At 73.3% G+C, this 56806-nt stretch carries 46 protein-coding genes, 2 tRNA genes, 1 other RNA gene and 2 pseudogenes (1 of these 51 only partly in view); 25 read left to right on the top strand and 26 right to left on the bottom strand.

Annotation, left to right across the window (positions count from 1 at the left end; genetic code table 11):
• A protein-coding gene (nudC, locus tag ACLQ20_RS08420) for an NAD(+) diphosphatase (protein WP_425854802.1) crosses the window boundary here: on the top strand, positions 1-648 show its 3' portion. Its footprint begins 273 nt before the window's first position; 648 of the gene's 921 nt are visible here — the last part of the coding sequence; the start codon falls outside the window, past its left edge; its stop codon occupies positions 646-648.
• A 42-nt stretch (positions 649-690) separates the two neighbouring features.
• Here nudC and ACLQ20_RS08415 read toward each other — a convergent pair whose 3' ends face one another.
• Together ACLQ20_RS08415 and ACLQ20_RS08410 are read right to left on the bottom strand one after the other, a co-directional pair.
• On the bottom strand, positions 691-3159 hold the full coding sequence (locus tag ACLQ20_RS08415) for a DUF5005 domain-containing protein (RefSeq protein WP_425854801.1): 2469 nt from the start codon (positions 3157-3159) through the stop codon (positions 691-693).
• An 83-nt stretch (positions 3160-3242) separates the two neighbouring features.
• Positions 3243-4502: a polysaccharide biosynthesis protein gene (locus ACLQ20_RS08410; RefSeq protein WP_425854800.1), complete on the bottom strand. Its 1260-nt coding sequence runs from the start codon at positions 4500-4502 to the stop codon at positions 3243-3245.
• An 86-nt stretch (positions 4503-4588) separates the two neighbouring features.
• Between ACLQ20_RS08410 and ACLQ20_RS08405 the strand changes: the two are divergent.
• Both ACLQ20_RS08405 and ACLQ20_RS08400 read left to right on the top strand, forming a co-directional pair.
• A pseudogene (locus tag ACLQ20_RS08405) lies at positions 4589-6154 on the top strand (hypothetical protein); the annotation flags it as partial.
• A gap of 139 nt (positions 6155-6293) precedes the next feature.
• Positions 6294-6488, top strand: a complete 195-nt coding sequence (locus ACLQ20_RS08400; protein ID WP_132238409.1) for a hypothetical protein — start codon at positions 6294-6296, stop codon at positions 6486-6488.
• Here ACLQ20_RS08400 and ACLQ20_RS08395 read toward each other — a convergent pair.
• Positions 6473-7684, bottom strand: coding sequence for a glycosyltransferase family 4 protein (locus ACLQ20_RS08395; RefSeq protein WP_151454839.1), 1212 nt, complete (start codon positions 7682-7684; stop codon positions 6473-6475). The genes ACLQ20_RS08400 and ACLQ20_RS08395 overlap by 16 nt on opposite strands.
• Before the next feature lie 85 nt (positions 7685-7769).
• Here ACLQ20_RS08395 and ACLQ20_RS08390 point away from each other — a divergent pair, with 85 nt between their 5' ends.
• A complete protein-coding gene (locus ACLQ20_RS08390) occupies positions 7770-12086 on the top strand; it encodes an alpha-(1->3)-arabinofuranosyltransferase domain-containing protein (RefSeq protein ID WP_425854798.1) in 4317 nt (1438 codons plus the stop codon).
• Here ACLQ20_RS08390 and ACLQ20_RS08385 read toward each other — a convergent pair.
• The gene (locus tag ACLQ20_RS08385; protein ID WP_151454837.1) at positions 11978-13177 is read right to left on the bottom strand and encodes an acyltransferase family protein; all 1200 of its coding nucleotides are present in this window, start codon (positions 13175-13177) and stop codon (positions 11978-11980) included. The two genes, ACLQ20_RS08390 and ACLQ20_RS08385, sit on opposite strands and share 109 nt — an antisense overlap.
• 110 nt (positions 13178-13287) lie before the next feature.
• Here ACLQ20_RS08385 and ACLQ20_RS08380 point away from each other — a divergent pair, with 110 nt between their 5' ends.
• From ACLQ20_RS08380 to ACLQ20_RS08370, 3 genes are all read left to right on the top strand, one after another.
• Positions 13288-14409, top strand: a complete 1122-nt coding sequence (locus ACLQ20_RS08380; RefSeq protein WP_192581409.1) for a DUF3068 domain-containing protein — start codon at positions 13288-13290, stop codon at positions 14407-14409.
• Positions 14410-14825: 416 nt separating this feature from the next.
• Positions 14826-14948 (top strand): hypothetical protein, encoded by a 123-nt coding sequence (locus ACLQ20_RS08375; RefSeq protein ID WP_255474753.1) that lies wholly within the window; start codon positions 14826-14828, stop codon positions 14946-14948.
• A gap of 79 nt (positions 14949-15027) precedes the next feature.
• Entirely contained in the window at positions 15028-16350 is a 1323-nt protein-coding gene (locus ACLQ20_RS08370) for a DUF6114 domain-containing protein (RefSeq protein WP_425854796.1), read from the top strand.
• A gap of 60 nt (positions 16351-16410) precedes the next feature.
• Here the strand turns inward: ACLQ20_RS08370 and ACLQ20_RS08365 are convergent, their stop codons facing one another.
• Complete coding sequence (locus tag ACLQ20_RS08365) at positions 16411-18081, bottom strand: DUF885 domain-containing protein (protein ID WP_151454834.1); 1671 nt, start codon at positions 18079-18081, stop codon at positions 16411-16413.
• Between the two features lie 52 nt (positions 18082-18133).
• Positions 18134-18727, bottom strand: a complete 594-nt coding sequence (locus ACLQ20_RS08360; RefSeq protein ID WP_425854852.1) for a Uma2 family endonuclease — start codon at positions 18725-18727, stop codon at positions 18134-18136.
• Positions 18728-18850: 123 nt separating this feature from the next.
• On the opposite strand from ACLQ20_RS08360, the gene ACLQ20_RS08355 reads away from it, so the two are divergent.
• On the top strand, positions 18851-19915 hold the full coding sequence (locus ACLQ20_RS08355) for a DMT family transporter (RefSeq protein WP_425854795.1): 1065 nt from the start codon (positions 18851-18853) through the stop codon (positions 19913-19915).
• A gap of 623 nt (positions 19916-20538) precedes the next feature.
• Here ACLQ20_RS08355 and ACLQ20_RS08350 read toward each other — a convergent pair.
• The 3 genes from ACLQ20_RS08350 to ACLQ20_RS08340 all read right to left on the bottom strand — a co-directional run bounded on the left by ACLQ20_RS08350 (position 20539) and on the right by ACLQ20_RS08340 (position 25555).
• On the bottom strand, positions 20539-21609 hold the full coding sequence (locus ACLQ20_RS08350) for a PHP domain-containing protein (RefSeq protein ID WP_151454832.1): 1071 nt from the start codon (positions 21607-21609) through the stop codon (positions 20539-20541).
• An 84-nt stretch (positions 21610-21693) separates the two neighbouring features.
• A complete protein-coding gene (locus ACLQ20_RS08345) occupies positions 21694-24618 on the bottom strand; it encodes a glycosyl hydrolase (RefSeq protein ID WP_425854792.1) in 2925 nt (974 codons plus the stop codon).
• 172 nt (positions 24619-24790) lie between these two features.
• The gene (locus ACLQ20_RS08340; RefSeq protein WP_151457441.1) at positions 24791-25555 is read right to left on the bottom strand and encodes a M23 family metallopeptidase; all 765 of its coding nucleotides are present in this window, start codon (positions 25553-25555) and stop codon (positions 24791-24793) included.
• 60 nt (positions 25556-25615) lie between these two features.
• Here ACLQ20_RS08340 and ACLQ20_RS08335 point away from each other — a divergent pair, with 60 nt between their 5' ends.
• The 4 genes from ACLQ20_RS08335 (at position 25616) to ACLQ20_RS08320 (ending at position 27597) form a co-directional block, all read left to right on the top strand.
• Positions 25616-26008, top strand: coding sequence for a hypothetical protein (locus tag ACLQ20_RS08335; RefSeq protein WP_425854790.1), 393 nt, complete (start codon positions 25616-25618; stop codon positions 26006-26008).
• A 134-nt stretch (positions 26009-26142) separates the two neighbouring features.
• Entirely contained in the window at positions 26143-26310 is a 168-nt protein-coding gene (locus ACLQ20_RS08330) for a hypothetical protein (RefSeq protein WP_165947875.1), read from the top strand.
• A gap of 122 nt (positions 26311-26432) precedes the next feature.
• Entirely contained in the window at positions 26433-26960 is a 528-nt protein-coding gene (locus ACLQ20_RS08325; protein ID WP_358122180.1) for a tRNA adenosine deaminase-associated protein, read from the top strand.
• A 184-nt stretch (positions 26961-27144) separates the two neighbouring features.
• A complete protein-coding gene (locus tag ACLQ20_RS08320) occupies positions 27145-27597 on the top strand; it encodes a nucleoside deaminase (RefSeq protein WP_425854850.1) in 453 nt (150 codons plus the stop codon).
• An 86-nt stretch (positions 27598-27683) separates the two neighbouring features.
• On the opposite strand, the gene ACLQ20_RS08315 is transcribed toward ACLQ20_RS08320, so the two are convergent.
• The 3 genes from ACLQ20_RS08315 to deoD form a co-directional block, all read right to left on the bottom strand.
• On the bottom strand, positions 27684-28151 hold the full coding sequence (locus tag ACLQ20_RS08315; protein ID WP_358122182.1) for an acyl-CoA thioesterase: 468 nt from the start codon (positions 28149-28151) through the stop codon (positions 27684-27686).
• On the bottom strand, positions 28148-28786 hold the full coding sequence (locus tag ACLQ20_RS08310; protein WP_151457421.1) for a TetR/AcrR family transcriptional regulator: 639 nt from the start codon (positions 28784-28786) through the stop codon (positions 28148-28150). Before ACLQ20_RS08310 ends, ACLQ20_RS08315 begins: the two co-directional genes overlap by 4 nt.
• A gap of 123 nt (positions 28787-28909) precedes the next feature.
• On the bottom strand, positions 28910-29617 hold the full coding sequence (gene deoD / locus ACLQ20_RS08305; RefSeq protein ID WP_151457422.1) for a purine-nucleoside phosphorylase: 708 nt from the start codon (positions 29615-29617) through the stop codon (positions 28910-28912).
• Positions 29618-29692: 75 nt separating this feature from the next.
• Between deoD and ACLQ20_RS08300 the strand changes: the two genes are divergently transcribed.
• A tRNA-Ser gene (locus ACLQ20_RS08300) sits at positions 29693-29779 on the top strand.
• A 192-nt stretch (positions 29780-29971) separates the two neighbouring features.
• On the opposite strand, the gene ACLQ20_RS08295 is transcribed toward ACLQ20_RS08300, so the two are convergent.
• The 8 genes and pseudogenes from ACLQ20_RS08295 to ACLQ20_RS08260 form a co-directional block, all read right to left on the bottom strand.
• Positions 29972-30523: a DUF5872 domain-containing protein gene (locus ACLQ20_RS08295; protein ID WP_425854788.1), complete on the bottom strand. Its 552-nt coding sequence runs from the start codon at positions 30521-30523 to the stop codon at positions 29972-29974.
• Between the two features lie 51 nt (positions 30524-30574).
• Positions 30575-31105, bottom strand: coding sequence for a hypothetical protein (locus ACLQ20_RS08290; protein ID WP_151457424.1), 531 nt, complete (start codon positions 31103-31105; stop codon positions 30575-30577).
• Complete coding sequence (locus tag ACLQ20_RS08285) at positions 31102-31716, bottom strand: hypothetical protein (RefSeq protein ID WP_425854786.1); 615 nt, start codon at positions 31714-31716, stop codon at positions 31102-31104. The genes ACLQ20_RS08290 and ACLQ20_RS08285 overlap by 4 nt, the downstream gene beginning before the upstream one ends.
• A gap of 308 nt (positions 31717-32024) precedes the next feature.
• Entirely contained in the window at positions 32025-32216 is a 192-nt protein-coding gene (locus tag ACLQ20_RS08280; RefSeq protein ID WP_151457426.1) for a DUF397 domain-containing protein, read from the bottom strand.
• A pseudogene (locus tag ACLQ20_RS08275) lies at positions 32207-32296 on the bottom strand (XRE family transcriptional regulator); the annotation flags it as partial. The gene ACLQ20_RS08280 and the pseudogene ACLQ20_RS08275, both read right to left, overlap by 10 nt.
• Before the next feature lie 60 nt (positions 32297-32356).
• The gene (locus ACLQ20_RS08270) at positions 32357-33157 is read right to left on the bottom strand and encodes a sulfite exporter TauE/SafE family protein (RefSeq protein WP_425854785.1); all 801 of its coding nucleotides are present in this window, start codon (positions 33155-33157) and stop codon (positions 32357-32359) included.
• A 408-nt stretch (positions 33158-33565) separates the two neighbouring features.
• Positions 33566-34045, bottom strand: a complete 480-nt coding sequence (locus ACLQ20_RS08265; protein ID WP_425854783.1) for a hypothetical protein — start codon at positions 34043-34045, stop codon at positions 33566-33568.
• A 277-nt stretch (positions 34046-34322) separates the two neighbouring features.
• Positions 34323-34407: transfer RNA gene (locus tag ACLQ20_RS08260), tRNA-Ser, on the bottom strand.
• Between the two features lie 82 nt (positions 34408-34489).
• Between ACLQ20_RS08260 and ffs the strand changes: the two genes are divergently transcribed.
• Both ffs and ACLQ20_RS08250 read left to right on the top strand, forming a co-directional pair.
• Positions 34490-34579, top strand: an RNA gene (gene ffs / locus ACLQ20_RS08255) — signal recognition particle sRNA small type.
• 107 nt (positions 34580-34686) lie between these two features.
• Entirely contained in the window at positions 34687-37539 is a 2853-nt protein-coding gene (locus ACLQ20_RS08250; protein ID WP_425854780.1) for a DNA polymerase III subunit gamma and tau, read from the top strand.
• A 295-nt stretch (positions 37540-37834) separates the two neighbouring features.
• Here ACLQ20_RS08250 and ACLQ20_RS08245 read toward each other — a convergent pair whose 3' ends face one another.
• The gene (locus tag ACLQ20_RS08245) at positions 37835-38908 is read right to left on the bottom strand and encodes a DUF2332 domain-containing protein (protein ID WP_425854777.1); all 1074 of its coding nucleotides are present in this window, start codon (positions 38906-38908) and stop codon (positions 37835-37837) included.
• Positions 38909-39067: 159 nt separating this feature from the next.
• Here ACLQ20_RS08245 and ACLQ20_RS08240 point away from each other — a divergent pair, with 159 nt between their 5' ends.
• The 7 genes from ACLQ20_RS08240 (at position 39068) to ACLQ20_RS08210 (ending at position 46364) form a co-directional block, all read left to right on the top strand.
• Positions 39068-39376: a YbaB/EbfC family nucleoid-associated protein gene (locus ACLQ20_RS08240; RefSeq protein WP_225852050.1), complete on the top strand. Its 309-nt coding sequence runs from the start codon at positions 39068-39070 to the stop codon at positions 39374-39376.
• 7 nt (positions 39377-39383) lie between these two features.
• Positions 39384-39977 (top strand): recombination mediator RecR, encoded by a 594-nt coding sequence (recR, locus tag ACLQ20_RS08235; protein ID WP_089003014.1) that lies wholly within the window; start codon positions 39384-39386, stop codon positions 39975-39977.
• A gap of 320 nt (positions 39978-40297) precedes the next feature.
• Complete coding sequence (locus ACLQ20_RS08230; RefSeq protein WP_151453560.1) at positions 40298-41962, top strand: ABC transporter substrate-binding protein; 1665 nt, start codon at positions 40298-40300, stop codon at positions 41960-41962.
• 90 nt (positions 41963-42052) lie between these two features.
• Positions 42053-43057, top strand: a complete 1005-nt coding sequence (locus ACLQ20_RS08225) for an ABC transporter permease (protein WP_132238455.1) — start codon at positions 42053-42055, stop codon at positions 43055-43057.
• Positions 43054-44010 carry an ABC transporter permease gene (locus ACLQ20_RS08220; protein ID WP_327029905.1) on the top strand — a complete coding sequence of 319 codons (957 nt, stop codon included), beginning with the start codon at positions 43054-43056 and terminating at the stop codon, positions 44008-44010. The genes ACLQ20_RS08225 and ACLQ20_RS08220 overlap by 4 nt, the downstream gene beginning before the upstream one ends.
• Before the next feature lie 120 nt (positions 44011-44130).
• Positions 44131-45264, top strand: coding sequence for an ABC transporter ATP-binding protein (locus ACLQ20_RS08215; protein ID WP_151453562.1), 1134 nt, complete (start codon positions 44131-44133; stop codon positions 45262-45264).
• Entirely contained in the window at positions 45261-46364 is a 1104-nt protein-coding gene (locus tag ACLQ20_RS08210) for an ABC transporter ATP-binding protein (protein WP_151453563.1), read from the top strand. The genes ACLQ20_RS08215 and ACLQ20_RS08210 overlap by 4 nt, the downstream gene beginning before the upstream one ends.
• Before the next feature lie 55 nt (positions 46365-46419).
• On the opposite strand, the gene ACLQ20_RS08205 is transcribed toward ACLQ20_RS08210, so the two are convergent.
• Both ACLQ20_RS08205 and ACLQ20_RS08200 read right to left on the bottom strand, forming a co-directional pair.
• Positions 46420-46875, bottom strand: a complete 456-nt coding sequence (locus ACLQ20_RS08205; protein ID WP_151453564.1) for a hypothetical protein — start codon at positions 46873-46875, stop codon at positions 46420-46422.
• Positions 46857-47522: an HNH endonuclease family protein gene (locus tag ACLQ20_RS08200; protein ID WP_151453565.1), complete on the bottom strand. Its 666-nt coding sequence runs from the start codon at positions 47520-47522 to the stop codon at positions 46857-46859. Before ACLQ20_RS08200 ends, ACLQ20_RS08205 begins: the two co-directional genes overlap by 19 nt.
• 108 nt (positions 47523-47630) lie before the next feature.
• Between ACLQ20_RS08200 and ACLQ20_RS08195 the strand changes: the two genes are divergently transcribed.
• On the top strand, positions 47631-49067 hold the full coding sequence (locus ACLQ20_RS08195) for an MFS transporter (protein WP_425854772.1): 1437 nt from the start codon (positions 47631-47633) through the stop codon (positions 49065-49067).
• A gap of 41 nt (positions 49068-49108) precedes the next feature.
• On the opposite strand, the gene leuA is transcribed toward ACLQ20_RS08195, so the two are convergent.
• The 3 genes from leuA to ACLQ20_RS08180 all read right to left on the bottom strand — a co-directional run bounded on the left by leuA (position 49109) and on the right by ACLQ20_RS08180 (position 52572).
• Complete coding sequence (gene leuA / locus ACLQ20_RS08190; RefSeq protein WP_425854770.1) at positions 49109-50860, bottom strand: 2-isopropylmalate synthase; 1752 nt, start codon at positions 50858-50860, stop codon at positions 49109-49111.
• 238 nt (positions 50861-51098) lie between these two features.
• On the bottom strand, positions 51099-51650 hold the full coding sequence (locus ACLQ20_RS08185) for a nitroreductase family protein (RefSeq protein WP_151453568.1): 552 nt from the start codon (positions 51648-51650) through the stop codon (positions 51099-51101).
• An 85-nt stretch (positions 51651-51735) separates the two neighbouring features.
• Complete coding sequence (locus ACLQ20_RS08180) at positions 51736-52572, bottom strand: hypothetical protein (RefSeq protein ID WP_425854769.1); 837 nt, start codon at positions 52570-52572, stop codon at positions 51736-51738.
• Positions 52573-52796: 224 nt separating this feature from the next.
• Between ACLQ20_RS08180 and ACLQ20_RS08175 the strand changes: the two genes are divergently transcribed.
• On the top strand, positions 52797-54062 hold the full coding sequence (locus ACLQ20_RS08175; protein ID WP_121401692.1) for an aspartate kinase: 1266 nt from the start codon (positions 52797-52799) through the stop codon (positions 54060-54062).
• 5 nt (positions 54063-54067) lie between these two features.
• The gene (locus ACLQ20_RS08170) at positions 54068-55129 is read left to right on the top strand and encodes an aspartate-semialdehyde dehydrogenase (protein WP_425854767.1); all 1062 of its coding nucleotides are present in this window, start codon (positions 54068-54070) and stop codon (positions 55127-55129) included.
• The last annotated feature ends 1677 nt before the right edge of the window (positions 55130-56806 follow it).

Genomic DNA, 56806 nt, shown 5'->3' with positions numbered 1-56806 from the left:
CCCGAGGCCGCCGCCGTCGAGGTGGCGGAGGCGAGCGCCGCCGTGGACGTCCGGGCGCTGGTCGGCCGGCTCGACCCGGCCGGGGCGGCCGTCCAGGCGTACGCGCGGGGGCTGCTGCACTGGCACCGGCAGCAGCGCTTCTGCGGCACGTGCGGGGCGTCGACCGTCGTCCGGGGCGGCGGACACGTCCGGTCGTGCGCGCGGGCGGACTGCGGCCGGCTCCTCTTTCCCCGGATCGAGCCGGCCGTCATCGTGCTGATCGAGGCGCCCGGCGTTCCCGACCGTTGCCTCCTGGCCCGGCACGCGGGCGCGCCCGAGGGGGCGTACTCGACGCTCGCCGGCTTCGTCGAGGTGGGCGAGAGCCTGGAGGACGCCGTCCGGCGGGAGATGGCGGAGGAGGCCGGGGTGACGGTGACCGACCTGGCGTACGTGGGCTCGCAGGCGTGGCCGTTCCCGGCCGGCCTGATGGTCGGCTTCCGGGCCACCGCCGCGTCCGAGGAGGTGCGGGTGGACGGCGAGGAGCTGCTGGAGGCGCGCTGGTTCACCCGGGACGAGCTGCGCCAGCGGGCGGCCGCCGGACGGCCGCTGGGCCGCGCCGACTCGATCGACCACCACCTGCTGCACTCCTGGCTGACGGCCGGGGCCTGACCGGGCCAGCTCCTCCAGCGCGACGTGGTCACCGCCTGTGTCTCAGCGGACGAGCACGGCGACCGGCGCGGACGGCGTGCCGGTGTCGATGCCGTCGGTGGCGGCGACCCGGAACTCGTAGCGGTGCCCGCGGACCAGCAGCACGGCGGTGAAGTCCGTCCCGCCCACCGGCACCGGGTCCGTCCGCCATTCCCCACCGGCCGTGACGTCGCGGACCTGGACGCGGTAGGCGAGGCCCGGCCCCGCCGGCCGCCAGCTCAGTCGGGCCTCGCCGTTGCCGGCCGCCGTCGCCGCCAGCCCGGCTGGCGTGGGCAGCCGAGGGACGGCCCGGACCGGCCTGCTCTGCCGCCCGGCACCGGCCTGGTTGGCCGCGGCGACCACGAACTCGTACTCGTGTCCGTTGCGCAGCTGGCGGATGGTGGCCTCGGTGCCCTGCACGGGCACCTCCTCCTCGGTGAACTCCCGCTCCCCGGCAGTGAGGTCCCGCCGGTAGACGCGGTGCCACCCGCCGGGACTGGTCGAGCGCCAGGTCAGCTCCACCTCGGCCGTGCCGACCTTCGTCACCCGCAGGTCGGTCGGCACCACCTTCGGCGCGCTGAAGGTCGCCCGGGCCCGCACCGGCGGGGAGAGCGGTCCCTCGCGGTCGCGGTCCACCGCGCTGACGGCGAACTCGTACTCGTGGCCGTGCTCAAGGTGGCGGGCGAGGTGGCTCGGCCGGCTCTCGAGTGCGGGCGACCCGAGGCGGCTCTGGCCCGCCGTCAGGTCGCGCCGGTAGACCCGGTAGGAGACGCCGGGACCGAGGTTGGCCCAGCCCAGCCGGATGTCGCCGTCCGGCTGGGCCTGTGCGGTCAGTCGGGCCGGCGCGGCCGGCGGGCTGACCGATGCGGTGGCCCGGACGGGCGTCGAGGGCGGGCTGTCCCCGCCGCCGCCGACCGCGACGACGGTGAACTCGTACGTCCGGGCGTGCCACAGCGAGCCGACGGTGGCGCTGGTGCCGGTGAACGTGCCGACGAGGGCCGGTTCCCGCTGCCCCGCCGTGACGTCGCGCCGGTAGAGCCGGAACACCTGGACGAACGGGATCGGCTCCCAGTGCACCGCGACGTCCCCGGTGCGGCCGGCCGCGGCCCGCACCCCGCTCGGCGGCGGTGGCGGCGGCACGGTGGCGGTCATCCGCGCCACCGGCGAGGGAGGACCCTCGCCCCGCCGACCGACGGCGGTCACCCGGAACTCGTACTCGTGGCCGTTGACCAGGAAGTCGGCCGAGGAGCGGGGCTCGGCGGACGGCTCGCCGATCCGCACGAAGTGGGTCTGCCCGGCGGTCACGTTCCGGCGGTGTACCACGTAGCGCAGCTCGTCATCGACCGGGACGGGACGCCACCGCAGCTCGGCGTTGCCCGCGCCCCGCGCTTCGGCCGTGAGTGCCGCCGGCGCCGGCGGCACGTCGGCCCGGTCCGGCCGGGGGCGGGGCCAGTCGACCTCGACGAAGCTCGGCCGGTAGAGGCCGGCGTCGGCGTAGGTCACGGCGTCGTCGACGTTGTTGACGTTGTAGGAGATCAGCAGCTTGCCCGGACGAGCCAGGTCGGGGTGCAGGTCGGCGTCGTAGACGAGATGCCCGGCGTCCGTCTCGGGCGCGCGGTGCAGGTAGTCCGGACCTTCGAACGGACCCGTCGGCCCACCCGCCGTGTACGCCACCACGTCGGCGCTGAACACCAGGTTGTTCTCGTGGGTCACGAGCACGTACCGGTCGCCGACCCGCTGCACCCCGTACGACGTGCCGACCCCGCTGAGGATGCGGGCGGACTTGTCCGCTGCGGGCGCCCAGCCGGTGCCCGTCCAGAACTCCCACGGGCCGTTCAGGTCGGTCCCGGCGACCCGGGCGACATGCGCGAACTTCGTCTCGCCGCTCGCCTCGGTGCCGTAGATCAGGGTGTGTCCGCCATCGCGGAGCAGGCTGGAGCCCCACGAGATGCGCTCTCCCAGCGGCAGCGGCCGGACCGCGACGGGTGTCATCCCGGGCAGTGCGAAGGTCGCCAGCGAGGTGCCCAGCAGGACGTGGTCCAGCGGGCCGTCGCCCGTCCGGCGGTAGCGGTTGACCAGCATCTGGAGGGTCTCGTCGACGACCTGGGCGTCGCCGATCCAGTAGAACTGGTCGGCGGCCGGGGGCGGTACGAGCGAGGCGGGGTCCTCGGCGGTGCCGCCGTGCACCGTCTCGCGCAGTTCGTCGCCCTGCTGCACCACGGCGGAGTTGTTGATGAACGACGCGGTGCGGGGGCGGGAACCGTCCGGGCCCACAGGGCCGAGAAACGTGTCGGAGAAGAGCCAGAGGAGCCGGCCGTCGGGGAGCCGGACCGAGGCCGTCCGGTCGGCGCCGTTCCATCGGCCGGAGGTGTCGCCGTAGCGCTCGAAGAGGGCGGTGAGCCGGTCGGCCGACATGCCGCCCTCGGCCCGTGCCCGGCCCGGTACGCCGGCCGTCAGGGTGAGCACCAGCGCGGTGGCGTACAGAACGAGCAACCAACGGGCGTGGGTGCGCACCTTCCCTGGACCGGACCCGGTCGTGGCCGTGCTGACGCTCACCAGAAACCCCCGTCTCCTGGTTATCCGTCCCGCACTGTGACATGTCCTCCCGCTTGGGTGGTAGTGGCCGTACGGGTGCGTTTCGACCTGCTGCCCCGCTCGTGGGCCAATGTCAGGAATCCGGTGGCGACGGCGGTGCCCGCCGCCGTCGCCAGGGCGGCCCCGGCGATCCCGGCGACGGTCCGCGGCACGACGGTCGCGACGGCGGCCACGAAGATCACCGTGGACGTCCACAGCGGAGCGGCGGGCCACCGGACCGACGCCGCGACCCGGGCGTTGACCAGGATGAACACGACCGCGTACAGGGCGCCGGTGGCGGCGAAGACCGGGGCGTAACGACCGGCCGCGGCGTAGTCGGGGCCGCCGGCCAGGCGGAAGGCCAGCCCGCCCGCGAGCGCCGAGCCGAGCACCAGCACCGCCCCGGCGCCGGCGACCAGGGCCAGCGCGGCGACCAGGGCCCGCCGGTCCCCCTTGGCCAGGCGGGGCAGCACGATCACGGTCACCACCTGCGGCGCCCACAGCGCCCCCTTGGTCAGCACCGTGCCGACGGCGTAGGTGCCGGAGACGTCCGGCGGCAGGAAGCGGCGGGCGAGCAGGAGGTCGGCGTAGGAGACCACCAGCATCGCCAGGGTGGCGCCGCTGGCGGTGAGCACCGTCCGGGTGGCGAGGGAGGGCACGGCCGGGTCGATGCCGGCACCCCGGTTGAGGCGCACCAGCAGGGCGAGCACCAGGACCGAGGTGAGCGCGCCGGCCAGCAGCGACCCGGTGAGCCCGCCGCCGAGCGAGAGCCCGGCCACCATGCCCCCGTAGCGGCCGGCGCCGAGCAGCGCCATGCCGCCGGCGAGCCGCAGGAAGCGCTGGTCGCCCTGCAACTCGCCGAGCCAGCGGCCGGCCGCCACGACCGCCACGGTCAGCACGCCGAGCAGCAGCACCGCCGGGGCGGTCAGTCGGAGCTGGACGGCGGCCACCGGCAGCGTCAGGGCGAGCAGGGCGGCGGTGACGAGCACCGTGAGCAGGGCCGGCCGGGCGGTGGCGGCGCGACCGTGCCGGGCCCGGTGCACGGCGACCGCGATCTGGAGCCCGGTGCTGGCCACGCCACCGATCGCACCCAGCGCCAGGAGCGTGGCGAGCGCGCTCAGCTCCGCCGGATCGAGGTGCCGCGCACCGAGGACGGGCACCACGTAGGCCAGCCCGTTGACGAACACGCCGGCGAGCGTCACTGCGATGCCGGCGGTGCCGAGCCCGGTCGCCCGGCCGGGCTTTTCCGAATCCGTACCCATCAACCGTCCCGTGTCGCCGGCACTCCCGGCTGTGCAACGGGCGCGCGTACAGTGGCGCCACGCCGGTGCCACGCCCGGTCAGCGTAATGAGGAGGTCAACCCTGCGGGAGAGGTCGATGCTCGTCGGGCTCGGGCTGGCCGTCACCCTGCTGGTGCTGGCTCCGCTGGCGGCACCCGGTTACGTGCTCAGCTACGACATGGTCTTCGTGCCGCACCAGCCGTGGCGCGCCGAACTCGTCGCCCCGTCCGACTCGCTGCCACGGGCGGTGCCGTTGGACGCCCTGGTGTCGCTGGCGAGCCAGGCGGTGCCAGGGTGGCTGGTGCAGCGGCTGGCGCTGGTCGCGGTGCTGCTGCTCGCCACCGTCGGCGCCGGGTTGCTGGTGCCGGCCCGGCACCCGGTCACCCGGCTGGTGGCCGCCGTCGGGTACGTGTGGACGCCCTACCTGGCGGAGCGGCTGCTGATCGGGCACTGGGGTCTGCTCCTGGCGTACGCGTCGCTGCCCTGGCTGGTGCTGGCGGTGATCCGGCTGCGGGCCGGTGGACGACGGGCGCTGCCGCTGCTGGTGCTGGCGGCCGCCCTCGCCGCAGTGACCCCGACGGGCGGCCTCATCGCCCTGGCGGCCACCGTCGTGCTGGTGCCGCGGCGCGGCAGGGGCCGGGTCGGCGCGATCGCGATCGCGGTGGTGCTGCTGCTGAACGCGCCCTGGCTGGTGGCTGCCGCCCTGACCAGGGCGGACGCCCGGACCGACCCCGACGGGGTGGCGGCGTTCGCGGCGCGGGCGGAGAACTGGAGCGGAGCGCTCGGAGCCCTGGCCGGCACGGGCGGGATCTGGAACGCGCAGACCACACCGGTGAGCCGGTCGTCCCCGCTGGCGCCGCTGGCCACCGCCGTCGTGTTGGCCCTGGCGGTCCTCGGCTACCGGGCGCTGCGCCACCGGTGGCCGGACGGGTTCTGCGACCGGCTGGCCGTGCTGGCTGCCGGCGGGTTCCTGCTCGCAGCCCTGGGCGTGCTGCCCGGCCTGGGCGCGTCGCTGGAGTGGCTGGTCGCCACGGTGCCGGGAGCCGGGGTGCTGCGCGACGGGCAGAAGTTCCTCGTCCCGTACGCCCTGCTGGTGGCCGTGGGGTTCGCGCTCGGCGCGGAACGGCTGGCCGGAGCGGCTGGCCGGGTCGGACGGGCCGGCGCGGGCGCGGTGCTGGCCGGGGCGCTGGCACTGCCGGTGGTGGTCCTGCCGGACCTGGCGTTCGGCGCGGCCGGCCGGCTGCGGCCGGTGGCCTATCCGGCGGACTGGGACGCCGTCGCCGCCCGCCTCGACGGCCAGCCGGGCGAGGTGCTCTCGTTGCCGCTGGGCTCCTACCGGGCGTATCCCTGGAACGGCGGCCGGACGGCGCTCGACCCGCTGCCCCGCTACGTCGACGCCGAGGTCCTCGTCGACGACACGCTCTGGGTGGGCACGAGCGAGGTGAGCGGGGAGAACCGGCGCGTCGCGCACGTGCGGCGGGTGCTCGACTCCGGTGCCCCGGTGCGGGCCACCGGGGTGCGCTGGGTGGTGGTGCAACGGGTGGCCGGCGGGCAGCGGACGGACCCGGCGACGCTGGTCGGGCTCCGCGAGGTGTACGCCGGCGAGGACCTGACCCTGTACGAGAACCCGACCACGTGGGGCCCCGGTGCGCGGTGAGCTGCCGAGGGTTCCCGCCGCCAGGCCGGAATCGATCGTCCTCGCGGCCCTCCCCACCGACGCTACTTGGTGGTAACGTCCCGCGCACGCAGCTCACGAGGAGGAAGTCAGCACCATGCGCAGTGCTCTCTCGTTGGTTCTCGCCGGAGTGATCGCGGTCGCTCTCGGCGTCTTCGGGTCGGTGGCGCTGGCCACCACCCTCACCGGCACCTCGTCGTCCGAGGCCGCCAAGGCCGAGCAGGCCGCGCGGACCAGCTCGGACGGCGGTGGCGGCGGCGCCAACAAGCCGCTGGTCTACGGCACGAGGTAGGACGGCTCCACCGGTTCCATCTGCTCCGCCGGCACCACGCTCCGAACGTTCGCGGCCCTCGTCACGAGGGCCGCGAATTTTTCGCCCGAGATCGGCCAGGTGAAGCGGGCCGCGTGCGCCCGCGCCGCCGTGCCCATCGCGGTGCGCCGAGCGTCGTCGGTCAGCAGCAGCCGCACCTTGGCGACGAAGTCGTCGGCACCGTCGGCGAGCAGGCCGGTCTCGCCGTCGACGAGCGCCTCCTCGACTCCGCCGGCACCGCGGAACGCCACCGTCGGCGTGCCGACCGCCCCGGCCTCCACGATGGTCAGCCCCCAGCCCTCCTTGAGCGAGGGGGTGAGCGCGACCCAGGCGCTGGCCAGCAGCTCCCGCTTCTCGGCGTCACTGATGAAGCCGGTGAACCGGACCCGGTCGGTGACGCCCAACTCCTCGGCGAGCTGGCGCAGCTGCGGCTCCCACCAGCCCTGGCCGGCGACCACGAGGGTGAGCCCCGGCAGCTCGCCGGTGAGCCCGGCAACCGCGTGCAGGGCCAGCTCGACCTGCTTGTGCGGCACCAGCCGGCCGAGCACCACCAGGGACGGCTGCGGGGTGCGCGGCACCGGCCCCACCGTCATGTCGGGGGTGCCGTTGTGCACGATGGCGACCCGGGACGGGTCGATGCCGAGGGTGGCCAGTTCCCGCCGGGTGGCCGCCGAGACGGTCACGTACTGGCAGCGGCGGTAGACGCGCGGGGCGAGCCAGGACTCGACCCACCAGCCGAAGCCGGCCAGCCAGCGGCCCAGCACCACCGGCCACTGCTCACGGTGCACGTGGTGCACGAGTGCGATGACCGGCCGGCGGGCGTACAGGGCGGACAGGAAGGGCAGGCCGTTGCCGACGTCCACGATCAGGTCGGGGCGACCGCCCCGGCGCCGGGTCAGCGGCCCGAGGCCCAGGGCTCCGGCCAGGTAGACGAGCGCGGCGCGCAGGTAGACGGTGTGTCGGCCGCCGCGCCGCAGCACGCGTACGCCGGCGGCGGTGATCTCCTCGGCGGGGCCGGCGGAGTGGGTGGCGCAGAGCAGGGTGGCCCGGTGGCCCCGGCGTACGAGTTCACCGGCGATCCGCTCGACGTACACCTCCGAACCGCCGCCCTCCGGGTTCCGGGTGTCGCGCCAGTTGAGGAAAAGTACGTGCCGGGTGGCGGCAGGCGGTGCTTCCACACTTACTCCTACTGCCGAGTAGTCTTCGCGTCGCGTCACACTATGGGCTTCGTCACGGCCCCCGCAATGCCCGATCGGAGGCGAAATGCAGCAGGCGCCGGCCCGCCCGGAGCTGACCGACCGACCGGACGCCACATCGAGAAGGGTGTGGCGTCTACGCTTGGTCGCGGTCTGTCTCGGTTTGTCGGCCCTGGCGTTCCTTCAGGATCCGGGCATGATCGCCATCGACACCAAGGTGGACCTGGCCGTCGATCCAGCCGGATGGCTGAGCCGCGCCCTGCACGTCTGGGACCCGGACGGAACCTTCGGCCAGCTTCAGAATCAGGCGTACGGCTACCTCTGGCCGATGGGCCCGTTCTTCCTGCTCGGCGAGGTGCTCGACATCCCGGCCTGGGTGGTGCAACGGCTCTGGTGGGCGCTGGTCATGACGGTGGCCTGCACCGGCGTGGTCCGGCTGGCCGAGCGGCTGCACATCGGCACGCCGGCCGCCCGCCTGCTCGCCGGGGTGGCCTTCGCGCTCTCCCCCAGGCTGGTCACCGAGCTGGGCCCGATCTCGGTGGAGGCATGGCCGAGCGCCCTCGCACCCTGGGTGCTGGTGCCCCTGGTGGGGCTGGCCCGAGGCGGCTCCGTACGCCGGGCGGTGACCCTGTCCGCGCTGGTCGTGGCGTGCGCCGGCGGCGTCAACGCGACGGCGGTGCTGGCCGTCGTGCCGCTCGCCGGTCTGTGGCTGGTCGGCCTGCACCCGTTCCGGCTGCGGATCCGGGCGCTCGTCGCCTGGGGGCTGGCGGTGGGCGCCGCCACCGCCTGGTGGCTGGTGCCCCTGCTGCTGCTGGGCCGGTACAGTCCGCCGTTCCTGGACTACATCGAGACGGCGCCGGTCACCACGGCCCCCACCGACATGACCACCGTGCTGCGCGGCGCCTCGCACTGGCACGCGTACCTCAACGGCGCGTACGGGCCGCCCTGGTCGGCCGGCTGGCGGCTGGCCACCGAGCAGCCGCTGGTGATCGCCACCCTGGTGGTGGCCGGCCTCGGCCTCGCCGGCCTGGCCCGGCGCGGGATGCCGCACCGGCGCTTCCTGGTCACCGGCCTGCTGGTCGGGCTGGCCCTGGTCGGGCTCGGCCACGTCGGCGCTATCGACGGGTTCGGCGCCCAGACGCAGCGGGACTTCCTCGACGCGGCCGGCGCGCCACTGCGCAACGTGCACAAGTTCGACGTGGTGCTGCGGCTGCCGCTCATCCTCGGCCTCGCCCACCTGCTGGGGCTGGTGGCGCGGGCGGCCCGCGCGGGCGACCGGCCCGACGTGAACCCGGGCCTGCCCCGACTGCTCCAGCCGGTGCGGCTGCGCGCCACGCTGGTCACCGGCACCGCCCTCGTCGCGGTCGCCGGGGTGGCCGCCCCGGCGCTGGCCGCCGGAATGCCCGCCCAGGGCAGCTTCCGGGAGGTGCCCGGCTACTGGCACCAGGCGACCTCCTGGCTGGACAGCAACCTCGGCGACGACCGGGTGCTGGTGGTGCCCGCCGCCCGTTTCCCCCGCTACCTGTGGGGCAGCCCGAGCGACGAGGTCACCCAACCTCTGTTGGAGAGCCCCTGGGCGGTACGCAGTTCGGTGCCGCTCACCCCGCCGGGCACGATCCGGCTGCTCGACGCCGTCGAGTCGGCACTGGCCAACGGCGAGGGTTCCGCCGGGCTGGCCGACCTGCTCGCCCGCTCCGGCGTGCGGTACCTGCTGCTCCGCTCCGACCTCGACTACGGGCGCTCGGGCGCCACCCAACCGGTGGTGGTCCGGCAGGCACTGCAACGCTCGCCCGGCATCCGCCCGGTGCGGGCCTTCGGACCGGAGGTCGGCGGCGGCCAACTGCCCGGCAACTTCGTCGACCACGGACTGGACGTGAAGGTCCGGGCCCTGGAGGTGTACGAGGTCGCCCAGCCGGTCAGCCCCGTCGTCGCGTACGACGTGAAGGGCCTGACCACCGTGGTGGGCGGGCCGGAGTCGTTGCTCCAGATCGCGGCGGCCGGCCGGCTCTCCGACGCCCCGACGGTGCTCGTCGGGGATCGGCCGGCAGGGCTGACCGACGGCCCGGTGGTGCTCACCGACGGGATGCGCCGACGCGAGGTCGCGTTCGGGCAGCCGCACGACAACGCCTCGGCGACCATGACTTCCGCCGACGAGGCGAGGCTCGGCGCGCCCGCCCGGGACTACCTGCCGCCGTGGGGCGAGGGCCAGGCCACCACCGTGCGCTACCTGGGCATCGGGTCGGTCACCGCGTCGAGTTCCTGGTCCGACGCGCAGCCGCTGGTCGGCGGCCGACCGGCGCACCAGCCGTACGCGGCGCTCGACGGCAGCCTCGCCACCGCTTGGCGCTCCGCGCCCGGGACGGTCACCACCGAGCAGTGGCTGGAGGTGGAGCTGACCGAGCCGCAGGTGGTCCGCGAGGTGGGCATCGTCTTCGACACCGGCGCCGACTCCCTGCCCACGAAGATCACCGTCAGCGCCGGCAACCAGCAGGCGGTGGTGGAGAACCCGGGCCAGAGCGTGCAGGTCATCGTGCCCGCCGGCTACCCGACCCGGCGGGTGCGGATCTCCATCGACGAGGTCTTCGACATCCGGGCCGGCTTCGGCGGCGTCGGCATCGCCGAGATCACCATCCCGGGCGTGCGGGCCGAGCGCACCCTGGCCGTGCCGGCGCCCCCGGCGACCGCCGCCCCGGCCTCCGTGGTGCTCACCGCCGCCGCCGGTGCCGCGCCCTGCGTCTTCGACGAGGGGCGGCCGATCTGCGACGGCGGGCTCGTCCGGGAGTCCGAGGACGGCGACCGGATCGACCGGACGCTGAGCCTGCCGGTCGCCGCCGGCTACGACGTCGCGCTGCGGGTGCGCCCACGTGCGGGCGGCGCGCTGAACGCGCTGCTCGACGGCGGTGGCGCGGCGGCCGTCGCGCGCGGGGTCACCCCGGTGGTCGCCGCCTCCAGCGTCGGCGTCTCCCACCCCGCGGCCCGGCCGGGCGCGGTGGTCGACGGCGACCCGGCGACGACCTGGTACGCCGCCAGCTCCGACCGGCAGCCGTGGCTGCGCCTGACCTGGCCGAAAGCCCGCCAGATCGCCGGGCTGAAGGTGACCCTGCCGCCCACCGCGGCGGCGGCCCGCCCGTGGCAGGCGACCGTGATCGGAGACGGCGGCATGCGCGGCGGCGTCTTCGACGAGGGCGGCAGCCTGGTCTTCGACCGGCCGCTCAAGACGGACGAGATCACCGTGCTGATCTCCGACGTGGTGCCGGCCAACACCTTCGACCCGTACCGGCGGCTGTCACAGAGCCTGCCCGTCGGCGTCGGCGAGCTGACCGTGCTGCCGGACGGACCGGTGCCCCGCAACGACCCGGAGGCGCGCGTCACGCTCCCCTGCGGCACCGGGCCCACCGTCGAGGTCGGTGCGGTACGGCGCCGGACGGCGCTGGTGGCCAGCCGGCGGGAGCTGGCGGAGTTGCGCGAGGTGGACGCGCTCCTGTGCGGCGCCGGAGCGAAGGATCCGCTGCCGCTGGCCGGCGCAGAGGTGCGGGTGGTGGCGGCGGCGAGCCGCCTGGCTACGCCCACCCGGCTCGTCCTGACGCCGCACGCCGTGGTCCCGGGGCCCACCGACGGCAGCGCGGCCGGCTCGGCGGGCGTCGCCGGCTCGGCGCAGGTCCCGGACGCCGTGCAGACTCCGGTCCGGGTGGACGGCTGGTCGGCCACCCGCCGGTCGCTGCACCTGGACGGGTACCCGGGTCAGCGGGTGCTGGCCCTGCGCGAGAACGCGAACCCCGGGTGGGAGGCCACCGCGGGCGGCGAGCGACTCACCCCGTTCGTGGTGGACGGCTGGCAGCAGGGCTGGCTGGTGCCGGCCGGGTTCTCCGGCGAGGTGCTGCTGCGGTTCGCCCCGGACGACGGGTACGTCCTGGCGCTGGGCGCCGGCGCGATCGCGCTGGGCGGGGTCGCGCTGGCCGCCCTGCTCCCGAGTCGGGGTGTGCCGGTGCCCGTGCCGGCGGCGGGGCCGCCGCGTCGACGCCGGCACCGGCTGCTCGCCCTGCTGTTCGGCGGGACTGCGCTGCTGCTGGTCGGCGGCCTGGCCGCAGTCGCGGTGGCGCTGCTGGCGGCGGCCGGCGTGGTGGCCGGCCACGCGCTGGCGCCACACCTGCACCCACCGGACCGGCGCGGGCTGCGCCGGCTGTACCGGGTGGCCGGGCGCTGGCTGCCGGTGGCCGGCTTCGGGCTGGCCGGCTGGTACGCGGTGACCCGGGGTGGGCACGCCGACGCGGCGCCTCAGTTGGCGGCGGTCGCCGCCGTGACGGTGCTCTGGTTCTCCCTCGTGCTCCCGCGCCGACGCGGCCGGGGGGCGTTCCAGCGCTGGAAGGGGCGCTCGACGGCGTAGTAGCTGATGGCGGCGAGGACCAGCCCACCGGCGACGGTGAGCAGGAAGATCTCGCCCGTGTCGCCGCTGAAGTTCGGGCGGTCGCCCACGATGTAGACCCCCTCCAGCACGAACGGGTGCCAGAGGAACAGCCCGTAGGACACCCGGCCGAGCCACCGGCCGACCGCGCCGCCGAGGACGGCCTTGGTGCGGGTGGCCGGCCCGAACGCCACCGGCAGCACCACCATCACCGCCACCAGGGCGTACAGCGCCATCTTCAGCCCGAACTCGGCGGCGGTGGGCTCGGCCAGGTCGCGGGGACCCACGATCGGCGTGGTGGCCACGGCCAGGGCGGCCAGCGCGACCGACCAGCAGGCCAGCGGTGCGGCGCCCAGGTCGTCCAGCCACCGCCAGCGGTGACCGGTGCCGGTGCGCAGCGACACGTGGACGGTCGCCAGCGCCATGCCGGCGCCGAACCAGCCGGCGTACGAGGGCAGCCACATGGTGTGCAGGCCCAGGTTGAGTAGGCCCGATCCCATCAGGGCCACCCAGCCGGCGGTGATGGCCAGCCCCGCCGCCACGATGAGGACGGTGGACCGGCCGGGCCGCCAGCGCCGCCGCATCAGCAGCACGGCGAGCAGCGGCAGCAGCAGGTAGAAGGTCGCCTCGGTGGCGAGGCTCCAGGTCTGGCTCAGGCCGTGGCGCAACTGCCGGGGTTCGTAGATCTGGGTCAGCGTCAGGTGCCGCCACCAGTCGCCGGCGGAGGCCGGCTGGTTCTGCGGCAGCACCAGCAGGCAGACCACCACGGTCAGCCAGTAGGCGGGCAGGATGCGGGTCGCGCGGCGCCACAGGTAGCGCCGGGCGGAGGGGGACCGCTGCCCGGTGGCCGACGAGTGGGCGTACGGGCGGAAGAGCAGGAAGCCGGAGAGCACGAAGAAGACGGCGACGCCCACGTCGAGGCGGGACAACCAGCTGCCCAGCCCCGAGTCGCCGGTGTTGGCACCGGTGGCGAACCCGACGTGGTGCCCGACGACGGCCAGCGCGCCGATCACCCGTACGGCGTCCAGCGCGGGCAGTCGGCGGAGGTCGTGATCCGGAGTTGGGGCAGACATCAACCGTCCAGAGGGTCGCGTGAATATGTAACCCGGGAGTAACCTGCGGCCAAGTTTAGGGACAGGACCGCTCGCCGGACACCGGCTGACTGTCTTTGTTAGGAGGATCAGTGAAGGCTCGTCTGGGCGCCGTGCTGTTCGGGATAGGCGTCTTGTGTCTCGTGCTCGCCGCGGGAGCGGCGTTCTTCGTGGCACCGACGGTGACGAAACTGCCGTACGACCTCAAGTTGTGCAACGCGGAGGGCAAGCCCGAGGGCTGCCTGAAGCCGAGCGTCGCGGTGGCGGAGAACGCCAAGTTCCTGCAGCTCAAGAAGGACGCCCCGCCGACCGTGCAGACCGGCAGGCTGGAGTCCACCACCGAGGTGGCGCCGCAGGCCGGGAGCACCGAGGCGGAGATGACCGGCGACCTGGAGGGCAAGTCGGTCGTCTGGGGCGCGTACGGCACGGTGAAGTGGGTCCAGACCGGCGAGGTGATCAGCCAGTACTCCGCGGAGTTGGCCCTGGACCGGAAGACCGCCGCGGCGGTCGACTGGGACAAGCAGTTCCTCCAGGCCGACGGCCCGGAGGGGCCGAGCGAGGTCACCTTCGGTGGTCAGACCTACAAGTTCCCGTTCAACACGGAGCGCAAGGACTACGAGTACTTCGACCGTGACCTGCGCAAGGCGCTGCCGATCCGGTTCGACGGCACCGAGAAGATCAACGGCACTGAGGCGTACCGGTTCCAGCAGGTCATCGAGGAGACCGACCTGGGCATGCCGGCCGAGCGGGTGGGTGGCCTGCTCGGGGCGTTCGCGCCGGGCGCGACCAGCGGCAAGGTGATGTACAGCAACACCCGCACCATCTGGGTCGAGCCGGTCAGCGGCAACTTCGTCAAGGTGCGCGAGCAGCAGAAGAAGACGCTGGTGCCGGACCAGGGTGCGAGCACCCCGCTGCTGGACGGCGACTTCGTCTACACCGACCAGACGATCGCCAACAGCGTCGAGTCTGCCGGGAACAACCGGGACAAGCTGCTGCTGATCGGTCGGACCATTCCGCTCGTGCTGACGGTCGTCGGCGCTCTTGCGCTGATCATCGGGCTCTGGCTGGTGCTGGCCGGACGCCGGGCCACCGCCGCCGCGCGGCACCGCGCCGACGGCGACGCCGACGCTGCCACGGCGCCCGCCCCGCGGGCGTCGTCCGAGCAGGTCACCTCCGGGGCGCCCGTGCACGACGGCGAGGCCGGACGCCGGTAGCGGAGCCACCTCGGCCGGCGTCCAGGTGCGGACGTCGATCACCGGCAACCAGTTGACAGGCCGCCACCGTCGTCCCCGTTCAGGGGCGACGGTGGCGGCCTGTCGTGCAGGGGGCCTCGCCGTTACTGAACCGTAATCTGAATCGCTGCTCGTCACGGACGGTCGTGCTCGAAGGGCGACGTGCCCGGTTTGCGCGAGAATCATTGATCAATGTCCATGGAGCCAGGGGCCCGGTCGCGCTGCCTCACTACTCCGCGTGACCTTGGCTGTGGCGGCCGGCGATCCGGGCCTTGTGGCCTGCGTCTTCGCGCGGCATCATCGTCCCAGTTCCCTACTCGCCGGTAACTGTGGCAGCCCGGTGTGGGGCCGTCGCCGGTCGACCGGCGACCCGCGCGACATCCCTGAGGGGAGGAACCGTGCAGGACCGGTTCGACGACCAGGGCGGCCACCGGTGGCGGCGCTTCGCCGCGCTGCTGGTGTCCGACGGGACGACGGACCCCGTGGCGGTCTCGGGCATCCGCAGCGCCACGCTCTTCTGACCTGGATTCCGGGACCGCGGCGGTTGTGCTCCGTGGTCCCGTTCCAGCTCCGTCCCCTCTGGCCCGCCAGGAGGCGTACGTGACGACCGACGATCCGCAGCCCGTGTGGCGCGGCCGGTTCCGCGAGGCGTGGCACGGCTTCCGCCGCTGGCGGCGGGTGCGACCGTTCCGGGGCGGCCTGCTGACCGCGCTGGCCGATCTGGAGATCTTCGGTACCACTCAGATGTCGCTCGGCAGCCCCACCTTGTCCGCCGTGCCGGTGCCCGCCGAGCCAACCGGCGCCCTGCCTATCGGCACGAAGCCTGCCAATGCCATGCCGGCGGCCGAGTCGATGCAGTACGACGCCAGGCCGCGCGACCTCCGTCCGTACGTGGTGCTGCCGGTGCTGCTCGGCCTTGCCGCCGCCGTGGCGCTCGCCGCGCCCGGCCCGACGCCGGTGCGCGCCGTGGCGCCGCCGACTGCCGCCTGCCCCACCACAGTTCCCGGCCAGGGCGGAACGCAGCCGGCCCCGAGCGGCACGCCGGGCGGAACGCGACCCGCGCCGAGCGGCACGCCGGGCGCGTTGCCGGCCCCGACCGGGACGCCGGGCGCGACGCCGACCCCGACCGCCCCCGGCCCGTTCCCGTCGACGGGCGGCGGAGGCGACGCCGTCCGCGACACCCTCGACGGCATCGGTGACCTCTTCGATCGCGGCCGGCGCGACGACGAGGAGGTGGCCCGCCGGGCGACGCCATCGACCGCGCCGAGCGTCCGTCCCACGGTCACGCCGAGCGTCCGTCCCACGACCGCGCCGAGCGTCCGTCCCACGGCCACCTCGAGCGTCCGTCCAACGGTCACGTCGAGCGTCCGTCCCACAGCCTCGGCCACGGGGCGGCCGGCGGTGCCCGGCCGGGGGTGCGCCCCGGCCAGCCCGACGCCGAGCCGACCCGGGCAGGTGGCGGCGGGCAGACCACTGCCCCGGATCGCAGCCGACCCGGGACAGCCGGTGGTGGCGGCGGTCCCGTCGAAGCTCACCGGTTCGAAGGTGACCATGGACGGGCTGCGGTTCGAGGGCATCGTCGACCTGCCCACCGCCGACGGGAGCCTGAAGGCACTGAAGTTCACCATGGACCGCGCGGACACCGACGATTTCCTGCTCCGTGCGCCCGCGCCGGCCGGCCGGACGATGCGGTTCGCCACGGACCGGCTGACGGTGCAGGGGGACGTCGCGTTCTACGCCACCCGGTTCGTCGGGCGGCTGCTCGGCGTCAAGATCACGCTGACCCCGGGCCTGCCGTTCCCCGACGGCCTGCCGATCACGTCACCCGTTCCGATCACCTTCACCGAGCCGGCCATGGAACTGGCGTTCGTCAGCAGCGACACGCTGACCGCCACGCCGGCGTTGAAGCTGACCCTCTCCTGACCTCACTCCACCACCACCGACGGTGCGGGGCCGGTGTCCGCCGGCCCCGCACCGCCGACCTCAGATGCGGGCGAGCGCCTTGCGCAGCGGGTCGAGCCCCAGCGAGCCGAGGTCGAGCGCCTGCCGGTGGAACTCCTTGAGGTCGAAGTCGGCGCCCTTGCGGGCCTTCGCCTCGTCACGGGCCTGGAGCCAGATCCGCTCGCCCACCTTGTAGGAGGGGGCCTGCCCCGGCCAGCCCAGGTAGCGGTTCAGCTCGAAACGCAGGTTCTCCTCCGGCACCCGGCAGTGCGCCCGCATGAACTCCCAGCCCAGCTCCGGCGTCCAGCGCTCGCCGGGGTGGAAGCCGAACGGGTTGTCCTTCGGGATCTCCAACTCCAGGTGCATGCCGATGTCGACGATCACCCGGGCGGCCCGGAACGCCTGCCCGTCGAGCATGCCGAGCTTGTCGCCCGGGTCCTCCAGGTAACCCAGCTCGTCCATCAGCCGCTCCGCGTAGAGCGCCCAGCCCTCGCCGTGCCCGGAGACCCAGCAGAGCAGGCGCTGCCAGCGGTTGAGCAGCTCGGCCCGGACGGCCGTCTGCGCGACCTGGAGGTGGTGACCCGGCACGCCCTCGTGGAAGACGGTGGTCACCTCGCGCCAGGTGGAGAAGTCGGTGACGCCCTGCGGCACCGCCCACCACATCCGCCCAGGGCGGGAGAAGTCCTCGCTCGGGCCGGTGTAGTAGATCGCGCCGTCGCTGGTCGGGGCGAGGCAGCACTCGATGCGGCGTACCTGCTCCGGGATGTCGAAGTGGGTGCCGTGCAGGTCGCCGATGGCCTTGTCGGCGAGCGCCTGCATCCAGTCCCGGAACGCCTCCTTGCCCCGGATCGTCCGGGCCGGGTCGGCGTCCAGCGCCTCGACCGCCTCGTCGATGGTGGCGCCGGGGCCGACGATCCGGCCGGCCACCGCGCGCATGTCGGCCTCCAGCCGGGCCAGTTCCTCGAACCCCCAGGCGTACGTCTCGTCGAGGTCGACCCTGGCGCCGAGGAAGTACTGCGAGGCCAGCTCGTAGCGCTCGCGACCCGCGGCCTGCTTCTCCCGGCCGAGCGGAGCCATCTCGGTGCGGAGGAACTGGCCGAACTCGGCCGTCGCCGCGGTGGCCGCCGCCGCGCCCCGACGCAGCTCGGCGCCGAGGGTGCCGTCGGCGCCCAGCCGCTCGACCAGCCCGTGGAAGAAGTTGTCGCCGTCCGGGTCGACCCAGATGTCGCACTGCTTGGCGACCTCGACGAGCTGGACCCGGGCACTGACGTGGCCGGCGGCGGCCGCCTCGCGCAGCGTCGCCTTGTAGCCCTCCAGGGTGCTCGCGAAGCGGTTGAGCCGGGCCGCCACGTGGGCCTTGGCGTCGTCGCCCTCGGTCGGCATCAGGTCGAAGACCATGCGGACCTCGTGCAGGCCGCTGGAGATCACGTTGACCTCGCTGCTCGCCTCGCCGGCGTCGTAGCGGGCGAGGTCGAGGCCGAGCCGCTCCTGCATGGCGTCCTTGGCGGTCCGCTCCAACTCCGACTCCGGCTCGGTCACCTCCAGGTCGGTCAGCGTCCGTCGGATCAGCTCCGCGCGGGCCGTGTACCCGTCGGGCGACAGGTCGTCGAGCTGGTCGTCGTAGCCGGCAATGCCGACATAGGTGGCGCCGATCGGGCTCAGCGGCGCCCACTCGGCCACGTAGCGGTTCGCGAGGTCATCGATTCGTCCCACGCTGCGACCCTACGTGAGGGCACCGTCGAGTTGTCGAACGCGTTCTGCGTGTTCAGGGCAGCAGGTCGGCGGGATCGAAGTCGATCGGGAACGGCAGGTCGGCCGAGAGCCGCCGACCGCCGACCGCCTTGGCGACGGTGTCGTAACCGCCGAACTTGCCGAGGGTGAAGAGCTCCGCCTGGGCATGCCCCAGCCGGCGGGAGAGTTCGACCCGCAGGAAGTACGGCACCTGTCCCTCCGCGCACCGCATCGGCTTGTCGACGAAGTCCTGCCGGCGGCTGCCGGGCGAGACGAACTCCACCGCCATCGTGCAGAGGTGGGCCGGGATCCACCGGTCCTCCTCGTCGGTCTTCGGCAGCGCGTGCAGGACGGTGATGTCGGGCTGGATCCAGCGCCGCGGCGAGAAGGTCAGGTTCACCTGCCCGAACACGTAGAACCCGTGGGCCTTCGCGCCAGGCTTCAGGAGATGGGCGAGCTCGATCTCGCCGTAGCTGTTCGTGCCGACCTCGGCGGGCGTCATGACCAACCTCCCGTCGATGCACTCGTAGCGCGCATCGGGTAGCCCCGGCAACGGGAGGTACCGGTCGGCGAACTGGGTCGTCCACATGCCGTCGAGGTCGACGAGCGGGTCGAAACGCATCGGCATCGCCACGGCGTGCACCTCCTCGGGGTGGTCAACGCGTCAACAGCGTAGGCGTTTCTGTGGTGGTCGACACGGCGTGGAAGAAGTCGCGGGACTTCGTCGTACGGCTGCGGCAGAGTGTCAGGGGTGACAGTGGATTCCACTCCTGACCGCGCGGCGCTGCGGAGCTGGCTGCCCGGGTTCCTGGCGCTGGCCGCCATCTGGGGCTCCAGCTTCCTGTTCATCAAGATCGGCATCGGGGAGCTGCATCCACTACACCTCACCCTCTACCGGGTCGCCGCCGGCGCGGTGACCCTGCTGCTGGTGCTCGCCGTGCTCCGCGACCGCCTGCCCGCCGAGCCCCGGGTCTGGGCACACCTGACCGTGGCCGCCGCGTTCGGCGTCGCCGTGCCGTTCACCCTCTTCGGCTACGGCGAGCAGCGCGTCGAGTCGATGCTTGCGGGCATCTGGAACGCCACCACCCCGCTCATCGTGCTGCCGTTGGCCGTGCTGGTGTTCCGCACCGAGCGGCTCACCACGCGCCGGGCAGTCGGGATGGCGCTGGGCTTCGCCGGGGTGCTGGTGGTGCTCGGGGTCTGGCAGGGCGTGGGCGGCGCCCACTTCACCGGGCAGCTCATGTGCCTGGGCGCGGCCGCCTGCTACGGCGTCGCCATCCCGTACCAGAAGAAGTTCGTCGCGGGCAGCGCGCACTCCGGGCTCTCGCTCTCGGCGGCACAGCTCCTGGTCGCGACCGCCCAGCTCGCGGTCGTCGCGCCGTTGGTGGCCGGGGCACTGCCCGCCCCGACCGGCCTCTCGGCCGAGGTGCTCGCCAGCGTGCTCGCGCTCGGTGCGCTCGGCACCGGCCTCGCCTTCGTCATCAACCTGCGCAACATCCGGGTCGCCGGGGCGAGCACCGCCTCCACCGTGACCTACCTGGTGCCGGTGTTCGCGGTGCTGATCGGCGCCCTGGCCCTCGACGAGCGGCTCACCTGGCACCAGCCGGTGGGCGCGCTCATCGTGCTGTCCGGCGTCGCCGTCTCGCAGGGCCTGATCGGCCGCCGCCGGCCCGCACCCGCTGACCCTACCGAGCCGTCCGCGCCCGCCAGCGTGATCGAGTCGACCACGGCCGATGCCGATGCGCCTGCCGCTGTCGTCGCGCCGTCCGGCGTCGCCGCGCAGGCCGCGCCGTCCGTGCCGGCTGCCCGCCGCTGAGCGCTCCCGCCCGTCGCCCGCCCTTCGCCCGTCGCCCGGTCGCCCTTCGCCAGGTCGCCCTTCGCCAGGCCGCCCGGCGCCGCCTGCCGCCTGCCGCCCGGCGCCGCCTGCCGCCTGCCGCCCGTCGCCCGGTCGCCCGCCCGGTCGCCCGGCTGCCGCCCTTCGCCCGGTCGTCCGGCTGCCGCCCGGTCGCCCGGCTGACGGGTGGAACACCATGGGTGTCAACGCCCGCCTTTGACACCCATGGTGTTCCACTCGTGAACGTGGCGGGACATGCCGTGGGCCGGCGACCTTCAGGAGCAGCGCGGCTCGTCGCCCCACCCGCTGCCGCTTCGCACCCGTCCAGGCGCGGTCACCGCTCCGCCGCCCGTCAGTGACGGCCGGGCCGCCTGTTCGGCCGGGCCGCCTGTGATGGCCGGCACTTGTGATGGCCGGCGCTTGTGAAGGCCGGCGCGTGTGGTGGCCGCGCCCGGCGGCCACCGGCGTCCGTGTGATGCGGTCTCATGAACGGGGCAGCTCGACAGCGTCCGTGGTGTCATCCCCTGGTCGGCGGCGTGTTGCCGCGGGGGCCCGGTCCGCCAGGCGAGGCGAGGGCCCGGTGCGCCAGGCGAGCAGCCAGGACGTCAGCGGGCGGAGCGGGCCCAGTCGACCAGCCGGTCGGCGTCCCAGGTGTTGACCACCCGGTCGGCGGGCACCCCGCACAGGGCGGCGCGCTCGCAGCCGAACCGCTGCCAGTCGAGCTGACCGGGGGCGTGCGCGTCGGTGTTGACGGCGAAGTCGCAGCCCGCCTCCAGCGCTCGGCGGATCAGCCGCTTCGGCGGGTCCTGCCGCTCCGGCCGCGAGTTGATCTCGACGGCCACCCCGTGCTCGGCGCAGGCGGCGAAGACGGCGTCGGCGTCGAAGTCGCTCTCCGCCCGGGTACGCGGCCGGTGCGCCCGGTCGCCCGGCCCCTTCACCCCGGCGGGCCGGGACGCCACCATCCGCCCGGTGCAGTGGCCGAGGATGTCCAGGTGCGGGTTCGCGATCGCGGTCAGCATCCGCCGGGTCATCTTCGCCCGGTCGTCGTTCAGGCCGCTGTGCACCGAGCCGACCACCACGTCGAGGCGGGCCAACAGCTTCTCGTCCTGGTCGAGCGACCCGTCGGCGAGGATGTCCACCTCGATGCCGGTCAGGATCCGGAAGCCCTCCGGCAGCGCCTCGTTGACCTTCGCCACGTGGTCGAGCTGCTTGCGCAGCCGGTCGGCGGTCAGGCCACGGGCCACCTTCAGCCGGGGCGAGTGGTCGGTCAGCACCACGTACTCGTGGCCCAGCTCGACCGCCGCGAGCGCCATCTCCTCGATGGGTGAGCCGCCGTCGGACCAGTCGGAGTGGGTGTGGCAGTCACCGCGCAGCGCGGCACGCAGCGCGGTGGCCGCCTCGTCCAGGTCCGTGCCCTCCGTGGCGAGCAGCCGCCGCAGGTAGACCGGCTCCTCGCCGGCGAGCGACTCGGCCACGCAGCGGGCGGTGACGTCGCCGACCCCGGACAGCTCGGTGAGCTTGCCGGTGCGGGCCCGCTCGGCCAGTTCCCTCCCCGGCAGCGCGGCGAGGGCCGTGGCCGCCGAGCGGAACGCCCGGACCCGGTAGGTCGCCTCGTTCGCCCGCTCCAGGAGGAAGGCGATCCGGCGCAGGTCGGCGATGGGGTCCCGGGCGCTCATGCCATGGAAAATACGCCTCCGCGCCGCCGGTCGCGGGACGACCGACGGCGCGGAGGGCCATGGAATCAGCGGAGAGCCACGGAATCAGGAGTGCGGCAGCTTCACCAGCGACCTGTCGCCGATGCCGAGGGTGGTCGGGTTGTTGCCGATCGCCGACCAGACCTCCACCCGCACGGTGCCGTTCGACAGGTTGCCGAGGGCGCCGGTGGCGGAGTGCAGGCCGCTCTGCTGGGTGTAGCGCTCGTACCCGGGAACCGGGTCGGTGGCGAAGTAGCGGTACGTCTCCACCCGCTCCCAGCTGCCGTTGCCGGTCAGGTCGTAGGAGACCCGCACCTGCACCCCGTTGCCGACCGCGTTGCCGGCATCAAGGAACAGGTCGAACGTGGTCTGCCCGCCGCCGTACGCCAGATCCAGGCCCGTGGCGGTGAACACCTGCGGGTTGGTCGGCGTGCCGTCGCGGTTCGCGCCGCCCGCGCCGGCCACCGTGGCGGTCGTCGGGCTGCCGGCCGCGGCCAGCCCGCCACCCGGCAGCAGGTACCGGGTGGGGAAGTCCGACGACGGCGGCGGGGTGGTGGGCGGCGGGGTCGTCGGCGGGGCCGTGGTGGGCGGCGGGGTCGTCGGCGGGGCGGTCGTGGGCGGCGTCGTGCCGCTGACCCCGCCGGTCGCGGTGCCGCCGCTCCAGGTGTACGCCCCGCTGGTGGCCGTCTTTCCGGCGGGCACGGCGAGCCGGGTGCCGTCGGAGAACGTGACCGTCAGCGGCGCGGCGGTGATGTTGCTCGCCACGTAGGTGCGCGCGCCGTTGCGCTGGAACACCGCCGCCAGCGGGTGGTTGGCCGTGACCGGGGTGTGCACCGTCCCGAGGGCCGCGAGGTTGCGGATCCAGTGGAAGGTGTGCGCCCGGCTCTCGCCCTCCTCCGGCGTGTACCCGGGGTTCGCGCGGAGCTTCGCCAGCGCCGCGTCCGGGTCGCCGAGCGCCAGGAACTGCCAGAGGATGTCCTGCCACACCGTCGGTTCGCCGCCGTTGTTGCGCACCAGCTCCTGGTAGTTGGCGCGGTTGGACGCCGGGTGCTGCCCGAGGTAGAGGTGCCCGCCCGTGACCGGGAGCATGTTGATGCCCTGGATCATCTCCGGGTCGGCGCTGAACCAGGTGGCGTACGCGCCGCCGTCACCCCAGACCATGCCGACCGTGGAGTGCCCGAACGCTGCCGGGTAGTTCTCGTTCGTCACGTCGAACCAGTACTCGTGGATCGCCGCGGCCTGGGTGGTGTGGATGAAGATGCCGGCGTCGCGTACGGCGGTGTTGCCGGTCGCCTGACCCCACTGGATGAGGGCGTTGGCGAAGTTCATCCCCTCGGACGAGGACTCCTGGTTGTTGCCGGCGTTGAACGAGCCGTGCCCGGCGGCCCAGTCGTGCCCGGCGTAGATGTCGAAGTCGCGCAGGTACGGGAAGCGGTTGTCCGTGCGGTCGTAGTTGTTCGCGTCCCGGATCAGCAGGTCGATCATGCCGCCGTACTGGTCCTGCCGGGCCCAGGTCGGGTCGAACTTGGCCAGCGTGGCGGCGGCGGCGATGTAGTAGCCGTAGTGGAAGTGGTGGTCGTTGAGTTCCTGGTCGGAGCCGTAGGAGGCCGGGTAGCCGATCAGGGTTCCCCAGTTGCGGTCGTAGTGGAAGACGCCCTCGGTCTCCCCGGGCGTGGCGGTGAGCCAGTCGTTGAGGGTGCCCCGGATGGCGTTCAGCGCGGCGGTACGCGTCTCGGCGTCCCCGACCTGGTCGGCGATCTCGGCGATCCGGGCGGCCCGGCCCAGGCCCTTGCCCGTCCAGTAGGTGTCGGTGCCGCGCTGGTCCATCGGGTTGCCCCGGACCGCCGCCAGGTGGTTGCGCAGCGTCGTCAGGTCCGCCCCGGTGCCGGTGGCGACGGCGGGAACCTCCGGCAGTACGCCGTTGAACTTCATCGAGGTGCGGAACGCGTCGACGCCGGTGAGCACCTTCATCCGGCCGCGCGCCGACGGGTAGGTGAGCGCCAGCGGGGTGGCGCCGGTCAGCGACCGCCACTGGTGCGGGTAGAGGCTGACGACCGTCCGGTTCGCCGTGCCCTCCCGGGCGGTCGTGGTGAACGCGTACGTGGTGTTGACGGTGCTGGTCGCCTGGTCGTAGGCGTACGAGACCCGGGTGCCGGTGACGTGGGCGTGGGCGTACTGGCCGTAGGTGGTGGCCAGCCCGGTGCGGGTGGCGGCGTCGGTGCTCGGGGTGGTGGGCAGCAGGGCGACGGAGAAGTAGCCCTTGCCGGCCAGGGTGGAGGTGATCCGTCCACCGCTGACGGTCCAGGTGGCGCCGGTGGGCGCGTACGCCACGTAGTCGTGCCCCCGGACGGTGAAGCCGATCGTGGCGCCGCTGTTCGACCAGACCGTGGGGCTGCCGCCGGTGGCGTTGACCAGGGCGTTGCCGCCGCTGGTGCGGAAGTACGCGAACGGAAGTCCGTGGCCGATGGTGGCGCGCATGGTCCGGGCGCCGTCGGTCCAGTGCGGGGTGACCGTCCAGTCGGTCCAGCCGTCGACCTTGACGACCGGGGCACTCAGCCCCGCGATGCCGACCCGGATGTCCTCGGAGTACGTGTACTTGAACTCGCCGACGCCGGTCGCGGTGCCGCTGATCGTCGGGGTGGAGGTGGCCGAGATCCCGAGGCCGTCGCCGGCCGGCTGGTAGGAGGCCGGGTGCGCGTGCAGCGGCTCGCTGTAGGAGCAGTTGGTCCGCTTCCACAGCAGCGACGACCACCAGTCGTTGGTGGGTACCGGCCCGGGGGGCGCGTCGGCGGTGGCGAACTGCCGGGGGTTGGTGGTCATGTCTCCGCAGCCGGTGGGCAGGGGGCCCACGCGGTCGGTGGTGTAGCTGCCGGCGCCGACGGTGGCGGCCTGGGCGGGGGTGGTGGTCACGACGGCGAGGCCGCCGAGGGCGAGGGCCAGGGCGGAGGTGGCCGCCACGGCCCAGGTGCGGCGTGTCGCAGGAGGTGTCACAGTGCCTCCGGTCGGGGGGCGCCGGTCGGGGACGGGCGCGTTCTGCGAGCGAATTGTGTGGAAAGTGGTCTCAGAGAGCGCTCTCTTGCGACGGGACGCTAGCCCAGCGTCGAGACTTCCGTCAATGTTTCCCAGCGATGAAGCGCTGATGACGACAAACCGGAGCGGGTCGTCAGGCGGTCGGCGGGGCCTTCGGGCAGCCGTGTCGGCGGTGCCAGGCGGCCACCTCGGCGGCCGGTTCCTTGTTGCCCTTGCGCCGCCACGAGTTCAGGTACGGCGCCGGCCAGACCACGCCCCGGCGGATCCACCAGCCGTCCCGGCCCGTGCACGGCGGGGAGATGCCGAAGTGCAGGTGGCACACGTTGTTCGCGTTACCGGTCCGGCCCACCTCGCCGAGCCGCTGCCCGGCGCGCACCCGCACCCCGACGTCGATGCCGTCGGCGACGCGGCGCAGGTGGGAGCCGTAGTAGCGCACCCCGTCGTCGCCGAGCAGCGACACCGACAGCCCGCCGTTGTGCGGCCCCCGCGGCCCGCGCCTGTCGAACCGGTCGACCCGGCTGACCTCGAGGAGGACGCCGTCGGTCACCGCCACGACCGGCTCGCCACAGTCGGCGAAGATGTCCGTCCCCGGATAGGCCGAGTGGGTCGGGTGGTAGGCGACGTTCGCCGCGCGTACCGGAAAGACGTGCGGCAGCCCGGCGCGGGTCGGCGCGGTCGACGGGCCGGTCGGGGCGGCGGCGCCGGTCGGGCTGGGAGCGCCGGTCGGGGTGACGGCCGGCGGCGCGGGCTGCCCGGCCGTCGCCGGCAGGCTCGGCCGGGGTGCGCCGGGCGTCGTCCCGGGCCGCGTCGTCGCGCAGCCGGCGGCCAGCACCGGCACCAGCACCAGCAGGACCGGGTACGCCGGACGCGCGCGGCGTCCGATCGTCGGCGAGGGCATCCGGTCATCCTCGCAGAGTCGGTACGGTGGTGGAGGTGCGCGGCAGAAGGGGAGGGGTCGATGACGACCGGACGGTACGCCTTCCCGCCCGAGCCGGACGCCGGGTTCCGGCCGGCGCCACGGGTCCCCTCGGGGCTCTTCCCGTCCACGCCGCCGTCCCAGCCCACCTACCGCGAACCGCACCCGGTCACCGGCGCGGGCGTCGCGTCCGGCGCCGCCGTGGCGACCGTCTGGCTGCTCCTGTTCGGCCTGCTGGGCCGCGGCGTGTCCGGGTACGCCTGGTGGACGCTGCTGGCCGGCGGCCTGGCCTGGCTGGCCGCGCTGCTGCTGGTCCGCGTGGGCGACCGGGGCGTGGCCACCGGCATCGCGATCGTCACCGCCGGCGGGTGGAGCATCGCCGCCGCCATCGTCACGGTGCGGTGGGTGTCGAGCGGGGACTGGCCGCTCTGGTGAGCCCGGTCCGGCCCGTCCCGCGACCCGCCTGGCGGCACCCGTTCCGGCGGGCCCGTGGCTGCGCTGCGTCGCGGGCCGGCTGCGCAGCGAATCCTGCCTTGACGTGGCCGCCCGAACTCGGCACCCTCGGCGTTATGGCCTGGACCACTCCGCGGCTCGATCCCGAGCGCAGCCGCCGTCGCCAGCAGCTCCTCGCCGAGTTGGCGGGCGCCCGGGCGGTACGCCAGCGCGTACGGCCGCAGCGGGTGCGCAGCGAGCGCCTGCGGGAGCTGATCGCCACCCGCCGCCGGGTCGCCGGCTGACGACCGGCAGACTTTCCCCAGGATTGACCGGCCCTTCGGGGCGTTGACCGGTCGACTGCCGACCCGACCGGCTAACGTGCACGCGTAACGGGTCGGCCTGCCGAGGCTCTTTTGGGGGAACCGTGTCGTACTTCGCTGCGGCCGTCGTACGTGACGACAGCGGTTGGACGGCCGCCGAGGTGAACCTGCGGGGGGTCACCGACATCGAGGACGTCGCCGACCGGCTGCGCGACGTCGACCCCGACGCCGACCTGTCGCTGCTCTTCGTCGAGGCCGACGACACGTACCTGGTGGTCCTGCGCCTGGACGAGGGGGAGGACCTGCGGGTCTTCGGCTCCGACTCGGCCTACGCGGAGGAGTCCCGGCTGGGCGCCCTGCTGGTCGGGGACCTGAAGACCTCGGTGACCGGGCTCGACGACACCGACGAGCCGCGCCCGTCCGGCCGCGGCGACGACGACACCGAGCAGCCCGCCGTCGACCCCGAGGCCGACCCGGTCGGCGAGGCGGACCTTCTGGCCGACCTGGGCATCCCCGCGCAGAAGCTGCTCAACCTCTGCGCGCAGGAGGGCATGATGCCGGCCGACGTCACCGCCGAGGTGTGCCAGGTGCTCGGCTGCGCCGACGAGGTCGAGGAACTGCGTGAGGTCTGAGCCGTCCGGGCCCGGACGGGCCGGTACGGGCGGCGCCGAGCCGGCCGACGCGACCGATCCGGCGCTGGGCACCGTACGCCCCGGTCAGCCGACCCCGGGCGCGGCGGGCCGGGTCGGGCCCGGCGCCCACGAGGGGCTGGCCGAGCCGGACGGCGCCGGCCGGCGGCAGCGGCACGAGCTGTGGATGCGGCGGGCCCTGGCGGTCGCCGTGACCGGCCCCGACAGCCCCGCGGACGCGGGCCCCGACGCCGCCGACGACATCCCGGTCGGCGCCGTGCTCTACGGGCCGGACGGCACCGAACTGGCGATCGGGCGCAACGAGCGGGAACTGACCGGCGACCCGACCGCGCACGCCGAGGTGCTGGCGCTGCGCCGGGCCGCCGGACGGCTCGGCCGCTGGCGGCTCGACGGCTGCACCCTGGTCGTCACCCTGGAACCCTGCACGATGTGCGCGGGCGCGCTGGTGCTGGCCCGGGTGTCCACCGTGGTCTTCGGCGCCTGGGAGCCCAAGACCGGGGCCGCCGGGTCGCTGTGGGACGTGCTGCGCGACCGCCGGCTCAACCACCGGCCGGAGGTCTACGGCGGCATCCTGGAGTCGGAGAGCGCCGCCATCCTGCGCGCCTTCTTCCGGGTGTGAGGAAGGGCGCCTTCCTGACGTCTGCGGTACAGGAATGGCCCCTTCCTGACCCCTCGGGCGGGCCGCCCGTGCCGGGGTGCCGGGGCTCAGGCGTCGGCCGGGGCGGGCCGGAGCAGGGTCGCGGCCACCGCGCGGGCGGTGTCGGTCCAGGGGGCGGGGCGCAGGGTCGCCGGGTCGACCCGGACGATCGACCGCTGGCCCTCCGCGTGCACGATGCGTCCGTCGACTGAGTGGAACCGGTAGGCGTACCGGGCGCTGCTGGTGCCGAAGTGGTCGAGCCAGAAGTGCACCGCCACGGGGCCGGTCCCGGTGACCGGGGCCCGGTAGGTGATGGTGAACTCGCGGACGGCGTGGAACACGTCCGGTGCGCTCTGCTGGCCGGCCTGGAACGCGACACCGTGGTCCGCCCAGTACCCGGTCAGGGCCCGTTCGAGCAGCACCGCGTACCGGGCGTTGTGCAGGAGGCCGAACGCGTCGAGGTCGTCGAAGTGCACCGCGACGTGCGCGACGTGACCGAACTCGACGGCGGGCTGGTCGACGATGGCGTGGCTCATGAGAGGCCTTCCGGTAGCAGGGTCGGATCGGGGCACAGTGCCCGCAGGCGGTTCAGCAGGCCTTGGCGGGCGTGCCGGTAGGCGGTGTCGGGGTCCAGCAGCCGGGAGCGCATCGCGGCGGTGATCCCGAGGGCGTCGATCTCGTACGCCAGCTGTGCGACGTCCACGTCGGCGGGAAGCTCGCCGGCGGCGACCGCCTCGCGGACGAGCTGTTCGAGGAACGCGGTCCAGCGGCCGAACACCTCGGCGAGCCGGTCCCGGACCGGGCCGGGGCGCGCGTTGTACTCGAAGTCGGCGCTGGCGAAGAAGCAGCCGCCGGGGAGCACCCGGGCGGCGAAGAAGTCGATCCGGGCCTGGTGCAGTGCCCAGAGCCGCCGTACGCCCCGGGGGGCGCGCAGGGCCGGCTCGATGACCCGTTCCCGCTGCTGCTCGACCGCCCGGTCGACCGTGGCGAGCTGGAGCGCCTCCTTGGAGCCCCAGTGCGCGAAGAGGCCGGACTTGCTGACGCCGAGCGCGTCGGCGAGCTGGGCGAGGGAGAGCCCGTGCAGGCCGACCTCGGTGGCGAGGACCACGGCGGCGTCCAGCGCGGCGGTGCGGGTCCGGTCGCCCCGCGCGACGCGTCCGTCGACTGTCATGGGCACAGGCTAATGAATAAGCACGACCGTTCGTATAGTTTAGTGGCGTGACCGTGGTCACGAAACAGCGACGCCGCCCGCCATCCGGGGACGGATGGCGGGCGGCGTCGGGGCCGACGAGGATCAGGCGATGATCGTGTCCAGGGCGATCTCGACCATCTGGCTGAAGGTCTGCTCACGCTCCTCGGAGGTGGTCTTCTCGCCGGTCTTGATGTGGTCGCTGACGGTCAGCAGCGTCAGGGCGCGGGCCTTGAACCGGGCGGCGATCGTGTAGAGCGCCGCCGACTCCATCTCCACCGCCAGCACGCCGTACTCGGCGAGGCTGTCGTAGAGGTCCGGGCGGTCGGTGTAGAAGGCGTCCGCCGCCAGGATCGGCCCGACCCGCATCGCGATGCCGCGCCGCTCGGCCACCTCGACCGACGTACGCAGCAGCCCGAAGTCGGCCACCGGGGCGTAGTCGATCAGCCCGTCGAAGCGCATCCGGTTCATGTTCGAGTCGGTGGACGAGCCGATCGCCGCGATCACGTCGCGCAGCCGCAGGTCCTCGGTCAGTGCCCCGCAGGAGCCGACCCGGATCAGGCTCTTCACGCCGTACTCGTTGACCAGCTCGTGGGCGTAGATCGAGGCGGAGGGCATGCCCATGCCGGAGCCCTGGACGGAGACCTCGACGCCGTTGTGGCGGCCGGTGAAGCCCAGCATGCCCCGGACCGTCGAGTAGCACTGCGCGCCCTCGAGGTAGGTCTCCGCGATCCACTTCGCCCGCAACGGGTCGCCCGGCATCAGGACCCGCTCGGCGATCTCTCCCGGCTTCGCGCCGATGTGCGTACTCATGGCAAGGATCCTGCCAGGCCGCCCCGGGGCGTACCGGTTCGGCGTCCGAACCCGGGGTCATGTACCCTTCTCGGCGGTGGCGTGTCCGAGCGGCCTAAGGAGCACGCCTCGAAAGCGTGTGAGGGTTTACGCCCTCCGAGGGTTCAAATCCCTCCGCCACCGCTCGTGAAGTGCGAGAACGCCCGGCAGATCCGCAAGGATCGGCCGGGCGTTCTCGCATGCACCCCCCCCCGCACCCCTGCCTGCGTCGATCATGCAGTTGTGGTGCCATGCGAAAGGGGCGTCTGGGTAGCTGTTGCCCACCACGAGTGCATGATCGACGTCGAGATGGGTGGGGCGGGGCGGAGGGGCCGGTCAGCGGCGGCTTAGTTCCTTTTCCAGGCGGGTGATGAGGGTCTTGCGGGATTTGCCGTCGCGTTCGCGGCGCAGTGCCGACTTCAGTTGGCCCTTGTCGAGGTCGCGGACTAGCTTGGCCGCCTCGGCGACCGGCAGCTCCGACAGTTGTTCGGCCGACGTGGCGTTGCGGCGGGCGCGTTTGGCCGGTCCGGTGTTGGCGACGTACTGCTTGCCGGACTTTGATTCCTTCCGCTTCTTGGCGTCGGTCGCCCGCTTCTCCTTCTCGGAGAGCTCCTTCCAGGCCTGTTCGGGCAGGTAGCGGCTCGTCTCGTCGCCGTGCCGCGCCCGGGTGTCGCCCTCTTTGGTCTGCCAGTGCTCGCCGCCCCAGCGCTGGAGGGACTTCTGCCGTTCGTCCTTCGGGCCGACGAAGCCCCCGCCGCGCCTCTTGTACTCCTGGGTGACCAGCTGCGACTTGCGTGCCGACCACTGTCCCGGCCGGCCGCCCTTGTCGGAGGCCTTGATCTCTTCCTTGACCTGCTCCCTGAGTTCGGGCTTCGTGTACCGCGCCATGCCGCCGGTTACCCCACCTCGCGGCCCTCACGCGTCAAGCCTGCGCGGGGCTCAGCAGGGGCTGTGGCCCTCGTCGAAGAGGCGCTGGGCCCAGTCGGCGTACCCGGCGATGATCTTCTTCACCGCCTGCCCGTCGTGCAGGAAGAGGTACGCCCGGTCGCCCTGCCGGGCGAGCAGCCCGTCGAGCCGGTACGTCCCCTGTGGAGCGTCCAGCTCCCGGGCGGACGGGTAGCGGGTGCGGACCTCGTCGACCGGCATGCCGGCGGTGACTCCCTGCGGGGTGCGCGTCGCCTCGCCGAGCCAGAGCAGCACCAGCCGGTCGTCGACGAAGATGGGACTGGTCGTGTCGTACCCGGCCAGCGCCGGGCCGCAGGCGTCGATGTCGGAGCGCAGGATGCCCCGCCGGGTCAGCTCGTCCTCGGTGTCGCCGAACTCGACGTCGCGCAGGCCGTTGAGGTCGACCACCTCGACGGCCCCGACGGGCCGGCCGTCCAACTCGCGCAGCGGCGGGTGCACGCCGCTGCCCGAGACCCAGGCAGCCGTCGTCAGCGCGGCTATAAAGCCAAATTGTCGCAATTTCATGGAATCCCCCAGTCCCCAACGGGACCGGGCCGTTCAGGTTGCTGCCCGCCCGCAGATTGCCGGTTTTCCCATTCCTCGGCCAGCTCGTCCCAGTAGTCGGCGCTCAGCCGTCGGCGCCCGTGCGCCAGCCAGCCGGCGGTGCTCCGCTCGACGTGCAGGCCCAGCTCGGCGAACGGGTCGATCCACGCGCCGGGCTCCGCCCCGAGCCGGGCGAGCGCCGCGTTGAGCGGCCACTCCGGACGCGGCCCGTCGAAGAGACGGTCGAACCCCGGCCCCCAGCTCACCTGGCCGCCGAGCCACACCAGCGCCGACTGGTAGCCGGCGCCGCCGAAGAACTCCGCCTCCAGGTACGCCACCGGACCCGACCGCGACCAGCGGGCGAGGACCTCGGCGAGGGGTGCCGAGAGCACCAGGTGGAACGGCTCCTCCGGGGACCGCTCCGTCGTCGAGTAGTCGGGCGGCGCCCCGGTCAGCTCCTCGACCAGTTGCGGGGTGACCGGCAGCAGCGCGAACTCCTGGCGCAACTCGCCGAGGACCGCGTGGTCCAGGTCGGCGGTGTGCTCGCGGAGCAGCTCGGCGTCCGCGACGACCGCGCTGAGCTGGTAACCCATGGGAGCCCTCCGCCGTCCACAGCCTGTGGATGGAACATGTGTACGACGAGTCCCGCCTACGCCGTTCTCCGCACCGTACCCAATCGTCCCCTTCCGGCACCGCCCCGCAATGCCGCACTGCCGGCCCTCCTCCGGGCGTGGCGCGGCCTCCGGCGAGGGTCGGTCGGGCAGGGCGGAGAGGCAGGAGGTGATCCCTGCCGCCGCCAAGGGCGGGTGGAACGACACGGGTGCATCCCGCGTCGGGAGGCACCCGTGGTGTTCCACCCGCGCCTTGTGTCGGGGGTACCTCTGCCGTGGGCGGGCTCGGTTCAGGGGCGCTCGGCGATGGTGGCGACAAACGCGCGCCACGCCGCCGGCGCGAAGGCGAGCGCCGGGCCGGCCGGGTCCTTCGAGTCGCGCACCGCGACGACGCCGGGCAGGTTGTCGGCGACCTCGACGCAGTCACCGCCGTTGCCGCTGCTGCGGCTGCTCTTGCGCCACCGCGCGCCGTTCAGCTCCATGTCTCCGCCACTTCCGTGATGAGATCGACCGACTGCCAGTGGGACAGCGCCTCGTCGCGCACGTTCTCCCACGCAGCCATCATGGCGGCGATGTCCGGGGCGGGGCGGGGCGACAGGACGGGCTGGGGTCGGCGCGGGGGTCAGAGCAGCAGGTTTACCAGGGCGGCGAGCCCGACGACCACGATCATGGCGCGCAATGCCATCGGCGGGAGCCGGCGTCCCCATCGGCCGCCGGCCAGGCCCCCCAGCACGGAACCGACCGCGATCAGCAGCGCCGGCTGCCACGCCACCGATCCCACGGCGACGAAGAGGACCGCCGCGACCCCGTTCACCAGGCCGGCGAGCACGTTCTTCACCCCGTTGACCCAGCGCAGGTCGGCCGAGAGCAGCACGCCGAGCAGCCCCAGCAGCAACACGCCCTGGGCGGCGCCGAAGTAGCCGCCGTACACGCCGGTGCCGAAGACGCCGGCCAGCAGCAGCGGCCCCGCCCGCCGTACCTCCGGGCCGCCGGACGACGCCATGCCCGCGCCCTCCGGAGCCGGCCGTCGCCGGGCCAACGCCCGCGCCAGCCGCGGCTGCACCACCACGAGCACCAACGCCAGGACGATCAGCGCCGGCACGATGGCCCGGAACGCGCCGGGAGGCAGGACCAGCAGCAGTACGCCGCCGGTGATCCCGCCGAGCACGGCTGCCACCCCCAGGCGCGTCAGCAGCCGGCCGTGCCCGGCCAGCTCCCGGCGATAGGCGTACGCCGCGGAGAAGGAGCCTGGCACCAGCCCGACGGTGTTGGACACGTTCGCCACCACGGGCGGGTAGCCGAGGGAGAGCAGGACCGGGAAGGTCACCAGCGTGCCCGAGCCCACCACCGCGTTGATGGCTCCCGCCGCGATCCCGGCTGCGAGGACGGCCAGCCCCTCGACGACGTTCAGCGTCGCGTTCACTCGTGTCTGCGCTCTCCCCGGGCCGATCGTCGCCCGCAGGTCGCCGCCGCCCGGTTGTCTCGCTGGTCCTGTGCGGCTGTCAGCGTAGGGTCCGGTCCGGGCTAGGTGACCGCCTTGCGGCGCGGATCACCTCACGTCCGTGGTCACCCGACCATGGCGGCGACCGGCCGGCTGCCTGTCCTTCGTCGCCGTCCCAGGGAAGCCGCCCAGTACAGCGCCATTCCGGCTGCCCCCGCACCCGGCGATGATTTCCAGCGGTCGGTCGAATCCGGAGAAGACCTGTCCGAGAAACGTGCAGCACGCCGCACCCCGCAGGGCGCCCAGAGCTGCCGTTGAATTATTAGGCGGCTTGGTGAAGATTGGTGCTCACGAAGGCGAGCAGTAGCCGGCCGGGGCATGAAAGTCGGGTCACCGCCGCTCGGTACCCCGGCCGCCGAAGAACTGGAAGCCGCGGTCCGTCATCAGTTGAGGCCCGGTCAGCCGAACCTCCGCGTTCGGCGCCGCCCGGCCGACCTCCTTGACGAAGTCGACAAGGCCCTCGCCCGACAGGATCTTCCACGACCGCCCGTCGCGCCGGACCACCTGGACTACGTTCCTGCCGGCCGGCGCTCCGATCTCCGCCAGCTCATCGAGTGCGATCGAGGAGGACGCCAGCAGTGCCCGCAGCCGCAGATGGGTGTCGGTGAGCTCCATCCGATAGACCAGGCGCGCCAGATACCACCAGCTCAGGGGAATCCCCACCGCCATGAAGAGCAGCCGTTGCCACCACGTCATGTGGTCGAAATTCACCAAAATTATCGGCACTGCGATCGTGAGGCCCAGCGTCAGCAGGATCATCAGAACCATGGAGCGTTGCCGGTACCGCGCCCTGACGGCCTCGCGTTCCATCGTCCACCCTCCTGTCACCGGCTGTGAAAGCCCACTACCCCCGGGATAATCCGCCAAACGGCCATCAATACCTGAGTCCACCGAAGTGCTTGGCAGAACCCCAACCCAGCCCCGACACCGGGCAGCGGCCCGGGGCTCTGCGCCACGCCACGGGACGCGGCGGCCCGTGCGGCGGGCAGCCAGCGGAGCCGGTGTAGGGCAAGCGAGACGGGAGCGCGTAAACGAATCAGGGCCGGTCCCGTGAGGGCCGGCCCTGTCGTTCGTGCTGCTCAGCGAGCGGAGGATACGAGATTCGAACTCGTGAGGGTGTTAACCCAACACGCTTTCCAAGCGTGCGCCCTAGGCCTCTAGGCGAATCCTCCGCAGACGAGGATACAGGTCCCCGGCGGGTGGGCCACCCCACCACCCCCTGAAGATCGACGCGGCGTCGGGTAGGGTTGGCGGTACCTCCCGTGCGGCGGTATCTCGTGAACCTCCCCAGGGCCGGAAGGCAGCAAGGATAAGCGGGCTCTGCCGGGTGCACGGGAGGCCTTTTTGTCTCCGGGTCCCGGTAACGTCCCTGCGGGTCAGGTCACGGGGTGGTGGGTGGTCACCCGCGCCCGACCGGCGCAGAATGGCTCGGTCGAGAGGAGGCGGGACGAGTGGCACTGGCGCTCTACCGCAAGTACCGGCCGCGTACCTTCGCCGAGGTCATCGGGCAGGAGCACGTCACCGAGCCGCTGTCGCAGGCGCTGCGCAGCGGGCGGCTCAACCACGCCTACCTCTTCTCCGGCCCACGCGGCTGCGGCAAGACCTCAAGCGCCCGGATCCTGGCCCGCTCGCTGAACTGTGAGCAGGGCCCGACGCCGGAGCCGTGCGGGCAGTGCGACTCCTGCCGCGAGCTGGCCACCGACGGCGGCTCGATCGACGTACTGGAGATCGACGCGGCCAGCCACGGCGGCGTCGACGACGCCCGCGAGCTGCGCGAGAAGGCGATCTTCGCGCCGGCCAAGAGCCGCTTCAAGATCTACGTCATCGACGAGGCCCACATGGTCTCGTCGGCCGGCTTCAACGCCCTGCTCAAGCTGGTCGAGGAGCCGCCGGAGTACGTCAAGTTCATCTTCGCGACCACCGAGCCGGAGAAGGTCCTCGGCACGATCAAGTCGCGGACCCACCACTACCCGTTCCGGCTGATCCCGCCGAAGGTGCTCCGGCCCTACCTGGAGCAGCTCTGCGAGGCCGAGAACGTCGCCGTCGAGCCGGCGGTCTTCCCGCTGGTGGTGCGCGCCGGCGGCGGCAGCGCCCGGGACAGCCTCTCCGTGCTCGACCAGCTCATCGCCGGGGCCGGGCCGGAGGGAGTCACCTACTCCCGGGCCGCCGCCCTGCTCGGCGTGACCGACGCCGCCCTCATCGACGAGATGTGCGACGCGCTGGCGGCCGGGGACGGCGCGACGGCGTACGCGACCGTCGACCGGGTCGCCGAGGCCGGGCACGACGCGCGCCGGTTCGCCTCCGACCTGCTGGAGCGGCTGCGCGACCTGATCGTGCTCCAGCAGGTGCCGGACGCCGCCGCCAAGGGCCTCATCGACGGCCCGGCCGACCAGATCGAGCGGATGGCCGCCCAGGCCCAGCGGCTCGGCCCGGCCACGCTGTCCCGCTGCGCCGACATCGTGCACAACGGCCTGGTGGAGATGCGCGGCACCACCGCGCCCCGGCTGCTGCTGGAGCTGATCTGCGCCCGGATGCTGCTGCCCGGCGCCGACGACAGCACCGGCGGCCTGCTCCAGCGCCTCGAACGCATGGAGCGCCGGCTCACCCTCGCCGGCACCGACGCGCCGCCGGCCGCCGCCGGCCCCGCGCCGGCCGCCGCCCCTCCTCCCGTACGCCCCGAAGCTCCCGCCCCGACCGCGGCTGCCGCCGCGCCCGACCCGTCGCCCGCCGGCCCGCCGGCGGCTGCCGGCGCCCAGTCCGGCGCTGCGGCTGCCCGCGCGGCGGCCCTGGCCGCCACCGGCTCCCGTCCGGCGCAGGCAGCCCCGGGCGCCACGGAGCCGGTGGGCGCGCCCGCCAGTGGGCCGCCCGCTGATGCTCCCGCCCACCGTCAGGTGCCCCCCTCGGCGGTGCTGCCCGACCCGGCCACCCCCGCCCCGCCCCGCCCCGGCGCGGCTGCGGCGGGCCCCCTGGACGCCGTCGCGGTGCGCCGGGTCTGGCCGGACATCGTCGCGAAGGTCAACCGGATCAAGAAGCCGGCCGCCGCGCTGATGCGCGACGCGGTGGTCCGTGACGTGGATGGCGACACCCTGGTGCTGACCGTCAAGTCGCCGGTGCTCGCGCAGATGATGGGCAACCACACGTCGGTGCTGGCCGAGGTGCTCTACGAGGAGTTCGGTGGCCGCTGGCAGATCCGCTGCGAGGTGGCCGGCGAGCGGGGTGGCACGTCACTCGGTGGCTCGTCCCGTCCCGCCGCTGCGGCCCGCCCGGCATCCCCGCCGTCGGCAGCCCCCGCCCACCAGGACCGGACCGGCGCCGGCCCGTCCGGCGCCGGCCCGTCTGGTGGCGGTGCGTCCGGTGGTGGCGCGGGCGGCGGCGGCATTTCCGGTGGCCCGACCGGCCCAGGCAGTGCGAGTGGCCTGGCCGACCCAGGCGGCCCGAATGGCCTGACCGGCTCGAGCGGTCCGAGCGGCCCGGGCGGTCCGAGTGGGCTGGCCGGTCCGAGTGGCCCGGCCGGCGCGAGTGGCCTCAGCGGTGCGACCGGCGGGCCTGGTGGCGCGAACGGCGCGGGTGGTGCTGCGGGCGGTCAGGGCGGGGCGACCCGACCCACCTCCGGCGCTGGTGCGTCGGGCAGCGGAGGTGCTCCCGCCGCTGCCGGCAGCGCCGAGGACTGGCCCGAACCGGCCCGCCCGGGTAGCGCGGCCGGAGGCGGCGACGACTGGCCCGAGCCCGCCCGCCCAGGTGGCGCGGCGGGGGGCGGCGACGACTGGCCGGAACCGGCTCGACCGGGTGGCGCGTCGGCCGTCACGTCGACCAGCGGTACGGCAGCCGCTGCCCCGGCGGCGACCGGCCTGCCCGGCGCAGGGGCGACCACCCGGCCGGCGACCGCCGCCACGGCGTCGGCGACCGCCGCGCCCGCCGTACCGAAGCCCGCCGGTCCCTCGGGTGCGCCGCAGCAGGCCGCGCCTGCCAGCCCCCCGGTGAGCAGCGCGATCGCGGCGGCGCGGGCGGCTGCGGCGGGACGTGGTCCGCGTACCGGCCAGCCGGTCCGGAAGACCGCGGACGCCGACTGGGCCGGCGAGCCGCCGTACGACCCGGACTTCGACGGCCCGGTGCGCGGCGGCGGGGGACGCCCCGGCGGTGCCCGGCCGGCGGCCCCGAACTTCGAGGGCTTCGACCCGGGTGACGAGCCACTGGATGAGGTCATCGACGAGCAGACCGCGCGGGAGTCCAGCGAGGAACAGGCGGTACGACTGCTCCGCGAGGCGTTCGGCGCAGAGAAGATCGACGAGGTCGACGCCCGATAGCCCTCCCCGACGCCGACACCGACGCGGAGGGCACGCCTCGCCGGACACGGCGAGGCGAACCGCGGCAGATCTTGGTAGGAATCGGCCCCTCCAGGGGCACTCCGGTACCAAGATCTCTGGCGACGACGCACCGGACGCGGTGGGCGCGGTGGCGAGGGAGCGGCGGCGCAGGGCAAGGGCGCAGGTACCCCGGTCAGGGCAGGCGATCAGGGCCGCCGGATGGTCGGCGGCGCCCAGGAGCACGTCGACCGGCTCATGCCGATTTTAGGCGGGTCGGGCCGGTCAGGGTGCGGGGTCAGGCGGGCCAGGCGGGGAGGCCGTGGGGGTGTGCCTCGGCCAGCAGGCGTTCCGGGCCGGTGCCGAGCCGGGCGCGGAGCTGGAAGTCGTTGCGGGCCTCCCGCGGGTGCGGCTCGAAGGACAGGTGGGCGACCGGCGCGTCGGTGCCGCCGGCGGCGGCCAGCCGGTCCAGCTCGGCGGTGACCCGCGCCCACTCCTCGCCCGGGACGTACTGGCGCATCACCGAGTGCCACACCACGGTCAGCGTGCCGGGGCGCGGGGTGGTCCCGGCGAGGAAGTCCGCCGCCCCCGCCGCGACGACCCGGGCCGGCAGTCGCCCGGCCAGCTCCAGCGCGCCGGCCAGCCGGGCCGCGCGGGCGGTGTGCTCCGGCCAGAGGTACGCCCGCAGCGCGAGCGCGCCGTCGGGGTCGCCCGGGTCGAGCGGGCTGACGTCGCAGCCGAGCCGCTCCACCACGGTCAGCTCGGGGTACGCCTCGGCCGCCGCCCGCAGCCAGTCGGGCGCCCCGCCCCGCCAGGCTTCCGGCAGGCGTACCGGGGAGTCGGCCGGTCCCCAGGCGAAGCCGGCGGCCTCGATGCGGAACCGGTCGGCGCGCAGGTTCAGCCCGGCGCTCGCGCCCAGCTCGACGAGGCGTACCGGCAGCCCGCCCACCTCGTGGACGGCGTGCAGCAGGCCGGCCAGCAGCAGGTTGGCCCGACCGACCTCGTTGGTCTGGGGCGGTCGGCGCAGCCAGCCGCGCAGCGTGTCGTGCTCGGCCCCGACGACCGCCCGGAACGCGGCCCAGCAGGCGGGGGCGTCCGCCGCCCGGTACGCCCCACCCGTGCTGGGGTAGAACCGGGCCAGCTCGGGCGCCCGGCCGGAGAGCACCAGGGCGTGCACCCCGCCGAGCAGGCGTATCGACACGAGGGCGTCGGCGTCGCTGTCCTCGTACCCCTTGATGACGGTGGCGCACGGGCCGCCGGCCCGCACGTCACCGGCGGCGCGCGCCAGCAGGTGGGCGTAGAGGGCGGCATCCATGTCGGCGCAGGCCCGGGCCTGTCGTTCCATGGCCGCCGCGGCCTGTTCCCGGGACATCCGCCACCTCCGTCCGGTCGGTCCCGTGATCCTGCGCCCGGACCCGGCGCGAGGGAAGCACCGGGCGGGGCGAGGCTGCTCACAGCCGATAGGCTGAGCGGCGGCCGAGCAGACGAGTGCGAGAAGGAGCCATCCGTGCGCCCAGGTGGACAGCCGAACATGCAGCAGATGCTGAAGCAGGCGCAGAAGATGCAGCAGCAGATCGCCAAGGCGCAGGCCGAGCTCGCCGAGGCGGAGCTGACCGGCACCGCCGGCGGGGGCCTGGTCACCGCGACCGTCGCCGGCAGCGGCGAGCTGAAGTCGATCAGGATCGACCCGAAGGCGGTGGACCCGGAGGACGTGGAGACCCTGGAGGACCTCGTCGTCGCGGCCATGCACAACGCCGCCGAGGCGGCGCGGGAGCTGACCGAGCAGAAGATGGGCCCGGTCACCGGCGGCATGGGCGGCCTCGGCCTGCCCGGTTTCTGAGCGGCAGATGTACGAGGGCGCCATCCAGGACCTGATCGACGAGTTGGGGCGGCTGCCGGGCGTGGGCCCGAAGAGCGCCCAGCGGATCGCCTTCCACGTCCTGTCCGCCGACCCGGCCGACGTCAACCGGCTGGCCGGGGCGTTGCGCAAGGTCAAGGAGCTGGTGCGGTTCTGCACCAGTTGCTACAACGTGGCCGAGTCCGACCGGTGCCGGATCTGCCGCGACCCGCGCCGCACGGACGAGGTGCTCTGCGTGGTCGAGGAGCCGAAGGACGTGGTCGCGATCGAGCGGACCGGCGAGTTCCGGGGCCGCTACCACGTGCTCGGCGGGGCGATCAATCCGCTGGAGGGGATCGGGCCGGACAATCTGCGCATCCGCGAGTTGATGGCCCGGCTCAGCGACGGCACCGTGCGGGAGCTGATCCTGGCCACGGACCCGAACACCGAGGGCGAGGCGACCGCGACGTACCTGGCGTTGATGGTCAAGCCGATGGGCATCTCGGTGACCCGGTTGGCGAGCGGCCTGCCGGTCGGCGGCGACCTGGAGTACGCCGACGAGATCACGCTCGGCCGCGCCTTCGAGGGCCGGCGCGCCGTCTGACGTTTCCGCAATGGTCGGCACCCGATTCGGGTGCCGACCATCGCCGTACGGGCACTGTCGGATCCACTGTGGGGTCTGACATCGGAGCGAAGCAGGCGACGATCGATGTAACAAATCGGCATCGGCCAACCCGGACATAGCGCCCCTTTGTCGGCGGTCCGGAACGGCCGCTGAGGCGGTGCGCATCGGTTAAGACACGATCCGGTACCAACCGGTTCCGCGACGGTTTCCCGCCGGTCCGAACGGCGGCTAAGGTCACGGCGATCGGTGACCCCTGTCACCACGATTGTCCGTAACCCCAAGGACGAGGTGAAGCACCCATGCGTGCATCCAGGCCGAAGGTCGCCCTCGCGGCCGTCGCGGTCGCGGCCCTCGCGGTAGCAGGCTGCGCCGAGAGCAACCGCGATGACAGTTCCGGCGGTAGCAAGAAGGACACCCTCGTCTTCGGCGTAGCCGGAGATCCGAAGGTGCTCGACCCGAGCTTCGCCAGCGACGGTGAGTCGCTGCGCGTGGCGCGTCAGGTCTTCGAGACGCTGGTCCGTCCGGAGGAGGGTGGCACCAAGGTCACCCCCGGTCTGGCCGAGACCTGGACCCCGGACGCCGCCGGCACCACGTGGACCTTCAAGCTGCGCTCCGGCGTGAAGTTCCACGACGGCACCGAATTCAACGCCGAGGCGGTCTGCAAGAACTTCGACCGCTGGTACAACGCCAAGGGCCTCATGCAGAGCCCGGACGTGACCCCGTACTGGCAGGACGTCATGGGCGGCTTCGCCAAGAACGAGAGCGCGGACCTGCCGCCGAGCCTCTTCAAGTCGTGCACCGCCAAGGACGCCACGACCGTCGACCTGGCCTTCACCCGGGTCTCCAGCAAGATCCCGGCCGCGCTGATGCTGCCCTCGTTCTCGATGCACAGCCCGACCGCGCTGGAGAAGTACGACGCCAGCAACGTGGGCGGCACCGCCGAGGACATCAAGTACCCGGCCTACGCCACGGCGCACCCGACCGGCACCGGCCCGTTCAAGTTCAAGTCCTGGGACGTCGCCAACAAGACGCTCACCATCGAGCGCAACGAGGACTACGCCGGCACCAAGGCGAAGCTGAAGACCCTCATCTACAAGACGATCTCGGACGAGAACGCGCGCAAGCAGGCGCTGCGCTCCGGCGACATCCAGGGCTACGACCTGGTCGGCCCGGCCGACGTCGAGCCGCTGAAGGGTGAGGGCTTCAACGTCCTGACCCGCCCGGCGTTCAACATCCTCTACCTGGCCATGAACCAGAAGGGGAACCCGAAGCTCGCCGACGTGAAGGTCCGCCAGGCCATCGCGCACGCGCTGAACCGGCAGGCTCTCGTCGACTCGAAGCTGCCCCCGGGCGCCAAGGTCGCCGACAACTTCATGCCGGACACCGTCGAGGGTTGGAACGGCGACGTCACCAAGTACAACTACGACCCGGCGAAGGCGAAGGCGCTGCTGGCCGAGGCCGGCGCGACGAACCTGACCCTGCGGTTCCACTACCCGACCGAGGTCACCCGGCCGTACATGCCGAACCCGAAGGACATCTTCGAGCTGCTCTCGGCGGACCTCAAGGCGGTCGGCATCAACGTCCAGGCCATCCCGCTCAAGTGGAGCCCGGACTACCTGAACGCCACCACCTCGGGCAACAAGCACGACCTGCACTTCCTCGGCTGGACCGGTGACTACGGCGACGGCTACAACTTCATCGGCACCATGTTCGACCGGACGAAGGCCGAGTGGGGCTTCACCAACAAGGCCCTGTTCGACCAGTTCAAGGACGCGGACAGCACCGCCGACGTGGCGGCCCGGACCGAGAAGTACAAGGCCCTGAACAAGGCCATCATGGACTTCCTGCCCGGTGTCCCGGTGTCGCACTCGCCGCCGGCGATCGTGTTCGGCAAGGACGTGACCGGGGTCAAGGCGAGCCCGCTCACCGACGAGCGGTTCTCCACCGCCGAGTTCAAGTCCTGATCTGACGCTCCGAGTCGTGGGGGGGGGGGGGGGGGGGGGGGGGCCCCCCCCCCCCCCCCCACGACCCTCCGTACCCCTTTCGAGGCCGCCGTGTTCCGGTTCATCGTCAGACGCCTGCTTCAGCTGATACCCACGCTGTTCGGGCTCTCCCTCCTGCTGTTCATCTGGCTCCGCCGACTGCCCGGCGGTCCCGAGACCGCCATCCTCGGTGAGCGCGGGACGCCCGAGATGCGCGCCGCGATCCGGCGCAACATGGGCCTCGACGAGCCGATCCTGGTGCAGTACGGCCGGTTCGTGCGGCGGCTGATCCGCCTCGACCTGGGCACGTCGACCTCCACCAAGCGGACGGTGGTCACCGAGTTCGTCGAGCGCTTCCCCGGCACGGTGGAGCTCTCCGTCACGGCGATGCTGATCGCGGTCGGCGTCGGCATCCCGCTGGGCTACCTGGCGGCCCGACGCCGCGGCCGGATGCTGGACCACCTCTCGGTCGGCGGCTCCCTGATCGGCATCTGCATCCCCGTCTTCTTCCTCGCGTACGTGCTCAAGGCGATCTTCGCGGAGAACCTCGGCTGGTTCCCGGCGAGCGGCCGGCAGGACCCGACGCTCGGGGCGACGCGGGTCACCAACTTCTTCGTCCTCGACGGGATCATGACCCGGGAGTGGGACGCCGCCGCCGACGCGCTCTGGCACCTGGTGCTGCCGGCCGTCGCGCTGGCCAGCATCCCGCTGGCGATCATCGTCCGGATCACCCGTGCCAGCGTGCTGGAGGTGCTCAACGAGGACTTCGTACGCACCGCCGAGGCGAAGGGCCTGACCGAGAGCACGGTCCGGCGCCGGCACGTGCTGCGCAACTCCATGCTGCCGGTGGTCACCTCGATCGGCCTGCTCACCGGCGGCCTGCTCTCCGGCGCGGTGCTGACCGAGACCGTCTTCGCCTTCAGCGGCATCGGAGCCTTCATCTACGAGGCGATCAGCCAGCGTGACTATCCCGTGCTGATGGGCTTCATCCTGATCATCGCGGTGGTGTACGTGCTGGTGAACCTCCTGGTCGACCTCTCCTACAGCCTGATCGACCCGAGGGTGAGGGTCCGATGACGATCACCGGCGGCACCAAGAAGGAAAAGATCGACCGGCTCGCCGAGTTGGCGGCCCGGGAGGACGAGCGCGGCGTCAGCCTCTGGAAGGAGGCGTTCCGCCGGCTGCGGCGCAACCCGGCGGCGATCGTCGGCGCGGTGATCCTGAGCCTGTTCCTGCTGGTCGCCGTCCTCGGGCCGTTCTTCGTCCCGTACGCGCCCGACGCCCAGCTCTGGAAGAGCGAGATCCGCCTCGGCGACTTCCCCGGCTTCCGGGGCGAGAACTGGTTCGGCGTCGACCACATCGGTCGCGACGAGTTCAGCCGCATGATCGTCGGTGCCCGGCAGACCCTGCTGGTCGGCGTGGTCTCCACCCTGATCGGCCTCGCGGTCGGCTCGCTGATCGGCGGGGTCGCCGGCGCCGCCGCCGGCCTCGGCGGCCGGTGGGGCCGGGCGGTCGACAACGTGCTGATGCGTTTCGTCGACATGCTGCTGGCCATGCCGAGCCTGCTGCTGGCGATCAGCATCGCCGCCCTGCTCGGCGCCGGTCTGACCACGGTCATGATCGCGGTCGGCGTGGTGTCGGTGCCGGTCTTCGCCCGGCTGCTGCGCGGCTCGATGATCTCCCAGGCCAACAGCGACTACGTCCTGGCCGCCGTCTCGCTGGGCGTGAAGAAGCCGAAGATCGCGCTGACCCACGTGGTGCCGAACTCGCTCGCCCCGGTCATCGTGCAGGCCACCCTCACCCTGGCCACCGCGATCATCGAGGCCGCGGCGCTCTCCTTCCTCGGGCTCGGCAACAACGACGCCTCCATCCCCGAGTGGGGTGTGATGCTCGCCGACGCGCAGCAGTACCTCGACTCCGCGCCCCGGCTGGCGATCCTGCCCGCCCTCGCCATCATCGTCACCGCGCTGGGCTTCACCCTGCTCGGCGAGGCGATGCGCGAGGCACTCGACCCGAAGCTGCGGAAGTAGGGCCGGTGAGCGCGAGGAGTGAGCTTGCGAGCCCCGCAGTCGCGAACGAAAAGGCCAGCACGGTGAGCGCGAGGAGTGCGCTGACGAGCCCCGCAGTCGCGAACGAAAGGCGGGCCCGACATGGCTCTGCTTGATGTCGAAGATCTCTCCGTCACCTTCGCCCGGCGCGGTCAGCGCGCCGTGCACGCCGTCGACGGGGTCTCCTTCTCCGTCGACGCGGGCGAGGTGGTCGGCCTGGTCGGCGAGTCCGGCTGCGGCAAGAGCGTCACCTCGCTGGCGATCATGGGTCTGCTGCCCAAGCAGCCGGGCCTGCGCGTCGGCGGCAAGGCCGTCTTCGACGGCACGGACCTGCTCCAGCTCGACGACCGGTCCCGCCGGGACATCCGGGGCCGCGACGTCGCGATGATCTTCCAGGACCCGCTCTCGTCGCTGAACCCGGTGATCCCGATCGGGTTGCAGGTCACCGAGGTGCTCACCCGGCACCGGGGGATGAAGGGCGCGGCGGCGGAGAAGGAGGCGGCGGCGCTGCTCGACCGGGTCGGCATCCCCGACCCGAAGCGGCGGCTGAAGGAGTACCCGCACCAGCTCTCCGGCGGCATGCGCCAGCGCGCCCTGATCGCGATGGCGGTGGCCTGCCAGCCCCGGCTGCTGATCGCCGACGAGCCGACCACGGCGCTGGACGTGACCATCCAGGCGCAGATCCTGGAACTGCTCAAGGAGCTGGTCCGGGACTCCGGTACCGCCCTGGTGATGATCACGCACGACCTGGGTGTGGTCGCCGGCCTGTGCGACTCCATCAACGTGCTCTACGGCGGCCGGGTGGTGGAGACGGCCCGCCGTCGCCCGCTGTTCCGCGAGCCCCGCCACCCGTACACCGTGGGGCTGCTCGGCTCGGTGCCGCGCCTGGACGCCGGGCGCGGCGAGCGGCTGAACCCGATCCCGGGCTCGGTCCGCGACCTGCTGCCCTGGACGGACGGCTGCGCCTTCGCGCCGCGCTGCACCCGGCGGGTTGACGAGTGCGTGGGGGAGCCGCCCGCGCTGGTGCACGCCCACGACGGGCGCAGCTACCGTTGCGTCAACCCGGCGCCGGTGCCCGGCACCGTGCCCCGGCCGGCCGCCAGCAGCAGCACTGCGCCTGCGGCGGCGCCGGCCGCCACCAGCACCGCGCCGGCGGAGGCACCGGCCGCCACCGCCCCGGCGGCGGAGGCGACCGCGGGCCAGGTGCCCGCCCCGCGCGAGGAGGAGAAGCCGTGACCGAGAGCGAATTCCTCGTCGAGGTCCGCGACCTGAAGGTGCACTTCCCGATCCGCACGGGGGTGATCTTCGACCGGACGATCGGCCACGTGAAGGCCGTCGACGGCGTCGACCTCAGCATCCCGCGCGGCAAGACGTACGGCCTGGTCGGCGAGTCCGGCTGCGGCAAGTCGACGCTGGGGCGGGCGCTGCTCCAGCTCACCCCGCCCACCAGCGGCGAGGTCCGGTTCGACGGTGTCGAGCTGACGAAGCTGCCGGCGGGCAAGCTGCGGTCGATGCGCCGCCGGATGCAGATGATCTTCCAGGACCCGATGTCGAGCCTGGACCCCCGGCAGAACGTCGAGTCGATCCTCACCGAGGGCCTTCAGGCCCACGGCATCGGCGGCAACCGGGACGAGCGGCGCCGGGTCATCGGCGAGACCCTGGACAAGGTCGGCCTGCCCCGCTGGGCGCTCTCCCGCTATCCGCACGAGTTCTCCGGCGGCCAGCGGCAGCGCATCGGCATCGCCCGCGCGCTGGTGCTCGGTCCCGACCTGATCGTCGCCGACGAGCCGGTCTCCGCGCTCGACGTGTCGATCCAGGCCCAGGTGGTGAACCTCCTCGACGACCTCCAGGACACCCTCGGCCTGACCTACCTGGTGATCGCGCACGACCTCGCGGTGGTCCGGCACATCTCCGACACCGTCGGCGTGATGTACCTGGGCGCGCTGGTCGAGGAGGCGCCGAGCGACCGGCTCTACACGGAGCCGATGCACCCGTACACGCGGGCGCTGATGTCGGCGGTGCCGGTGCCGGACCCGGACGTGGAGGACCGCCGAGAGCGCATCCTGCTCGCCGGCGACCTGCCCTCGCCGGCCAACCCGCCGGCGGGCTGCCGGTTCCACACCCGCTGCCCGTGGGCGCAGCCGACCCGCTGCGCGGACGAGCGGCCCGCGCTGCGGGATGTCGGCGGCAGCCGGGTCGCCTGCCACTTCGCCGAGCGGATCGCCAGCGGGGAGCTGCGCCCGCACAAGGTCAGCGTGCAGCTCACCCGCCCGCTCGGCGAGGGCGAGGAGCCGCACACCGTCTCCGCCCCCAACGAGCCCGGCTCGTACGTCTGATCCGCGTCGCGGACGCGGTCCTCGTCGAGGGGGCCGCGTCCGGGCGGTCGGCGGGTCAGCCCTCCGGGCGGTGCAGGAGCGCGACCGCGATCCCGTGCACCGCGTCCAGCCCGGCCGGGTCGGCCAGCGCGACCGTGCCGCCGGTGACCCTGTACCACTCGTCGGCGTCCCGGTACTGCACCGTCAGCGTCACCTGGCCGTCGGCGTACGCGGTGCGCAGGGTCAGCTCGCCGGTGACCACCCCGACCTCGTCGGTCATCACCCCGCCCGGGCCGGGCACCACGTCGGCCGTACGCTCCCGCGCCGCGGTCGACGTGCCCTCGGCGTCGGCGGCCATCCCAGCCCCCGGCACGCCGGTGGTCGTGCCGGCCGCGCCGTCCGCCGTCATGCCGGCCGTGGTCGGCCCGGGCGGCGCGCTGCCGGTGGCCGCCGCCGCGTCCTCCCCGGTGGCGTCCGGCGTCTGCTCCGGGGCGGGGGTCGCCCCGGCTCCGGTCACGGCTTGCTCGCCCATGTGCAGCCCTCCAGCATGTCGGTCAGGGCGGCCTTCTCGGCACTGGTCACCGTCAGCCGCCAGTGGTGCTTGACCGTCACCCAGTTGTCGGCGTACTGGCACCAGAACGACCGGTTCGCCGGCTTCCACTGGGACGGGTCCTGGTCACCCTTTGCCCGGTTGGAGGACGCGGAAACCGCGATGAGCTGCGGCCGGTCCAGGTCGTTGGCGAACTCGCCACGCTTCGCGTCGTCCCACTCGTCGGCGCCCGAGCGCCACGCGTTCGCCAGCGGCACGGTGTGGTCGATGTCCACGTCGGACGGGTCGGTGAACGCGCGGTCGTCGTAGACGCTCTCCCAGCGGCCGCCGACCACGTTGCAGCCGGAGAGCTTGATGTCCTCCCCGTCGCGTTTCAGCACGCTGTCGCGTACATCGCAGTTCTTGCCGGTGTCCCGCCAGTGCGGGAAGCGGCTGCGGCTGTAGCCCTTCATCGACCCGGCGGTGGCCACGGTGAGTTGGGTCAGCTTCTGCGCGGCGTTGCCGCCGCTGCCACCGCTGCTCGGCGCGACGTCCGGCTCGTCGACGGCGACACAACCGGCCGCGCCGAGCGCCAGCGCTGCGGCGAGCGCGGCCGTCACTGCGGCGCGCGGTCCTGATCTGGTACGCACAGACGACACCTCTCCAGCTTGCGGGCTCCCGGCGATCCCGCACAGTACCCGGGCCGGGTTTCGGCGATTCGTGGCGTCTCTCATATCGTGCGGGGCAGATTGGACGCCATGACCGAAACCACGCCCGCGCTCCGGCTGGGCACCGCGCACGGGCGGGGCACCCTGCTCGCCGCCGTCCTCGCCTCCGGCATGGTCTTCCTCGACACCACCGTGGTCAACGTGGCGCTGCCCCGCCTCGGTGCGGACCTGGACGCCACCGTCGCCGGTCTCCAGTGGACGGTCAACGGGTACCTGCTGATGCTGGCCGCCTTCGTCCTGCTCGGCGGCGCGCTCGGCGACCGCTTCGGGCGGCGGCGGGTCTTGCTGCTCGGGGTGGTCTGGTTCACGCTAGCGTCGCTGCTCTGCGGCCTGGCCCAGGGCACCGAGTGGCTGATTGCGGCCCGGTTCCTCCAGGGCGCCGGGGGCGCGCTGCTCACCCCCGGCTCGCTGTCGGTGCTCCAGGCCAGCTTCCACCCGGACGACCGGGGTCGCGCCATCGGCGCCTGGTCGGGGCTCTCCGGCGTCTCCACGGCGCTCGGCCCCTTCCTCGGCGGCTGGCTGGTCGACGCGCTCTCCTGGCGGTGGATCTTCTTCCTCAACCTGCCGCTGGCCGTGCTCGTGGTGCTGGCGGCGCTGCGCTGGGTGCCGGAGAGCCGGGACGAGGCCGCGTCCCGCACCGGGGGGCCGGGACGTCACCGCCGCCGGTTCGACGTGGCCGGCGCGCTGCTCGGCGCGCTTGCCCTGGCCGGCGTCACGTACGCGCTGATCGACGCCCCCGTCCGGGGCCTCGACTCGGTGCCGGTGCTCGTCGCCGTGCTGGCGGGCGTGGTCGGCGCGGTTGCCTTCGTGCTGGTCGAGCGGCGCCGGGGGGACGGCGCGATGCTGCCCACCGGCCTGTTCGGCAGCCGGCTCTTCTCGGTGCTGAACGTCTTCACCGTGCTCGTCTACGCGGCGCTCGGCGGCTTCACGTTCTTCCTCGCCGTCTACCTGCAGAACGTGGTCGGCTGGTCGGCGCTGCTCACCGGGGTCGCGCTGCTGCCGATGACGGTGCTGCTGCTGGTCGGCTCGGCGCGGGCGGGCGCGCTGTCGGCGCGGATCGGGCCGCGGCTGCCGCTGACCGTCGGGCCGGTGGTCGCCGCCGCGGGGCTGGTGCTGCTGCGCGGCGTCGGCCCCGGCGCGTCGTACTGGCGGGACGTGCTGCCCGGGGTGGTGCTCTTCGGGATCGGGCTGACGCTGGTGGTGGCGCCGCTGACCGCCTCCGTGCTGGCCGCGGTCGACGACCGGTTCGCGGGCGTGGCGAGCGGCTTCAACAACGCGGCGTCCCGGGCGGGCGGCCTGCTGGCGGTGGCCGCGCTCCCGCTGCTGGTCGGGCTCTCCGGCTCCGGCTACGCGCAGCCGGCCGCGTTGACCAGCGCGTACCGGGGCGCGATGCTCTGGTGCGCCGGCCTGCTGCTGGCCGGGGCGGCGATGGCGGCCCTGCTCATCCACCGCCCACCGAAGCGGTAGGAAGGGCACCCTGCCGCAACCGGATGCCCTTCCTCGCCGCGTCAGGCGCGGGCGCGGTTGACGGCGCTCGTCACGGCCTTCACGGAGGCGGTGACGATGTTCGCGTCGGTGCCGACGCCCCAGACCGTACGGCCGTCGACCTCGCACTCCACATAGGCGGCGGCCTGCGCGTCCCCGCCGGAGGAGAGCGCGTGCTCGTGGTAGTCGAGCACCCGTACCGCCACGCCCACCGACTGGAGCGCGTTGACGTACGCGTCGATCGGGCCGTTGCCGACGGCGGTCAGCGAGCGGGGCTCCCCGCCCAGGCCGACGCGGGCCTCGATCTCGACCTTGCCCTCGGCGGTGCCGATGGCGTAGCCGTCCAGGGCGAGCGCCGGGTCGACCTGGTGGTCGATCAGGTAGTGGGTGGCGAAGATCTCCCACATCGTGCCCGGGTCGACCTCGCCGCCGTCGTGGTCGGTGACCTGCTGCACCACGCCGGAGAACTCGATCTGGAGCCGGCGCGGCAGGTCGAGCTGGTGCTCGCTCTTCATGATGTACGCGACGCCGCCCTTGCCGGACTGCGAGTTGACCCGGATGACCGCCTCGTAGGTGCGGCCCAGGTCCTTCGGGTCGACCGGCAGGTAGGGCACCGCCCAGGTGTGCTGGTCGATCGGCACCCCGGCCGCCGCCGCGTCCTTGGCGAGCGCGTCGAAGCCCTTCTTGATCGCGTCCTGGTGGGAGCCGGAGAAGGCGGTGTAGACGAGGTCGCCCGCGTACGGGTGGCGCTCGTGCACCGGCAGCTGGTTGCAGTACTCGACGGCGCGCCGCACCTCGTCGATGTTCGAGAAGTCGATCATCGGGTCGACGCCCTGGGAGAAGAGGTTCAGCCCCAGCGTCACCAGGTCGACGTTGCCGGTGCGCTCGCCGTTGCCGAACAGGCAGCCCTCGACCCGGTCCGCGCCGGCCAGCAGCCCCAGCTCGGCGGCGGCGACGCCCGTGCCCCGGTCGTTGTGCGGGTGCAGGCTCAGCACCAGACTGTCGCGGCGGGGCAGGTGCCGGTGCATCCACTCGATCGAGTCGGCGTAGACGTTCGGCATGGCCATCTCGACGGTGGCCGGCAGGTTGACGATCAGCTTGCGGTCCGGGGTCGGGTCGATGACCTCGATGACCTTGGTGCAGACCTCCAGCGCGTACTCCAGCTCCGTGCCCGTGTAGGACTCGGGCGAGTACTCGTAGTGGATGTCCGTGTCCGGGGTGTGGATCTCCGCGTACTTGCGGCAGAGCCGCGCGCCCTGGGTGGCGATGTCGGCGATGCCGTCGCGGTCCAGCCCGAAGACCACCCGCCGCTGGAGCGTGGAGGTCGAGTTGTAGAAGTGCACGATCGCCCGCCGCGCGCCGCGCAGCGACTCGAAGGTGCGGTCGATCAGGTGCTCCCGGCACTGGGTGAGCACCTGGATCGTGACGTCCTCCGGGATCAGGTCCTGCTCGATGAGCTGGCGTACGAAGTCGTAGTCCGTCTGGCTGGCCGAGGGGAAGCCGACCTCGATCTCCTTGTAGCCCATCTGCACGAGCAGCTGGAACATCCGGCGCTTGCGCTCCGGCGACATCGGGTCGATCAGCGCCTGGTTGCCGTCGCGCAGGTCCACCGCGCACCAGCGCGGCGCGGCCTCGACGTGCCGGGTCGGCCAGGTGCGGTCGGGCAGGTCGAGCCGGAACTGCTGGTGGTACGGCTGGTAGCGGTGGTACGGCATCCGGCTGGGGCGCTGCCGGGCGATCGGGTCGGTCTCAGCGTCGGCGATGGGTTGAGCCATGACGGAGTGCTCCCTGGAACATGTGGCGTCAGCAATCGGAAGGTGTCGGCCAGGTGCCGGGCGACGGTGCCCGGGCGGTTGCCGATGGGAAGTTTCGGATGTGCTGGACGGCGCGGTTCGACTCCGCGACGAGGTGCCGGCCTTCAGGCCTCGTCGCGGCGACCAAGGAGAAGGTACGCCCGCCACATGACCAGGTAACCCTACGTGGCGGGCCGGGGTGCGGGAAGGCGGGTCCGGACTATGAGACGCACTTCGCAGCCTGGCTGGTCAGCAGGAGTTCGGCCAGGGGGAGCCGGCGGCGCAGGCCGGTCTCGGAGCGCAGCAGGTCCGCCGGGAGGCTGAGCGGGTCGCCGAGCTGCCCGACGGCCGCCACCACGTGCGGTCGTACGCCCGCCGGCAGGTCGAGGTCGGCGGCCAGACCGGCGTGGTCAAGGTCGTGCAGTTGGCGTACGTGCAGGCCGAGCGCGGTGGCCTGCACGGTGAGGTGGGCGACGGCCTGGCCCAGGTCGTACGCGTGCCCGGCCGATCCGGTCCGGTGCGCGCCGAGCAGCAGGGCGGCGGCGCGCTGCGCCCACCGCTGATCAGCCTCCGGCAGGTTGACCAGGATCCGCTTGAACGTCTCGTCGTCGCGGTGCCCGAGCGCGAACCGCCACGGCTGGGCGTTGCCGGCCGAGGGCGCCCAGCGGGCCGCCTCCAGCAGCGCGGACGCGTCCTCGCGGGACAGCTCCGCCACCGGGTCGAAGGACCGAGGGCTCCAGCGGAACGCGAGCAGCGGGGTGAGGTCGGCCATGGGCCAAGTGTCCCGTAAGGGCGATTCAGCGGTTAAAGGTGGGATGTCCGAATGTGGCGAACGGCACCCGTAACGTCACGGACGGTCACGGCGTTCCCGTGCTCGGGCTCGTGGTCGCCTCTGCGGTCGGATCAGGAGCCGCCGTGCCGAGCGGCTCGGCGTCGACCACCGGCCCGGCCAGCTGCACGGTGGCCGGGGCGGGCGCGGGCGTCCCGGCGAGGACCAGCGTGCCGGACGCGGTGCGCACCGCCGTGGGCGTGCCGTCGGCGTCGTAGCAGTAGATCCCCACGTCCAGCGGCGCGTTGATCGACGCCGAGGTGGTCTCGACCGAGTAGCAGGTGCCGGACGCGCCGGGCGGCGGCTCGGCGGGGGAGACGGCGAGCGGGGCCCGGCGGTCGGTCAGCACGTCCAGCCAGTCGGTGAACGGGTGCTGCACCCGGGGGTCGAGCCGGCGGGGCACGGCCTCGTCCCGGTCGCCGAGGCGTACGCAGGTCGCCGGCTCGGGCCGGGCGGCGGACGGCAGGGCGCACTGGAACAGCCCGTCGGCGGTGGCGGCGAACGAGACGTCGGCGGTCCCGCCGAGCGCGCCGCCCGGCACGTCGACCCGCCAGCTCCCGTCGTTCGCGCTGGTCACCAGGATCGTCCGGTCCGGGGACTCCGGGGCGCGCAGCGTGTAGCTGGCGACGAGGTGCCGATCCTGCGCGGCGGCCGCCAGCGCCGCCAGCTCGTCGCGCGCCGCGTCCACCCCCGCCGGCACCGGTGTCGAGGTGGGCGTGGGCCGGGTGGCCGGTTCGTCGGCGGTGCAGGCGACGAGGAGCGCGGGCAGGGCGAGCGCGAGCGGACCGGCCAGGCGTCGAGCCGGGCGCACCGGCGGGCGCGCGGGCTTCGCGGGAGGGCCGGCCGGGCGGAGATGGGCGTGCACGGGGCCATTCTGCGGCCCGGAAACGACGCGTGGGGCCCCTGCCACGCGCGGCGCCCCGGCGTGTCGCGCACCACCCCGCCCCGGGCCGCCGGGCCGGATCGTGGGATCACCTGACCCGGCCGAGTTGCCCGACCGATACCCTGGGTGCGTCTGACACGCGCCGCCGGCCCTGATCCGGCGGCGTCGGCACGCTCAGGGTCGTCGCTGGGAGGGAGTGCACCGTCGTGGCACTCGTGGTGCAGAAGTACGGCGGGTCCTCCGTCGCCAACGCGGAGCGGATCAAGCGGGTGGCCGAGCGCATCGTGGCCGCCCGCAAGGCCGGTGACGACGTCGTCGTGGTGGTCTCCGCCATGGGGGACACGACCGACGAGCTGCTCGACTTGGCCAACCAGGTCAGCCCGTTGCCGCCGGGCCGCGAGCTGGACATGCTGCTCACCGCCGGGGAGCGGATCTCCATGGCGCTGCTCGCCATGGCCATCCACAACCTGGGGTACGAGGCCCGCTCGTTCACCGGCTCGCAGGCGGGCGTGATCACCACGTCGGTGCACGGCCGGGCGCGGATCATCGACGTCACGCCGGGGCGGCTCAAGGGCGCGCTCGACGAGGGCGCGGTGGTCATCGTCGCCGGCTTCCAGGGCGTCTCGCAGGACACCAAGGACGTCACGACGCTGGGCCGGGGCGGTTCCGACACCACCGCCGTGGCGCTCGCCGCCGCGCTGCACGCGGACGTCTGCGAGATCTACACCGACGTGGACGGCGTCTTCACCGCCGACCCGCGGATCGTGCCGAACGCGCGGCACATCACCCAGATCACCTACGAGGAGATGCTGGAGCTGGCCGCCTGCGGCGCCAAGATCCTGCACCTGCGCAGCGTGGAGTACGCCCGCCGGGCGGGGTTGCCGATCCACGTCCGTTCGTCATACTCGACCAACACCGGCACGATGGTCACCGGATCGATGGAGGACCTTCCCGTGGAGCAGGCACTGATCACCGGGGTAGCGCACGACCGCAGCGAAGCCAAGATCACGATCGTGGGGGTGCCCGACGAGCCGGGCGCCGCCGCGCGGATCTTCGACACCGTGGCCGGCGCCGAGATCAACCTCGACATGATCGTGCAGAACGTCTCCACCGAGGGCACGGGCCGCACGGACATCTCCTTCACGCTGCCCAAGGCCGACGGCCCGACGGCCATGGCCGCCCTGAGCAAGATCCAGGAGTCGGTCAAGTTCAAGGGCCTGCTCTACGACGACCACGTCGGCAAGGTCTCGCTGATCGGGGCCGGCATGCGCTCGCACCCCGGCGTCGCGGCCGGCTTCTTCGCCGCCCTCGGCGCGGCCGGGGTGAACATCGAGATGATCTCCACCTCGGAGATCCGGGTCTCCGTGGTCTGCCGCGACACCGACCTGGACGCCGCCGTACGCGCCATCCACGAGGCCTTCGACCTCGGCGGCGACACCGAGGCCGTCGTCTACGCGGGGACGGGACGGTAGCCACCGTGTCGCCGCTGCCCACCCTGGCCGTGGTCGGGGCGACCGGTGCCGTCGGCACGGTGATGTGCGAGCTGCTCAGCGGCCGCAAGAACGTCTGGGGCGAGATCCGGCTGCTCGCCTCCGAGCGCTCGGTCGGGCGGCGGCTGCGGTGCCGGGGCGAGGAGTTGACCGTCCAGGCGCTGACCCCGGAGGCGTTCGACGGCGTCGACGTGGCGATGTTCGACGTCCCGGACGAGGTCTCCGCGCGGTGGGCGCCGATCGCGGTCGACCGCGGCGCCGTCGCGGTGGACAACTCCGGCGCCTTCCGGATGGACCGCGACGTCCCGCTGGTGGTGCCGGAGATCAATCCCGAGCAGGTACGCAACCGGCCGAGGGGGATCATCGCCAACGCCAACTGCACCACGCTGGCGATGATCATCGCGATCGCCCCGCTGCACCGCGAGTACGGGCTGCGCGAACTGGTGCTCGCCTCCTACCAGGCGGCCTCCGGCGCCGGCCAGAGCGGCGTGGACACCCTGCACGCCCAGCTCACCAAGATCGCGGGGGACCGGGTGCTCGGCTCCCGCCCCGGCGACGTACGCCAGGCGGTCGGCGACGACGTGGGCCCGTTCCCCGCGCCGCTGGCGCTCAACGTGGTGCCCTGGGCGGGTTCCCTGGCCGACGCGGGATGGTCGTCCGAGGAGATGAAGCTGCGCAACGAGTCGCGCAAGATCCTCGGGCTGCCCGACCTGAAGGTCTCCGCCACCTGCGTACGGGTGCCGGTGGTGACCGGCCACTCCGTCGCGGTGCACGCGGTCTTCGCCACCGAGGTGGCCGCCGAGGGCGCCCGCGAGGTGCTGCGGAACGCGCCCGGGGTGATCCTGGTCGACGACCCGGCTGCGGGCGAGTTCCCGATGCCGATCGACGCGGTCGGCACCGACCCCTCCTGGGTGGGCCGGATCCGCCGCGCCGTCGACGACCCCCGCGCCCTGGACTTCTTCGTCACCGGCGACAACCTCCGCAAGGGCGCCGCCCTGAACACGGCCCAGATAGCCGAACTCCTCGCCAAGGAACTCACCCCCCGCTGAGCCACCCCGGCACGTCTCACGGCGGCGTGCCGAGGCGCTGCCGCGAGGGTTTGCTCTCGTGGCGCTCCGTCGCGCGGAACACGAGGCGACGAACCTCGGCGCCGAGGCGCTGCCGCGCGGTGCGACGATGCCTCTGCCCGCGCTGCGTGCCGAAGGTCTGCCCGCCCGGCGTTCCGGGGCACTGCCGCGCGGCCTGCCGAGGGTCTGCCCGCCCGGCGTTCCGGGGCTCTGCCGGCGCGGTGCGACGATGCTCTGCCGCGGGGTGCGCCCACGCCCCGTCCGGAGCCGACGTGCCCGACTGGAAAGAGCGCCGGGCGGCGCCGAAAATGGTCCGCCGGCAACTGCGATCTCGAAGTGTGCAATTTTCAATCGTGGAATTTCCATGGTCGGTCTGCCCGCCGCTCGGCGCCCGCGTCGTGATGCCGACAGTCGCGCGCGTTGCTGCCCGAATCGCCGCGCGGGCGCGCCATGTCGCGCAGTGCGGCAGCCGATGTTGCAGCGGCGACACGCCGGAGCGGGAGGATTTTTCGCCGGCTCCGGCCAGCGCGGGCGGCCGGGATCGATCGTTGGGCATCGATGGGTCCCACCGGTCGCCCCCCGCCCCGTCGCCCGCCTTGGGAGCGCCGGCCGGCTCACCGTTTGCGCTAAGAAAGCGGCATTCGCCGGTATCGATTGCAGATGCTCCAGGTGTCGCCAGTTCGGCATCGGTCGTTGCCCCCGAGGTGGAGCTACCTGCCGGTAATGTCCTTTTGGCTCCCGGCCGTCGGCACTCCTGGCGGGCTGTCAACTGACTGTCGAATAATCCTGGACCGTCTCCTCGTGAAACCTCACGTTCGGGGGATCCGGTTCGGGCTGTTCGGGCCATCGGTGTCAACGTGACCGAGTGTCGATCGGACTCTCGGTCGCCGTGTGATCACGCTGGGATGAAACTTTCTCCGGACGGAGCTGGTGGATCAACCTTCAAAAGGCTTAAATGGGACGAAGGGCCGAAGGGGTGGGGCATTGCCTCATGTTCGTGCTTCGATGTGTTTCATCCCGTTGCAGGTCCGGCTCCGTGGGTTGAGGTATCCCGCCCGATCGGGAAACCTGTAGCCGACTCGGCTGCCAGTGTCGGCCGATCAGCGCTACCGGTTTTCTCCATCGGGAAAACCTCCGAGTTGCTGCCTGCTGGTCCGGGCCGGATTTCGGAAGAAGCGCAAATGGAAACCCCCCGTTGCAGCGGGGGGTTTCTGTTTTTCGGTGCGTATCGACAATTCCGTTCGCGTCGCGGGTTCGCGCAGGACGGACGTACGGTTTTCTGCGCCGGTTCCGCGCATTGACGACAACGGTGTCCGGCGGCGGCCGTCCCGGCGTTTCAGCTTGGTTCACGCGCTTCAGTTGGGCCGGTTCCGTGCCCGATGATGGTCGGGTACCGCCGGCCACTGGCTGCAACCAGGGGCGGTACGCGGGCCCGCGTCGCGGGCCCGCGCTGTGCGCAACAACCGACTCCCCCGGGAGGCCCGGACCAGCACCACCGGGGCGGAGGCGCTGCCTCCGCCCCACCCGCCGGGGCGGACGCCCGCCCCGGTCAACTCGGCGGCGGCCCCGCCGCCCCCCCCACCCAAGGCGGTGCCCGCCCGTTTGCCCCACCACCCACCCCCCACCCCCCCCCGGCCGCCGGTCCCAGCCGCCACCCCG

Source organism: Micromonospora sp. DT46 (assembly GCF_049841735.1).
Classification (GTDB): Bacteria; Actinomycetota; Actinomycetes; order Mycobacteriales; family Micromonosporaceae; genus Micromonospora; species Micromonospora reichwaldensis.
This window is presented reverse-complemented; position numbering and strand designations above follow the sequence as displayed.

Excerpts from the sequence above, each read along its gene's own strand:
- ACLQ20_RS08195 (WP_425854772.1), top strand. The coding sequence starts at position 47,631 with ATGACCGAAACCACGCCCGCGCTCCGGCTGGGCACCGCGCACGGGCGG.
- ACLQ20_RS08320 (WP_425854850.1), top strand. The coding sequence starts at position 27,145 with ATGCGGCGGGCCCTGGCGGTCGCCGTGACCGGCCCCGACAGCCCCGCG.
- ACLQ20_RS08230 (WP_151453560.1), top strand. The coding sequence starts at position 40,298 with ATGCGTGCATCCAGGCCGAAGGTCGCCCTCGCGGCCGTCGCGGTCGCG.
- ACLQ20_RS08330 (WP_165947875.1), top strand. The coding sequence starts at position 26,143 with ATGGCCTGGACCACTCCGCGGCTCGATCCCGAGCGCAGCCGCCGTCGC.
- ACLQ20_RS08290 (WP_151457424.1), bottom strand. The coding sequence starts at position 31,105 with ATGAAATTGCGACAATTTGGCTTTATAGCCGCGCTGACGACGGCTGCC.
- ACLQ20_RS08215 (WP_151453562.1), top strand. The coding sequence starts at position 44,131 with ATGGCTCTGCTTGATGTCGAAGATCTCTCCGTCACCTTCGCCCGGCGC.
- ACLQ20_RS08280 (WP_151457426.1), bottom strand. The coding sequence starts at position 32,216 with ATGGAGCTGAACGGCGCGCGGTGGCGCAAGAGCAGCCGCAGCAGCGGC.
- ACLQ20_RS08285 (WP_425854786.1), bottom strand. The coding sequence starts at position 31,716 with ATGGGTTACCAGCTCAGCGCGGTCGTCGCGGACGCCGAGCTGCTCCGC.
- ACLQ20_RS08340 (WP_151457441.1), bottom strand. The coding sequence starts at position 25,555 with ATGCCCTCGCCGACGATCGGACGCCGCGCGCGTCCGGCGTACCCGGTC.
- ACLQ20_RS08350 (WP_151454832.1), bottom strand. The coding sequence starts at position 21,609 with ATGAGCGCCCGGGACCCCATCGCCGACCTGCGCCGGATCGCCTTCCTC.
- recR (WP_089003014.1), top strand. The coding sequence starts at position 39,384 with ATGTACGAGGGCGCCATCCAGGACCTGATCGACGAGTTGGGGCGGCTG.
- ACLQ20_RS08265 (WP_425854783.1), bottom strand. The coding sequence starts at position 34,045 with ATGGAACGCGAGGCCGTCAGGGCGCGGTACCGGCAACGCTCCATGGTT.
- deoD (WP_151457422.1), bottom strand. The coding sequence starts at position 29,617 with ATGAGTACGCACATCGGCGCGAAGCCGGGAGAGATCGCCGAGCGGGTC.
- ACLQ20_RS08400 (WP_132238409.1), top strand. The coding sequence starts at position 6,294 with ATGCGCAGTGCTCTCTCGTTGGTTCTCGCCGGAGTGATCGCGGTCGCT.
- ACLQ20_RS08185 (WP_151453568.1), bottom strand. The coding sequence starts at position 51,650 with ATGGCCGACCTCACCCCGCTGCTCGCGTTCCGCTGGAGCCCTCGGTCC.
- ACLQ20_RS08220 (WP_327029905.1), top strand. The coding sequence starts at position 43,054 with ATGACGATCACCGGCGGCACCAAGAAGGAAAAGATCGACCGGCTCGCC.
- leuA (WP_425854770.1), bottom strand. The coding sequence starts at position 50,860 with ATGGCTCAACCCATCGCCGACGCTGAGACCGACCCGATCGCCCGGCAG.
- ACLQ20_RS08360 (WP_425854852.1), bottom strand. The coding sequence starts at position 18,727 with ATGCCGATGCGTTTCGACCCGCTCGTCGACCTCGACGGCATGTGGACG.
- ACLQ20_RS08295 (WP_425854788.1), bottom strand. The coding sequence starts at position 30,523 with ATGGCGCGGTACACGAAGCCCGAACTCAGGGAGCAGGTCAAGGAAGAG.
- ACLQ20_RS08390 (WP_425854798.1), top strand. The coding sequence starts at position 7,770 with ATGCAGCAGGCGCCGGCCCGCCCGGAGCTGACCGACCGACCGGACGCC.
- ACLQ20_RS08385 (WP_151454837.1), bottom strand. The coding sequence starts at position 13,177 with ATGTCTGCCCCAACTCCGGATCACGACCTCCGCCGACTGCCCGCGCTG.
- ACLQ20_RS08240 (WP_225852050.1), top strand. The coding sequence starts at position 39,068 with ATGCAGCAGATGCTGAAGCAGGCGCAGAAGATGCAGCAGCAGATCGCC.
- ACLQ20_RS08315 (WP_358122182.1), bottom strand. The coding sequence starts at position 28,151 with ATGAGCCACGCCATCGTCGACCAGCCCGCCGTCGAGTTCGGTCACGTC.
- ACLQ20_RS08205 (WP_151453564.1), bottom strand. The coding sequence starts at position 46,875 with ATGGGCGAGCAAGCCGTGACCGGAGCCGGGGCGACCCCCGCCCCGGAG.
- ACLQ20_RS08335 (WP_425854790.1), top strand. The coding sequence starts at position 25,616 with ATGACGACCGGACGGTACGCCTTCCCGCCCGAGCCGGACGCCGGGTTC.
- ACLQ20_RS08310 (WP_151457421.1), bottom strand. The coding sequence starts at position 28,786 with ATGACAGTCGACGGACGCGTCGCGCGGGGCGACCGGACCCGCACCGCC.
- ACLQ20_RS08245 (WP_425854777.1), bottom strand. The coding sequence starts at position 38,908 with ATGTCCCGGGAACAGGCCGCGGCGGCCATGGAACGACAGGCCCGGGCC.
- ACLQ20_RS08410 (WP_425854800.1), bottom strand. The coding sequence starts at position 4,502 with ATGGGTACGGATTCGGAAAAGCCCGGCCGGGCGACCGGGCTCGGCACC.